The sequence below is a fragment of the Tenacibaculum dicentrarchi genome (assembly GCF_964036635.1).
GTDB lineage: Bacteria > Bacteroidota > Bacteroidia > Flavobacteriales > Flavobacteriaceae > Polaribacter > Polaribacter dicentrarchi.
In genome coordinates this window covers 1,350,001-1,407,671 of sequence record NZ_OZ038524.1, presented here as the reverse complement: position 1 = coordinate 1,407,671, position 57,671 = coordinate 1,350,001, and the positions used below count along the sequence as shown (strand labels likewise).

Genomic DNA, 57,671 nt, shown 5'->3' with positions numbered 1-57,671 from the left:
TAATAATATATTTGCCTTTTGAAGCATTTTTAAAAATAGAATTTCGGTAGCCAAAATTACAATCTTCATTTGAAAAACAGACTAATTTACCAGTTTCAATTTCAATAGCTTCTACTCGAGTAATCGTGTCTTTAACCTCTACGCCGTACGCACCAATATTTTGAATTGGGCAAGTACCTACATTTCCTGGAATAAGTGATAAATTTTCAATTCCTCCATAATTTTCAGAAACACACCAAAGTACAAAATCGTGCCAATTTTCGCCAGCATTTACGGTTATGTAAATATCGTTTTCGTTTTCTCTATCAATAGAGATTCCTTTTAAATTTAAATGAACAACAAGTTTTTCAATATCTTTGGTTAGTAACATATTGCTACCTCCAGAAATTAAAAAAACATCTTTTTCAGATTTTAAAAGTTGTTGTAAACTATAAAGTGAATCAACAGAAATAAAACGTTTGGCATTAACATGAATGCCAAACGTATTATAGTTTTTTAATGATATATTTTCTTGAATATTCAATGAAACCTATTTTTTGTATTGTTGTAAAGCTATTTTTAAAATCTCTACAGAACGAATTAAATCAACTTTATTTAATACATATGCCATACGAATTTGGTTTTTACCTTCTCCAGCAGTAGAATAAAATCCACTAGCAGGTGCAACCATAATAGTTTCGTTATTATCGTTAAAATCTTCTAAAATCCATTGTGCAAAATCATCAGCATCAGCAATAGGTAATTCAGCTACACAATAAAAAGCTCCTTTAGGATTAGCTACTTTTATACCATCAATTTTTTGTAATTCAGAAATTAAAGTATTTCTACGTTCTTGATACTCTTCAATAACTTCATCAAAATAACTTTGAGGCGTGTCTAAAGCTGCTTCACTAGCTAATAAAGCATAAGTAGGAGGGCTTAAACGAGCTTGAGCAAATTTAATAGCAGTATTGATGAACTCTTCATTTTTAGAAACGATACACCCAATTCTTGCACCACACATACTGTAACGCTTAGAAACAGAATCAATAACAATAGCGTTTTGTTCTAAACCATCTAAAGTCATTACTGAATTGTGCTTTTCACCATCATAAGTAAACTCACGATAAACTTCATCAGCAATTAAAAATAAATCGTGTTTTAAAACGATTTGCTTTAATTTTTCAATTTCAGCTTCGCTATATAAATAACCAGTAGGATTACCAGGGTTACAAATTAAAATAGCTTTTGTTTTTGATGTAATTAATTTTTCAAAATCTTCAATAGCAGGTAACGCAAAATTATCTTCTATTTTAGAAATTACAGGAACAACTTTTACACCTGATGCAGTAGAAAAACCGTTATAGTTAGCATAAAAAGGCTCAGGAATAATAATTTCATCACCTGGATCTGTAATACTACCAATAGTAAATAATAACGCTTCAGAACCACCTGTAGTAGCAATAATATTATTTGCGTTTACATGAATATCGTTTTTAGCATAGTAATTAGCTAATTTTGTACGGTATTGTTCAGAACCTTCAGAACGTGCGTATGATAATACTTCAATAGTATTATTTTTAACAGCATCTAAAGCTACTTGAGGAGTTTTAATATCTGGTTGACCAATATTTAAATGAAAAACTTTTGTTCCGTTTTTTTTAGCAGCCTCTGCAAAAGGAACCAATTTACGAATTGGTGATTGAGGCATAGAATTCCCTTTTATAGAAATAACAGGCATATGATATAATTTATAGTTGTTTGATATGCAAATTTGCAATTTTTATTTGAAAAAAATAGCCCTTATTTCTTAAAAAAACAAAATTTTGAAAATATAAAATGTATCTTAATACAAAAATTGAAATAAATGACTTTAATCAAAAAAATAAGCTTCTTTTTTGCTGTCTTTTGTAGTATGATTTCCTTTTCTCAAAATAACTTTATGTTTTTAGGGAGTCAAACAAAAAAACAGGTAGTGCGTTTTAAATTAATAAATAATTTAATTGTTGTTCCTGTAGTGGTTAACGGTCAGAAACTATCTTTTATTTTAGATACAGGCGTAGGGAATACCTTGTTATTTAATCTGACAAAAAAAGATAGTTTAAAATTGAATAATGTAAAAAAAGTACTGCTTCGTGGTTTGGGGGGCGGTGTTCCTGTTACAGCATTGATTTCAACAAAAAACGAACTAAAACTTAATACTATTGTAGGAAATAATCAAGATTTATTTGTTGTTTTAACCGAAGATTTTAATTTATCGGAAAAAATGGGCATAACAATTCATGGCATTATTGGCTACGATTTATTAAAAGATGTTATTGCTGAAATTAATTATAAAACCTCAAAAATTATTTTTTATAATCCGAAGAAATATCATCAAAAAAAATGTAGAAAATGTGAAGAGTTTCCGCTACGTTTTTATCGTAAAAAACCCTATATCGATGTTGCTGTTAAAGTTGATACCGTAGGTAATTTGGTAACGCCTGTAAAAATGTTAATAGATACAGGTGGTAGCGATGCGATGTGGTTGTTTGAAAACACAAAACAGGTACTAAAAACTCCAATAAAGCATTTTAAGGATATTTTAGGTGAAGGACTTAGCGGAACTGTCTACGGAAAACGAAGTAAAATCCCTGCTATTTTATTGGGAAGTTATGCAATTAAGAACCCTACGGTTTCTTTTTTAGACAAAACATCAACCATGAATGCGAGGCGTTTTAAGGAACGAAACGGAAGTATAGGTGGTGCTATTTTAAAGCGGTTTAAAGTTTGGATAGATTATCCGAATAAAAAGTTGCTATTAAAGAAAAATGCGTCTTTAAAAAAAGGTTTTTATTATAATATGAGTGGTTTACAACTTATTCATGATGGGCAAGAATTGGTAAAAGAAGAGGTTTTTGCTAATTCAAATGGGGCGGATAATAATCAAAATAATGGGCGTATTATTTCGTTAAGTACGAAATATCAATACAAATTTAAACCTTCTTTTAAAATTGATGAAGTTTTAACCGATTCGCCAGCAGGCAAAGCAGGTTTGCAAAAAGGTGATATTATCAAAAAAATAAATAATAGGGCGGCCTATCAATATGAGTTAGGTGAAATAATAGTGATGTTTCAGCAAAAACCTTCTAAGAAAATAAAAATGACGGTAAAAAGAGGTGAAAAGCATCTTAATTTTGAATTCAGATTAAAAAAACGGCTATAAAAAAAGTGCCAATTTTTAGATTGGCACTTTTAAATGTTTTATAAAATTATAAAAAAATTATAGCGATTTTGCTTTTACGGCAGCATCTTTTTTAGCAATAAAACCTTTAATTTTAATTCTTTTTCTTTTGTTTTTAGCATTTGAAACAACCGTTAAAGTTTTAGAAAAACCTCCTGGTCTTTTTGTGTCGTAAGAAACTTCAATCTGTCCTTTTTGCCCTGGCATAATTGGTGCTTCGGGTTTTTTAGGAACTGTACATCCACAGGCAGAAATAATATCTTTAATAATAATAGGTTCATCACCAATATTTGTAAATTCAAAAGTACGTTTTCCTTCTGAAGCGATTGCTACCTTTCCGTAGTCAATTGTTTCTGTTTCAAATTTAAATTCTTGTGCGCTTACTGTTAAAGTGATAAAGCAAACAGCGATAAATGATAAAATTCTTTTCATAATTAGTAAAGTTAATTTAGGGATTTACTCCGTTACAAATTTAATATTTTTTTAGTTTTAAAAAAAAACCAACACCTAATTTTTTATACTTCTATAGATAATTGTATTTTTGTTTTTTAAATTCAAAAATAATGCCAAAGCATAAGTAAGTGAATTATTTATGGCATAAATATACATAAAACATATGAATATTCCATCAAAATACGATTCTAAAGAAGTAGAAGGAAAGTGGTACGATTACTGGATGAAACATAATTATTTTCATTCAGAAGTAGATGATCGTGAGCCTTATACGATTGTAATACCACCACCTAATGTAACAGGAGTATTGCATATGGGGCACATGCTAAACAATACAATTCAGGATGTTTTAATACGTCGTGCACGTTTACAAGGTAAAAATGCTTGTTGGGTTCCTGGAACTGACCATGCATCTATTGCTACGGAAGCAAAGGTTGTTGCTAAGTTAAAAGAACAAGGAATTGATAAAAATGACTTAACTCGTGAAGAATTTTTGGCACATGCTTGGGAATGGAAAAACGAGTACGGTGGAATTATTTTAGATCAGTTAAAAAAATTAGGTGCTTCTTGTGATTGGGAACGCACTGCTTTTACTATGGACCCAGCATTGTCTGAATCTGTAATTAAAGTTTTTGTTGATTTATATAATAAAGGCTTAATTTACCGTGGTTATAGAATGGTAAATTGGGATCCTGAAGCAAAAACGACTTTATCTGATGAAGAAGTTATTCATGTTGAAAAACAAGGAAATCTTTATTATTTAGAATATAAAATTGAAGGTTCTGAGGAAAAATTAACCATTGCAACTACACGTCCTGAAACTATTTTTGGTGATACGGCAATTTGTATCAATCCGAATGATGAGCGTTTTACACATTTAAAAGGAAAGAAAGCAATTGTTCCTTTATCTAATAGAGTAATTCCTATTATTGAAGATGAATATGTAGATGTTGAATTTGGTACTGGATGTTTAAAAGTTACTCCAGCACACGATGAAAATGATAAAGTTTTAGGAGATAAACACAAATTAGAAGTAATTGATATTTTTAATGAGGATGCTTCTTTAAACTCTTTCGGATTACATTATCAAGGAAAAGACCGTTTTGTAGCTCGTAAATTAGTTGCTAAAGAATTAGAAGAAAAAGGAATTTTAGTAAAAACTGAAGTTCATATTAATAAAGTAGGAACATCAGAAAGAACTAAAGCTGTTATCGAACCAAGATTATCAGATCAATGGTTTTTAAAGATGGAAGAGTTAGCAAAACCTGCTATTGATGCTGTTTTAGGTGAAGATAGCGAAGTTAAATTATATCCAAAGAAATTCGAAAATACGTACCGTCATTGGATGGAAAATGTACGTGATTGGAATATTTCTCGTCAATTATGGTGGGGACAACAAATTCCTGCGTATTTCTATGGCGATGGAAAAGAAGATTTTGTAGTTGCTTCAACTATTGAAGAAGCGGTAGTTTTAGCTAAAGAAAAAACAGGAAAAGCTGATTTAGTTGCAGCCGATTTAAAACAAGATGAAGATGCTTTAGATACTTGGTTTTCTTCTTGGTTATGGCCAATGTCTGTTTTTGATGGAATTAATAATCCTGAAAATGAAGAAATTAAATATTATTATCCAACAAATGATTTAGTTACTGGTCCAGATATTTTATTTTTCTGGGTGGCTCGTATGATTGTTGCAGGATACGAATATAAAGATGAACGTCCGTTTGAAAACGTTTATTTAACAGGTTTAGTACGTGATAAACAACGTAGAAAAATGTCTAAATCGTTAGGGAATTCACCTGATGCTTTAAAATTAATTGAAGATTATAGTGCCGATGGTGTTCGTGTAGGTTTATTATTAAGTGCTGCTGCGGGTAACGATTTAATGTTCGATGAAGATTTATGTAAACAAGGAAAAGGATTTTCAAATAAAATTTGGAATGCATTCCGTTTAGTTACAGGTTGGGAAGTTGATGCAACTATTGAGCAACCAGAATCAGCAAAAATTGGTTTAGAATGGTATAATGCAAAGTTTCAAACAGTGTTAGCTGAAATTGAAGACCACTTTTCTAAATATCGTTTGTCAGATGCTTTAATGGCTATCTATAAATTAATTATGGATGATTTTTCGTCATGGTTATTAGAGGCTGTAAAACCAGCATATCAACAGCCAATTGACAAGAAAACTTTTGATGCTGTAATTGCTGTTTTTGAAGATAATTTAAAAGTATTACATCCGTTTATGCCTTTCTTATCAGAAGAAATTTGGCAACATATTACAGATAGAACTCCTGAAGAAGCTTTAATTATAGCTAAATATCCTGAACTTAAAAAAGTAGATACGGCAATTATTAGTGAATTTGAGTTTGCTACAGAGGTAGTTTCAGGAATTAGAAATATCAGAAAAAATAAAAATATTTCATTTAAAGATGCAGTAGAATTATCAGTAGTAAATAATGAAGATTTTACAACTAAATTTGATGTTTTAATTCAGAAATTAACCAACGCATCAGAAATTAATTATGTTTCTTATAAGGTTGAAGGAGCTTCATTTAGAGTAAAATCAAATGAATATTTTATTCCTGTTGCTGAAGAAGAAATTGACGTAGAAGCTGAAACTATTAAGTTAAATGCTGAATTAAAAAGAGCAGAAGGTTTCTTATTCGGAATTCAAAAGAAATTATCAAATGAGCGTTTTGTAAGCAATGCACCTGAACAGGTTATTGTTATAGAGCGTAAAAAAGAATCAGATACGTTAGCGAAAATTGAAACGATTAAAAGTAGTTTGGCTTCTTTAAAATAATTTTGATTTTTTAAAAATAAAAACCCGATGATTGTAATAAATCATCGGGTTTTTTGTATTTATTTTGATTAGTTTTCACCAATAATATCTCCAGAACCAACTGATTTTATTTTTATGTTTTTAGGGTTGCCTTTGTAGTAAAGATTTCCTGAACCTATAATGTTTGCTTTAATTTCTTTATTAACTGTAGTTTTCATATTACCTGAACCTGTAATATTTGCGTTTAAATATTTTGTTTTTAAATGATATGCTTTTAAGTTTCCTGAGCCAATTAAAGAATTTTCAAAATTAGTTGTACTACCTGTTAAATTAATATTTCCAGAGCCATTAATTGAAGTTGTTACAGTCTTTGTATTTACATCTGCAATAATATTCCCTGAGCCATTTACATCAAAAGAGACAACATTTGATTTAATTGTTTTCTTAATTTTAATATTACCTGAACCGTTTAAAGAAACTTTTTTAATTGATTGAAAAGGAACTGTAATAATTAAATTATTCACTGTGTTAATATTGGTGTTTTTTTTGAATTTAATAAGTAACCTCCCCTTTTTTACATAAGTTTTAATGTAAGGAAGTATATTTTCTTCTCCTTTTAGAGTTATTGTTCCTTCATTACCATCAATCAAATTAACGTTAAAAGAACCATTAACATATACTTTATCAAAAGAAGTTATAGTACGAGTTTTAGTGATGCTATTTCCATTTCCTTTAATTTTGTTAGCTCCCGACCAACTTTGTGCATTACTAGAAATTGATACTAAAACGATAATAAATGTAATTAAATGCTTTTTCATGATTAAAATTTTATAAGATTATTTTTTTAGATAGAATAGGTATTTACTCGTTTAATTTAATTGAAACGCCTCCGTAATTTGACTTTATATTTATGTTTGAATTTGTAGTCTTACCAAAAACACCTTCGTAATATTTTGTGGAATTTTTTTCAATACTTTTAAATATTGTTGTTTTTTCATTAGGATATTTAAAGTTAGCGTATCCTAAATTTATTTTAAAATTGAAATTATTTTCGATATTTACACCTAGTTTTATACTTGTATAATTACCGTCAATTATAATTTTGTTGAAGTTTTTTTCGATGTTTTCAACTTTAACTGCTCCATAATTTGTATTAAGCGTTAGATTCTTTTTTAAAGTCTTAATTTTAATATTTGTATAATCAGAATTAACTGTAAGATTAGATACATTATCAAGCGATAAATTTCCGTAATCACTATTAAATTTAAGTTTTTTTGTTTTTCCTATTTTTACAGTGGCGTAGTCAGCATTAATATTTAAGGATTTAGAGTTGTTAATTTTTAATTTAGAATAATCCAGATTTATAGTACCTGATTTAATGAAGTTAATTTCAGCATTTCCACAATAATCTAAGTTAATAGTATTAGAATCATTTAATAATTCATCAATTTCCACATTTCCATAATTGCAATTAATGGTTGCTTTTCCTTTAATGCTGTCAAGTTCTATATTACCGTATTTATTGTTCAAATCGGCATTACTTGTTGTGGGTATTTTTATATGATAATTTATTTTATAGTTTATATTATTGCTTCCCCACCATGACCAATTCGACGTTGATTTTTCAATCTTAGTACGGGCTTCTACTAAATTTTTCGAAGCTTGAAAAACAATATTAATAGCATTTAATTTATTTTTAACATTATTGATATTATCTCCTTTTACGATTATTTTAACTTCAATTTCTATAGAATTTTTATTCCAAGTGCTAACTTGTATATTTCCATATTTATTATTAATATATAGCGTAGCATTCTCGTTTACTGAAAAAATTTTACGTATTGTTTTGTTTTTTTCGTGTTTTTTATGACTGTTATTTGCTGCTAAAACAGCAGGGATAATCAATAAGAAAAACAGTAATTTATATAATTTCATCATCTTTTATTTTTAATTTTTCAGAATTAGTATATATATCTAATTGTGTAAAAAGTGTTTTTAAAACTTGTAAACGTTGTTGATAGTTTAGAATCATTTGTCTAATTATTTGTTTTTTATTTTCATCTTTAGATAAATCATTTATTAGTCCATTGTAACGATTTTCTAATTTTTCAATTTCTTTTAAAGAATCTTCAATTAAAGTTTGGGTTTCAATGTTTCTATAGGTTTCAATTTCTTTTAATTCTTGGTTTATTGTTGAAACAAAAAAATGTTGTGCTTCTGCCATTTTAGGTGATATATCGGCTAAATCATATGTTTTTTGCTGTTGATAATTACCAATACAAAACCCTAAAATTAATATTATTGAAGCGGCAATACTCATCCAAAAAAATGAGGATTTACCTTGTTGTTTTTGCTGTTGAAGTTTTTTTTGAAAACGATCTGAATGTCCTGAATGTGGCTCAGATATATCGAAATCATTTTCATCAAAAAACTGATGTAATTTATCTTCCATATATTTCATTATTAGTTGAGGTACTAGCTAGTAATATTTGCTTTAATTTCTTTTTAGCTCTTGAAATTGTTGCACGTACATTTTGGTTTGTGTAGTTTAATATTTGAGAAATTTCTTCATAATCATAGCCTTCAATTAAATTTAAAGTAAGTATTACTCGGTAGTTTTCTTTTAATTTAAGTAAACAATTCATAACCTGTTTTACTTCTAAAGATGTATAATCGATTTCCGTTTCTTCTATTTCATAAGTAGGAATAACGTCTGTTTTTATGGCTTCATACCTATTGTTTTTTTTTAACTGTGTAAGACTTTTGTTAATTACAATTCTTTTTAGCCAAGCACCAAAAGTAACTTCACCTTTAAAAGTATCTAATTTTGTAAATGCAGTTAAAAAAGCTTCTTGAATTAAGTCTTCGGATTCAAAAGATTCTTTTAAAATACGATACGCTGTATTATACATTGCTTTATAGTAGTTGTTATAAACTTGTATTTGTGCAGTGCTATCACCTTTTTTACAGCGAGCTATTAGTTGGTCTATATGTGTTTTTTTAGTCTTTAAAGCTATCATTCTATAATAGAGACTTTTCGATTTTTGAATTGTGACAGTTTATTTTAAATAAAAAATATTTTTTATTTAAAAGCGTAAAAAAAATATGAAATTTTCAATAAAAGAGGAATGTAATTTATTATGAAATTAACAATATCGCAGGAAAACAAGGTATATAAACGAATCAAAATATGTATATTTGGCATAATGATTGACAATATAAAAATTATAGAATGCCCGCGTGATGCAATGCAAGGAATAAAAAGTCATTTTATTCCTACTCAGGCAAAGGTTAAATATATCAATTCGCTACTAAAAGTAGGTTTTGATACGATTGATTTTGGAAGTTTTGTATCGCCTAAAGCAATCCCTCAAATGAGGGATACAGCTGCCGTTTTATCACAGTTAGATTTATCAAAAACAACAAGTAAGTTATTAGCAATTGTAGCTAATGTAAGAGGGGCAAACGATGCAGCTCAATTTGAAGAAATTAACTATTTAGGCTATCCTTTTTCAATATCTGAAAATTTTCAAATGCGAAATACGCATAAAACAATTGAACAATCGTTAGATACTTTAAAAGAAGTATTATCAATAGCGAACAGAAGTAATAAAGAGGTTGTAGCGTATATGTCAATGGGGTTTGGAAACCCTTATGGTGATCCTTGGAATGTAGATATTGTAGCTGAATGGACAGAAAGATTAGCTAATTTCGGCGTTAAAATATTATCATTATCAGACACCGTTGGTAGCTCAACACCTGAGGATATAAATTATTTATTCTCAAATTTAATACCGTGTTATCCTGAAATTGAATTTGGAGCTCATTTACATACAACACCTCAAAAATGGCACGAAAAAGTAGATGCTGCTTTTAAGGCAGGGTGCAACCGTTTTGATGGTGCTATAAAAGGATATGGAGGTTGCCCAATGGCTAAGGATGAATTAATAGGTAATATGCCAACAGAAAAATTATTATCTTATTTTACGGTTCAAAAAGCAGTGACCAATATAAAACCAATGAGTTTTGAAAGTGCTTATAATAAAGCTCTTGAACTTTTTTAAAAAAAAAAATATGAAATTTAAAAATATACTTTTTTTCTTTTTAGCTCTTTTTTGTCAAGTTCTTTTTTGTCAAGATTTAATTGATGAACGAATAGGAGTGTGGCAAATAAATAAAGGTGTTTTAGTTATTAATAAGTCAAATAAAAATGATTTAGCAAACGATTATTGGAAAGAGTTTTATAGAATTTTCCCAAAAGAATTAACGACAAAATATATTAAACGCCTAGTATTAATGACTGATGGCGAACAAGAAAAAGTAGGTGCATTAGTGTCGTTAAATTCTCGAAACGATAAATGGCAATTAGAAATAGATGTTAAAGATGTAAATTTAAAAACTAGGAATAAAAAAATATTGTACGAATCTATTTATACAATGGTGCATGAGTTTGGGCATTTATTAACGTTAAATAAAACTCAAATAAGACCAACAAATAAAAGAAAACAAGAGGAAGGAGAATTGTATTTAACTCATGAAGGTGAGGCGTATCGAAAAAGTTATATTAATAGGTTTGTAAATTTATTTTGGAAAGGAAAATTATTAAATCGATGGGATGTTATTCAGCGAGATTATTGCTATACCGAAGCAAATTGTGTTGATAAATTATTTGACCTATATCAAGATAATTCATCTGAGTTTTTAACAGATTATGCTGTTGAAAGCCCCGAAGAAGATATTGTCGAGAGTTGGACGGCGTTTGTTTTAAGACCAAGGATAAAAAAACCGAGGACAATTGCACATAAAAAAAGAAATTTTTTCTATCAATTTCCAGAATTAGTAGAATATCGTAAAATGATTAGAAAAAATACACGAAAATATCTTCATTAATTAGGGGCTATTTTATTGGTCGTAATTATTTTGTGTAAAATTAAGTTCAAAAATAAATCAATGAAACAATTTAAATTCGTATTACTAGCCATAACAACTATTTTTGTTGTTAGTTGTGGTTCTTCAAAAGATGTACAAAAGGGGGCTAAAAAGAACTCGAATACAGCGTATCTCTTTAAAAAAGATTCTTCAAAAACATACTTTAATATCTTACAATTAAACGATGTTTATGAAATATCACCTATTCAAAGTGGTAAGTTTGGGGGGATGGCACGAGTAGAAACGGTGCATCAAAATTTGAAAAAAGAAAATAAAAATACAATGCTCGTTTTGGCAGGCGATTTTTTAAATCCATCATTAATAGGAGCGATGAAAGTTGACGGTTCTCGGGTTAGAGGTCAGCAGATGGTGGAAGTAATGAATGCAATGAATTTTGATTTAGTAGCCATTGGTAATCACGAATTAGACTTAAGTTATGCGCATTTACAAGAGCGATTAAATGAAAGTCATTTTGATTGGATTTCATCAAACGTATTGCATAATAAAAACGGAAAACATCATTATTTCCATAAAGTAATCAACGGAAAAAAAGAAAGCTTAGAAGATTCATATATCAGAGAATTTTTAAACCCTGATGGTTCAACATTAAAGGTTGGTTTTATTAGTGCTTGTATTGCATCAAATCCAAAAAGTTACGTGTATTATGGCGATGTATATCAAGAAATAAAAAGAGCTTATAATGAAATAAATGATCAGGTAGATATTGTTGTGGGATTAACACATTTAAGCCTAGAACAAGACAAAAAAGTAGCCGAATTATTACCGAATATTCCATTAATAATGGGAGGGCATGAGCATACCAATAGCTATGATCATGTAGGAAATGTTATTGTTGCTAAAGCAGATGCCAATGCTAAAACAGTTTATATTCATCGTTTTGAATACGATCCTTTAACTAAAAAAGTTCAATTAAAATCAGAGTTAAAAGAAATTAATGATAAAATTCCTTCGGATAAAAAAGTAGGCATTATTGTTGATAAGTGGCAAACTGTTTTAAAAAATAAAATTCAAGATATTGTATCAAATCCTTATGAGGTAATTTATAAAACTAAAATTCCTTTAGATGCTAGAGAAACACCTATTAGAAGTAGGCAAACAAATATGGGAGGAATTATAGCAAAATCAATGAGTTTTGCATATAATAATACTGTTGATTGCGCTTTAATAAATGGTGGTTCTGTTCGTATTGATGATGCCTTAGTAGGAAATATAAGTGTGATAGATATTTTTAGAGTTTTACCTTATGGAGGAGCTATTTTAAAAGTTAAAATTAAAGGAAGCTTATTAAAAGAAGTATTAGAATATGGTGAAAATTCATCAGGTACAGGAGCTTATTTACAGCGTTATAACGTAAAAAAAATAGGTAATACCTGGGCAATTGGTTCGGAAAAAATCAATGAAAATAAAATATATAACGTAGCCTTTTCAGATTATTTACTAAAAGGACTTGATATTCCTATGTTATCAGAAAAAAATCCAGGAGTTAAAGAAGTTTCTAAACCCTTAAAAACAGATTTAAGTGCTGATATTAGAAAAGCGGTAGTTGAGTACCTTAAAAAGAAGTAGTTTTTATTTAAAATAAGTCTTAATAAAATTTGGTAAATTAGATTTGTTGCATAAATTTGCATAAAAAATCTAAAAATAAAATAAAATGAAAAAAGTTATTCTATCAATATTTGCTGTTTCAGCATTATTAATGACTTCATGTAGTGACGAAAAAGACCCTATAAAAGAAGTAAAAGCTCCTTCAACGTATACCTTTTCAAGAGATGCTAAAAGTACCGTAAGCTATTCTGGGCAACAAACTCGTTTAGATATGCATACGCAATTAAAATCTGCTTTAGGAAAAGCTTCCACAGAAGTGGTCGATGCCGATAAGTTAAACGCAATGTTTAACCATAAAGAAAAAGCAACTGATTTTGCAGACGGTTTGGTTTTTAAGGCCTCAAATTTAAACGCTTCTTCTAAAAATATTTCTGGAGCAACCGCATATAGCAAAACTTATAAAGAAGATGTAAAAGTATTTTTAAATTCTATTTTTACAGAAACTGCAAAAAATTCAGGAAAAAAAGAGGTTCTTGCATCAAAAGGAGTTGCTGGAATTATGAACAGAAAGGCAGACGGTTCTAAAAAAATATTAGTTGATGCCAATGGTTTTGAATACGTTCAAGTATTTTCTAAGAGTTTAATGGGGGCTATGGAATTAGACCAAATTGTAAATAAGTATTTATCTTCAGATAAATTAAACGTAGAAAATGAGAAGAATAAAGAAGGTAAAAATTACACCGAAATGGAGCATCATTGGGATGAAGCTTTCGGATATTCTGCACTAAGTAATAACGCTTTAGCAATTGCAGATAAAGCAGCTTTAAAAGCTGGTGATTATGCTGCAAATTACCGTTTTTGGGGTGGGTATATTTATAGTGCCGATGCTTCTGATGCAGGTAAAGGTGTTAAAGATAGATTGATGAATGCCTTTTTAAAAGGTCGTCAAGCGATTGTTGATAAAAATTACCCTGCAAGAGATGAACAAGCAACTATTATTAAGAAGGAATTATCATTAGTATGTGCTATTCGTGCAGCTCATTATTTAGATGCTGGTATTGCAAATGTAAATTCTACGGATGATCCACAAGCACAGGCAGGAGCTTTTCATGAATTATCAGAAGGTTTAGGTTTTGTATATAGTTTACAGTTTACAAATAATGGTTCTGATAAACCTTATTTTTCAAAAACTGAGGTAGATGAAATGATTACTAAATTAAAAGCAAAGGGTGGTTTATATCAAGATAATATTGGAGCTGTATTAAAAGAATTATCAGAAAAAGTAGCTAAAAGATTTGGTTTTACTATTGCTGAAGTAAAGTAATTCTAGTATTCAATTTGTATAATATAAATAAGCACCTTTCTTTGTAAAGGTGCTTATCTAGTAAATAAATATAAGGTATGAAAGTCATTAAAATTTTAACAAGTGCACTGTTTTTAGTGCTAATGATTAGCTGTAGTAGCGAAACAAACAAAGAAGAAAAGGTAGATGAAAAGCAAATGAAATTATTTTTAACCAATATGGTTGATGCTAACATAATTCCTGCTTTTACGAATTTTGGAACTGAATTAAGTAAATTAAATACGAGTTTTAAAACATTTTCAACAGAAACAACTAAAGAAAACTTAGCAGCAGTTAAAATTCAGTATGTAAATACGACAATTGCTTGGCAAAATGCAGGTTTATATGAGGGAGGTTCAGCAACTAGAATAGGACCTTCTGTAACTACATATTTAAATCGTTTTGTAAATGTTTTTCCTACCGATAAACAAACTGTTGATGAACTAGTAGGACTTCAAGAAAAGGATGCTTCTAATTATAGCCTTTCTTCTAATTTTAAAATTCAAGGCTTACCTGCCCTAGATTTATTATTTTATGATAGCAGTGTTGATGTGTTAGCGGAGTTTTCGGGAGAAAATAAAAACAAGCGTATTGACCATGTAAATGCTATTTTATCAAAAATGATTGAAAAAAATAACGATGTTGTAAGTGGATGGAAAACAGAACGTACTGATTTTATTTCAAATACTTCTATGGCTGCAAATGGGTCTTTTAATAAAATATTAAATGCGTTTTCTGAATATTATGAACAGAAAATCCGTAAAGCAAAACTAGGTGGTCCTTTAGGGAAATTTACCCAAGGAACAGCGTATCCAAAAGATATTGAAGCACTTTATAGTAAGCAATCTAAAAAATTATTAGTAGCTGCACATTTAGCAATACTTAATTTTTATGAAAATGGAAAAACACTCAGTTTAAAAACATTATTAAAAGAAACGGCTGTTAAAAGTAAAATATCTGGTAAATTATTATCGGATGAATTATCTGGTAAATTAAATGCTGTGCAAACTAAGTTAGTAGCAATTCCTAATACGGATTTTGAAACATTAGTTAAAAAGAAAGATCCTTCTTTAAACCAAGCATATACTTCTTTTGTAACGGTTGTAGCGATGATAAAATCGGAAGTTATTCCTGCATTTGAAGGTCAAATAAACTATGTAGATTCTGACGGAGATTAATTAGTTCATTTTACAAATACTTAAAAAAAATGTCTTTACACGAAGTAATACTTACAGTAGAAGAGGCTCTTAAAATTCCTTTTTCTTATCTGCTAAATTCTACTAAAAGAATTTACTTTTTGTATTTGGCGAGTGCTATTATATTGGCATATTATATGTACACTAAAAATAAGATCAAAAGCTCTTTTTGGTCTTATTTATTTCCTTTAAAAAATTGGAAGAGCAGTTCGGCTTATACCGATTATGGGCTGTTGTTTTTTAACGCTTTTGTAAAAGTACTTTTGCTAGCGCCTTATTTTGTTTTCGGTTTATACATCGCTTTTTATACCAAAGAATACTTTCTTACTCAATTTGGTGAAACTCACTGGGAAGTATCTCAATTCACCGTGTTACTTACCTACACTTTTGTAATGACTTTTGTAAACGATTTTATGTCGTTTTTAATTCATTATATTTTTCACAAAGTGCCTTTTTTATGGGAATTTCATAAAATTCATCATTCAGCAACACATTTAAACCCGCTAACACAATACCGATTACATCCTGTAGAGTTGATTATTAATAACATCAAAGGCATTTTAATATTCGGACTTATAACAGGCTTTTTTGACTATATTTCTTTTGTTAAAATAAGTAAACTAACTTTTATAGGAGTAAATATATTTAGCTTTATTTTTTTATTCTTCGGATCAAACCTTCGACACTCGCATATTAAACTTACCTATTTTAATTTTTTAGAATATATTTTTATCAGCCCTTTTCAGCATCAAATTCATCATAGTAATAACCAAGAACATTTCGATAAAAATATGGGCTCAAAACTTGCCCTTTGGGATTGGATTTTTGGTACCTTATTACGATCAGAGCAAGTAGAAAATATTTCTTACGGCTTAGGCTTAGGCGATGATAAAAATTATAATACTTTTTTAAAAAATTTATATAAACCATTTACCAACCTTTTTTTTCAAATAAAAGGTTTAATTTTACGCTTTTGTAGCTCAAAATAAATTATGAAAATTACTAGAAAAATTGCTATAACACTAAGTTGTTTATTAACTACTTGCTTATATTCACAATTCAAAATATCAGGGAATATTACCAATCAAAAATCAAATTCTGCCATAAAAAATGTAACTGTTTATATTAATAAAGCAGGTAATTTATGGCAAAATTCAAAAGGAAATTATGTGATATCAGACCTAAAACCAGGAGATTATGAACTGGCTTTTTATTCGGAAGATTATCATATTTTAAATAAAAAAGTAACTATTGAAAATAAAAATATCGTTTTAAATGCTTCTTTAAAAAAATTAGAAGAATATTTATCAGAAGTAGTAATAACAGCACATAAAAAAAAGGTTTTTAGCTTACAAAAATTGCAAGATGTACAAGAGGTTGCTATTTATGCAGGTAAAAAAAGTGAGGTTGTTTTATTAGGGAATACCATCGCTAATTTAGCTACCAATAATGCCCGTCAAATATATTCGAAAGTTGCAGGTTTAAATATTTGGGAAAGCGATGGTGGCGGACTTCAATTAGGAATTGGTGGTAGAGGTTTAGACCCAAACAGAACCTCTAATTTTAACGTGCGTCAAAACGGATATGATATTAGTGCCGATGCTTTAGGATATCCTGAAAACTATTACACACCGCCAACAGAAGCTTTAGAAAAAATTGAAATTGTTCGTGGTGCAGCATCATTACAATACGGTACACAGTTTGGAGGGTTGCTAAATTTCAAACTTAAAAAACCTAATAAAAATAAAGAGTTTAGCTTGTCGTCAAGGCAAACACTTGCTTCATTTGGCTTGTTTAATTCGTTCAATACTATTAGTGGAACGGTTGGTAAAGTGGGGTATATTGGGTATTTAAACTACAAACGTGGCGATGGCTACAGACCTAATTCTGATTTTAATCAATACAATGCCTTTGCAGGTGTTTATTCGCAATTAAATAAAAAATCGAAACTAGGTGTAGAGCTTACCTATATGGAATATTTGGCGCATCAGTCTGGAGGATTATCAGATGCAATGTTCGATAAAAACCCTAAACAATCAAACAGAACTAGAAACTGGTTTGAGGTAAAATGGTTGTTGTCTGCATTACATTTTGATCACAAATTTTCAAACCAAACTAAGCTTAATCTTAGAGCCTTTACTTTAAATGCAAGCCGAAAAGCAGTTGGTTTTCGTGACTATAGACCTGAAACAACAGACCCTATTTTATTAAATACTCCTGCCGAACGCGAATTGATTGTAGGTAATTTTAAAACTTTTGGGGCAGAAGCTCGTTTATTACATCATTATGATTTATTTAATAGTGAAGCTACTTTTTTAGCAGGTGCTCGCTATTATCAAGGTGATAATACAGGGAAACAAGGTTTAGGAACTGATAAAAACGATGCTGATTTTAAATTTATTTCTTTAGATGATTACACGAAAAGAAGTTTTTCTGATGAAATAGCGATTAATAGTTCATCGTATAAATACCCGAATAAAAACGCGGCTGTTTTTATCGAAAATATAATAAAAGTAAGTGATAAACTATCATTTACACCAGGTGTTCGTTTTGAAAACATAAATACAAAAGCTATCGGAACGTATAGAAATATAAAATCGAATACTGCTGGTGATATCCGTTCTGATGTAACCAATTCGGAGCATAGAAGTTTATCACGTAACTTCTTTTTATTAGGATTAGGAACCAGTTATAAGCCTACAGATAAATTAGAATTATATGCAAATTTTTCTCAAAATTATAGGTCAATTACTTTTAGTGATATTCGTGTTGTAAGCCCAAACTCATTAGTTGACCCTAATATAGAAGATGAAAAAGGGTTTTCTGTCGATATAGGTTTAAGGGGTAAATTGGTGAATGTGCTTAAATTTGATGTAACAGGTTTTTACTTAAATTACGATAATCGCTTGGGTGATATTTTAGGGGTAGATCCTAATAGTGGAATTTTAAAACGCATTAGAACCAATGTTGGTAGTGCCGATATTTTAGGTGTTGAATCGCTAGTACAATGGAAAGTATTGCCTACTTTTTATGTAGAGTCAAACGACCATGATTTGAGCGCTTTTGTAAATTTAGCGGTAATAAAATCGAAATATACCAAACAATATTACCCAACATCAGTTAAAAGTATTGAAGGGAATCAAGTAGAATTTGTGCCTGCGGTAAACTTAAAAACAGGATTGCAATACCGTTATAAAAAACTTGGAACTTCGTTACAATACAGTTATTTATCAAAACAATTTACCGATGCGTCAAATGCTTTAGCGCAAGGAGGTAATGGAACGGTTGGTGAAATTCCTTCTTTTCAAATTATGGACCTATCGTTTAGCTATGATTATTCAAAAAGATGGAGTTTTGAAGCAGGGGTAAATAATATGCTAAACAATTCTTACTTTACCCGTAGAGCAACAGGATATCCAGGACCAGGAATTATACCGTCTGACCCAAGATCTTTTTACGGAACTATTGAATTTAAATTATAAATTCAAATCAATTTAAGATTAAAGTAAAGCGTTTCTGTTTTTTATAAAATAGAAACGTTTTTTTTTAAAATTAGCAGTCTTTTTTCAATAAAAATGCAAAAAAAAACATATTTAGACATACAAACAAATGCGGCTCCTTTAGCAGTTTTTAGACTGTTATTCGGTATTATGATGCTTGCCAGTATTGTGCGATTTTGGTATAACGGATGGATAGAAACATTATATATTGACCCTGAATTTCATTTTTCATATTATGGTTTTCAATGGATAAAACCCTTAGGTCAATACACCTATTTACTGTTTTTTATCTGCGGATTATCAGCCGTTTTTATAGCCTTTGGATATAAATATCGCTTGGCAATAATTGCGTTTTTTTTAAGCTTCACTTATATTGAATTGATTGATAAAACCACTTATTTAAACCATTATTATTTTATAAGTGTACTGAGTTTTTTGTTGATTTTTTTACCTGCAAATGCTCGTTTTTCACTAGATAGTTTTATCGCTAAAAAAACCTATAAAAACGTTCCTAAATGGACTATTGATAGTATAAAACTCTTATTAGGGCTTGTTTATTTTTATGCCGGATTGGCAAAACTAAATTCCGATTGGTTGCTAAGAGCACAGCCTTTAAAAATTTGGCTGCCATCAAAATTTAATTTCCCGTTAATTGGCGGTAACTTAATGCAGCAAGAATGGTTTTGTTATGCAATAAGTTGGAGTGGCGCACTTTACGATTTAACAATTCCTTTTTTATTACTTTGGAAAAAAACACGTTTATTGGCGTTTACAGTAGTTGTTTTTTTTCACGTTTTTACCCGTATTTTATTTCCTATCGGGATGTTTCCTTTTATTATGATTATAGCAACATTAATCTTTTTTGAGGCTACATTTCATGAGAAAATAATTGGTTTTATCCGAAGAAAAATAAAAAACCCTTTGGATAAAATTAAAATAAAACATATTGAAAATTATCAATATACAAGCTGTTTAAAAAAACAAGTTATTACAGGGATTGTTGCTGTTCTTTTAGTGTTTCAAGTATTGTTTCCATGGCGGTATTTAGCCTATCCTGGTGAATTATTTTGGACAGAAGAAGGTTTTCGTTTTTCATGGCGAGTAATGCTAATGGAAAAAGTAGGTTATGCTAATTTTAAAATTGTAGATCGTAAAACAGGAGCATTTTTTTATGTAGATAATCGCATGTTTTTAACTTCATTTCAAGAAAAACAAATGAGTTTTCAACCTGATTTTATCTTAGAATACGCTCATTATTTAGGTAATCATTTCAAGGATAAAGGGCATGAAAATATAGCTGTATATGTAGAGAGTTATGTAACGCTTAATGGTCGTTTAAGTACTCCTTATATAAACTCGAAAGTAAATTTATACCAAGAAAAAGAAAGTTTTAAACATAAAAAATGGATTTTACCATTTACCAGCGATATCAAAATTAATGGGCTTTAAGTACTTTTAAATTCATCTGAAAAAAAAATACAACATGATTTAAAATAAAAAAAAGTATAAAATTCAAAATACTTATTATAGAATCAATCTAAATAACTACTTTTGTTTAGGTTTAATTAATATATAATAAGAGTATAATAATTAATGGCTAAAATATAAATTGGGCGTTAAAGTAACTAATAAAATAGTGTCAAAATAAAGTAAATATGAGAAATATAGTAGCAATTTTAATGATTACAGTACTTTTAACTTCATGTAAAAATGATCAGAAAAAAGCGGGAAAATCAGCAGAAAAACAACAAGAAGTAAACGTTTATACACACCGTCATTATAAGGCAGATCAGGAATTGTTTGCTAAATTTGAAAAACAAACAGGCATCAAAGTAAATGTAACCAATGCAAAAGCCGATGAGCTAATGCAAAAAATGACTATTGAAGGAGAACAATCGCCAGCAGATGTATTAATTACAGTAGATGCAGGGCGTTTGGTAAGAGCAAAAAAGAAAGGATTACTACAGTCGGCAAGCTCATCAATATTAGAAAAAACAATTCCTACGCACTTAAAAGATGCCGATAATAACTGGTTTTCTTTAACAAAAAGAGCCCGTATAATGGTGTATAATCCTGAAAAAATAAGCCCTGAAGATTTATCAACTTACCAAGCTTTAACCGATGATAAATGGAAAAATAAAGTATTAATTCGTTCATCAGGGAATATCTATAATCAATCATTATTAGCCTCTATTATTGCTAATAATGGCGAAGAAAAAGCCACAGAATGGGCTAAAGGAATCGTAGCAAATATGGCACGTTCACCAAAAGGAAACGACCGTGACCAAGTAAAGGCAGTCGTTGCTGGAGAAGGAGATGTAGCGATTGTAAATACCTATTATATTGGTAAATTATTAAACTCAAAAAACCCTGACGAAGTAAATGCTGCAAAAGAAATTAAATTGTTTTTTCCTAACCAAAATGGTAGCGGAACACACATAAATGTAAGTGGAGCAGGTGTTGCTAAATATGCGCCAAACAAAGCAAATGCGATTAAATTTATTGAGTTTTTGGTAAGTAAAGAATCGCAAGAAGTATTTGCAAAGGCAAATTATGAATATCCAGTAAATGAAGAAGTAATGGCTTCCGATTTATTAAAATCGTGGGGAACTTTTAAAGAAGATAAGTTATCGTTAACAAAATTAGGTGAAAACAATAAAAAAGCAGTTTTAATTTTTGATAAAGCACAGTGGAAATAATTCTATAATAAATTAATAATTGTTTTATTTTTATAAAGAGTTACAATTATTTTAAAACCATCAACAGAAGTTATAATTTATATGAAAAATGACTGAAAAATTAAAAAAAGCTATTAAATTAAGAACTGAAAATAAATATATAAAAGCAGAAAAAATATTTTGTGAATTGATTTTTGAATATCCTAAAAGTGGAGAAGTTTTTTATCATTATGCTTGGTTATGTGATAATATGCAAAGAGAATTGGAAGCTTATCCTAAATATGAAAAAGCTCTCGAATTAGGCTTGAAAGATATAGATTTAGAAGGATGTTATTTAGGGTTAGGAAGTACTTATAGGTGTATTGGTGAGTATACAAAATCTGTAAATTTACTTCAAAAAGCTATATTTGATTTTCCTGAAAATAGAGAATTTAAAGTGTTTAAAGCAATGTCTCTATTTAATTTGAATAAATGTGATGAAGCAATGAATATATTATTAAATATAATTGCCGAAACAAGTAATGATAATGGGATTAAAAAGTATAAAAATGCTATAAAGTATTATTCAGATAAATTGAATAAGAAATTTGATTAAAAATGAACTATGAAAGAATATTTTAATGATGTTGAATTTAAGGTAAAAGACAATTTAAAGCTTAAAAGTAACTTGAAAAATTACTTTGAAAGTGATGGTTTTATAGCGGTTGAAAATGAAAAAGATCAACTGCTTTTTACTAAAAAAAGCACTTTATTAGACGGTTGGAAATTAAATATTTTAAATTGGGAGGCAAAAATTAATATTGATGTAAAACAAAAGGACAACGTAGTAATTCATCATAATGTTAAAACCAAAGGTTTCGGATTTATTACACCTGTAGCATTTTCCAGATTATTTGAAAAATATTTGTATCATTTAGAAAGCTATATAAACAATAACGAATGTTATAAAAGCAAGAATATCGAGTTAATAAAGTTAGGAAAGATAAAAATGTTAAAATATATAGCATTGCTAATTTTAGGGATTTTTACAGGACTTTGTTTAGGGGGTATTTTAGTGAATATGACAGGAATAGAATTACTCGGATATTTAGGGATTATTATTGGTTTTAAGGGTACTGAAATAATGATGAATAAATACCTAATTAAAAAAAATACCTTACAACATTCTGTATAAAAACTAATCAAACGTTAAATTAATTTTTGTGAAAAATAAGTTTCAAAACATTCGAAGAGATGCAAACAAATGGTCAATATTTTTATTGATCATTGTTTTGTTTGTTGCCATACCAATACTAACAGTTTTTATCAATTTATTTTATGGACCTGGCGAAAACTGGGGTCATTTTTTAGAACATTTATTGCCAAATTATCTTAAAAACTCACTGATATTAATTATCGGAACGAGTATTTTAACCTTGTTTTTTGGTATTTCATCTGCTTGGATTGTTTCACGATATCATGTTCCGTTTAGAAAACAATTAGAGTGGCTGTTAATTATTCCGTTGGCAATTCCTTCTTATATTACAGCGTATGCTTATGCCGGTATTTTTGATTATGGTGGTATTGTAGCAAAAGTGTTTAGCTTAAAAATTGATGTAATGAATCATATAGGGTTAATTTTTGTACTCAGTATTTCCTTATATCCGTATATATACGTAGCCTCGAGAGCCTTCTTTTTAAATCAATCGAATAATATTATTGAGGCTTCAAAATTATTAGGAGCAAGTGAACGAAAAACCTTTTTTAAGTTGATTTTACCTTTAGCACGTCCTGCATTTGCAGGTGGTTTGGTATTGGTTTTAATGGAGGTTTTAAACGATTATGGTGCTGCTAAATATTACGGAATAAGCACTTTTACAACGGGTATTTTTAGAGCTTGGTTTTCATTAGAAGAACCAGAAACGGCTATTTATTTATCGGCAATTTTAGTGATTATTATCTTTTTATTAATTACAGTCGAAAAATGGCAACGCCGAAAAATAGGCTATTTTAATGCTACTAAAAATCATCAGAAAGTAATTAGAGAAACAGTTTCAAAACGATTAAAAATAACGTCTTTTATTATCGCATTTACACCTGTTTTATTTGGGTTTTTACTGCCTTTTATGCAGTTGCTATATTGGGCATTTTTAACTTATAAAGAGGTTTTTACATCCGAATTTATAACGATTGCTTTTCAAAGTTTTGGTATTGCTACAATATCGGCATTTACCACGGTTGTTTTTGCCTTGCTTTTGATATTTTTATCAAAATGGAATCGATTATCAATACTAAAATCGATTGCAAAAATAGGGGTTTTAGGCTATGCAATTCCGGGAGCTGTAATTGCGGTGGGTGTTTTAATACCAACTTTATCGTTAGATAAATGGCTGGTTACTTTTATGAAAACTAATTTTGATATAAAAATAGGATTTATCATTAACGGAACTATTATGGTTTTGGTTTATGCCTACCTTGTTCGATTTTTAGCGGTGGCTTACAATCCTATTGAATCGAACAGTTTAAAATTTGGGAAATCATTATCTGAAGCTTCTAAATTATTAGGAAGTGGAACGCTTAAAACCTTTATTAAAATTGAATTTCCCTTGCTAAAACCTGCTATTTTAAGTGCCTTTATTTTAGTTTTTGTCGATGTAATGAAAGAATTGCCATTAACCTTAATTTTAAAGCCATATCATATAAATACCTTGGCGGTTAAAGCCTATGAGTATGCCAGTGACGAGCTAATTGCCGAAGCAGCATTGCCTGCTATATGTATTATTTTAACAGGAATACTACCGATATTATTTTTAAATCGATTAATAGCCAAAGACAGTTAAATAAAGGTAGTTAAAGAGCGTTAAATAAAAGTGAAAAAGAGTGTTAAAAATAGCGCTAAAAAAGAATCAAACAGAAAGTTAAATAAAAAATTAATGAGTACGATATTAGAAGTTAAAAATGTTGAAAAAACATTTAATAAAGGAAAAGTAATCGCATTAAAAGACGTGTCATTTTCTTTATCCAAAGGAAAAATAATCGCCATAGTAGGCGAAAGTGGAAGTGGTAAAACAACCTTAATTCGTTTAATAACGGGCTTAGAAGTACTTGATATTGGTACTATTTTATTAAAAGAAAAGGTGGTTTCATCTAATGAAGTATTTGTAGCTCCACAGCTTCGAAATGTAGGAATGGTATTTCAAGATTATGCCTTATTTCCTCATTTTTCGGTGGCTGATAATATTGGTTACGGAATTAGTGATATATCGGCTACGGATAAAAAAGAAAGAATTAAAGAAGTGTTAAGTTTGGTAGGTTTATCAGATAAAGAAAATTGTTATCCACACGAGCTTTCAGGAGGACAGCAACAGCGTGTTGCGTTGGCAAGAGCCTTAGCGCCAAAGCCCGAATTGTTAATTTTAGATGAACCTTTTAGTAATTTAGATGTTATTTTAAGAAGTCAGTTGCGTAAAGATATTTTGGCTATTTTAAAACAAACCAACACAACGGCTATTTTTGTAACTCACGATATTAAAGATGCTATGGCTATTTCTGATGAAATAATCGTGTTAAAAAATGGTGTTATTTTACAGCAAGGAATTACAAAACAGGTGTTTGAAAACCCTGAAGATAGCTACGTAAAATTATTATTTGAAAACATATAAAACCTAATTTTTAGGTTTTATATGTTTGTAATTATGCTATAATTTAAGTGTTATTTTAAAAAATATCATCTAAATTAAATAAGGCAAAAAATTCGTGAGTTCCATTTTGATAAGGGCTTATTTTATTGGTGTAAATGCTATAACCATAGCCAATATCAAGCCAGTTTGTTGCGGTTATTTTGGTGTTTATTTGCATCGAATTATTAAAAGAATACGACAGCCCAACATCGTATTTTTCGTTAATTTCTAAGGTGGTGTTTGCATCAATACTTAATGGTGCTCCTTCTATAACGGTTAGCAATGTAGAAGGTGTTAAGTTTAAGTAATTGTTCAGTTTTATGGTGTAACCACCACCAATATTCATATGTAACTTACTTTTGTTTTTACTGCTGTTAAGGTCTTTATATCGCTGGTCGATTAATAAGGTGTTTAGTGTTGCATGCAGGTAATAATCTTGGTGAATTAATGCTGCTCCCATAGAAAAATTAGGGCTGAAGTTATTAATAGATTCCGCAAAGAAAGCATCATTTTTTGCCGCTGTTTTAATAGTGTTAAATTCGCCACTGTATAAATTTGCTTGAGCTTTAATACCAAATGATATATTATGATCTTTACTTACTTTAAGTTTGTAAGAGGCGTCTAACGAAATTTGTGTTTGGTTAAAAACAAATATTTTATCATTAATAATATTTAAACCAATCCCGATGTTTTCTTTTAAAGGAATATTTAACGAAACCGTACTTGTTTTAGGCGCGTCTGTTACACCAACCCATTGCGTTTTAGAGTTTATCAGTATTGATGTGTTATCAGCTTGACCAGCAAAAGCAGGATTAATTAGGTTTAGGTTATTATTATATAAACCGTAATTTATTTTATTTTGAGAAACAGCACAAAAACTGAATATGAATGCGCTTATTAATAGTATTTTTTTTAGTAACATGTTATTTTTTTTAATAATTTATTTGTACCCAACCTTTAATGATTTCTTTGTCTTGACCTGTATTAAAGATAAAATAATAAGAACCTATAGGAAGTTTAGCATCTTTAGAAATAGTAATTTTACCGTTAGATTCACCATTCCAATCATCTTTATAAGGCGCTGCATCATATACTTGGTAACCTAATCGATTAAAAATAAATAAGCTATTATTAGGATATTTTGTAGCGATATCGGTATTACTAAAAATTTGCCAAGTATCGTTTATACCATCGTTATTTGGTGAAAACCCTTGTACTAAATTATTTGATTTTGTGATGTCATCTGTAGTAGGAATTTGATCATTTTCAGAGTCTGTAATTTTATTTTTGGTGAATTTTACTTCTTCAGTATATCTAATCATAACGCCATTTAACATTCCTGAAATAACGGCTGTTTCTTCTTCGGTACTACTGGTTAAATAAGCGGTATAAGTACCATCTTTTTTATCCATAACAGATCCTAAAACCCCTGCGGTAGTACTTAAAGTAACTCTTTGGTTTGCGTATTGTAAAACGCTTCCATCTTCGTTGTATAATTGCACGGTAATAAGGCTCGATGAAACACCGTTTGCTCTTATTGTTTTAGTATCGGCAGTAATTGTTGCTTTTTGTTCAGAGGGTGTAAAATCTTCGGTATTCATTTCATCAAAATAAAAACGAGTAACAGGAAGTTCTTTCGCATAATTTCCCTCGCCTTTTTTCTCACCTTTTTTGAAAACTTCATAAACAACAGTATTCTCTCCTGCATCATTCCATAAAAAAGAAGGTGAAGTTCCACAGCCTGTATAACCTCCTAAAGGCTTATTGTTTTCATTACTAAAATAAACGACTAAGCTTTTTTTACCAGAATATTCAAATTCGGTATCAAAAACAACCTGTGTTTTAGAGTTTTCAATAGTAAGTCCTCTTTTCCAGGTAATATCACCATCATATACTTTGGTGAACGTTGTTAAATCAGGTTCTGAAGTACTGTTAAATTGATTGAAATCAACTTCTTTTAAATATATTTTTTGATTTTTTGCCGTGTCAAAATTACATTCATTAAATGTCATACAATCAACATAAAAAGCAAGTCCTTTTATAGCACCAGAAGCACTTATTTGTGATGGATTATATAACATGCTAGCCCAGCTATTTTCTTTTTCAAGCACATAATCGTAACGGGCAGGAGCAGCTTTAGAAATAGAACTTCCACATTTTGGAGTACCAACAGTAACTTGGTTGCCTTGTGCGTAAATTGTGGTTGCTAAAAAAGATAAAACGAGTAAAAATATTTTTTTCATTATAAGTATGTATGTGTTAAAAACAGCCTAATCTCCATTTAAAACGGTTATTTATTTTGGTATTAAAATATATTCGGATAAAAAATTCGTGGGTTCCATTGTTGTACTTTGCAATTTCATTGGTAGGAATACCATAACTATAGCCTAGTTGTAGCCAATTGGTGGTTTTTATAAGGAAATTAGTCATTAAAGCAGCATTATATCGGTAGGTAAGCCCAATATCATATTTATTGTTTACAGAAAACATTGAAGTAATATCAATAGAAAGTGGTGCTCCTTTTGTGGCTCTAAATAATGCGGTGTTAGTTAAGCCTAAAACAGGGTTAAGTTGATGATAAATTCCTGCCCCAAAATTTACGCGCATTGTATTTAAAGTATTTACAGATGCGGTGTTTTTACGTTCTCTTAAAACATCTAATAAGGCAATATGTGCAAAATAACGTTCATTTCTTAGGGCAAAACCAACGGAAAAATTCGGCGAAATTAGCTGCTCATTTTGCATAAATAAAGGGTCGTTACTTTGAAAAGTATTCAGGTTTTTTAAATTAATTCCAAAGAAATTTACCGATGCTTTTAAACCAAATAATAGTTCGTGATTTGCATCTAATTTTACTTTAGAAGAAATGTCGGCAGCAACACTTGTTTGATTATACAGGTAAAAAGAATCGTTAAGTACAGTAACACCAATACCAATTCCTTTTTGGGTAGGCATGCTAAAGCAAACAATATTAGAACGTATGGAGTTTTCAATACCTGCCCATACTTTTTTATAATTAGTTGCTATTTGTGTTTTATTATTTTTACCGGTAAAAGCAGGGTTTATAATATTTAAACTATGATTAAAAACCGAAAAATCAGCCGTATTTTGACCGCTTAAATTATGAATACTACCTAGTATTAGTAGTAAAAACCCGATAATAATAGTCGTTTTTTTCATGTTTAATAATTAATATATACCCAACCTTTAAAAGCGGTATTATTAGTGTCGTTTAATTCTAAAACGTAATAATAAGCACCTACAGGAAGTTTATTATGGTTGTTAATAATCAGGTTTGAATTGGCAATACCATCCCAGTTATTTTTATAAGGAGTAGCCTGATATACCTTATTTCCATGCCTGTTAAAGATGAATAATTGATTCTTCGGATATATTTTTGATAAATCTGAAAGGATAACCCAAGTATCGTTAATACCGTCTTTATTAGGGGTAAAAGCATTTGTTATTTTAACATCTTCAATAATATTTACTGTAGCTTTGGCAGTGCTTTTACAGGTATTTGAATTTACGGTATAGGTATATGCGTTGTTATTGGTTGTCCAAACACCATTTTGTTCAGGATTTCCTCCTAAAGCATTAAATAATTCTTGCTCGCTAGGGGTAATACCTTTTAAAATATTTAAAGAACCGTTTGTTCCCGCATTTGGTTTAGGAATAACGATAACATTAATTTCCGCATCATCATTACAACCATTATTATGGATGGTTAAAATATAAAGCCCCGCCATATTTACGGAAATATTTGAACGGACTAAATCAATGCTATTAATTGTTTTGTTATCCGAGGTAAACCATTTGTAAGTTGCGCCCACAAAAAATTCTGCTGTAAGCGATAAATCCTCTCCTTCACAAAGGGTGATTTCTGTTAAAGAATTTTGATGTTTATCTGTATGTAAAGAAGTGTTTTCTATCGCATAAATTTTATTTTCCGCCGATATTGTACTAAAATGCACTATAACCAAAATAATAAAGAATACTTTTTTAAACATTAGGATAAATTTTAATAAAAACCTACGAGGCTTTTTACCTCGTAGATTTAAAGATTTTAAAAGGATTTATTTTAGTTTGATAATTGCTTTCGGTGCAGGCAACATTGTTTTATTATCAAAAGCAGTAGAGTTTGTAGATATACAAGTGTTTCTTTCAGCTTTTACAGTATAAGAAGTACCAATAACCATGTTTTCAATTTCACCAGATGCTTTAATAATAATAGTGTTAACAATAGTATTTGTAGCTGTATCTGTAAAAATATAGGTTAAGGTTGCATCATAATTTGTGATTTTAGTAGAACCATTAGCACTACAAGTAGCGACGGTATTTCTTAGGGTTGGTACAGCAGGTTTTTTATTGATTTTCACTTCAATATCAGCGGTATTTGTACACCCATTTTTTGTTACAGTTAAGGTATATGTCCCTGTATCAGCTAAAGTAATAGGGTTTATAATTAAATCTTCATTATTTGATTTGACAACAGTTCCTTTAGTCCATTCGTATGTTGCTCCTGTACCAGCATCTTCTGCTGTTATTGCTAGTTTTTCACCTTCACATAGTGTGATTTTAGCTAAAGAAGTAGGAGGAGGGTTTACCGATTTTATTAAGTTAAGTTGATGTAGAGGTGTTTTTTCATTAGATAGTGTATTTTTAGCTACCATTGAAAGACAACAAAATAAGAATACGGTAATTGATAGTAATTTATTTTTCATAATTATTATTTATAAGTGTTATTTAAATTTTCTTGATATATGCCGTTGGTAATGGGTTAATAGTCAGTGTAAAGTTTTTACTGATAGAACCATCGGTATTTGTAGCGATTAATGTTAGGGTTATATCTCCTGAATCGGTAGCGCTTGGTGTATATGTTGGGTTTTTTATATATTTATTATTAAATCTTCCAGTTCCTGATGTTGTCCATTTTAATGTAACCATAGCTGGTGTAACACTAACACCTGTAAACTTGAAAGCACTTTTACTACAAATACTTTTGTTTGATTCCATTGTTATTTTTGTAGGCGTACTTGCAGGCGAAAATTTGAAATAGGTAACAGGTAATGTTCTGTCAATATGTCCATTAGAGTTCTTTTTATCACTTAATTTATAAGATGCGTAAGCAACCCTGTTATTTCCATGATTATTCCATAAAAAAGGAATACTACTAAACCCAGCACCCTTTCCTGATTCATTTTCAAAATAAACCAATAAATTTTTAGTTCCTGAATATTTAAAGGGCGTTGTAAGTGTTATTATATTTAGACTACTAGCTAAATCTACACCTCTTTTCCAGGTAACATCACCATCGTAAACTTTGGTAAATGTTGTTAAATCGGGAATTTTACTACTTGTAATTGCACCTTTAGTTATTTCTTTAATATAAATGCGTTGCTTAGAAAAGGTATATGTTTTTGGATTGTAAGAATTACAATCAGCATAGAACCCTAATTCGGTTAAATTCCCTTTAATTTTATTCAATTCATTTTTTTTATAAAGCATTACAGACCAACTATTACTTTTTCCACTAGTCCATGAACCATTATCATATTTAACGGGAACTGTTGAGGTCTGAGAACTACCACACATAACTGTTGCGCCACCAATAGTCACTTCTTGTGCTTCTAAAAGAACAGAACATAAAAATAAGAGAAACAGTAAAAAAGATTTTTTCATTGAAAAGATAATTAATTTAGATTAATTAAATATACGTGTTAAATTTTTGGCAAATTTATGTTTATTAATTCTAAATAAGTATTAGTTTTGCGTAAAATTTTAAAAAAAATGAATAAAATTATTTTTACAGTATTATTCCTAGTAGTGGCTATTACTATAAATGCACAAGTATCTAAAAATGAAAATATTGTTTGGTTAACCAATATTGAAGAAGCTCAGAAAATAGCAAATAAAGAAAATAAGCAGGTGTTTATTTATTTTTCAGGTTCTGATTGGTGTATTCCATGTAAAGAATTGAAAGAGGAAGTTTTAGACTCTAAAATGTTTAAAAAGAAAGCTTTTTCAGACTATGTTTTAGTAAATCTTGATTTTTTACGCAGTAGAAGAAAATTAACCAAAGAGCATATCGCTTATATTGAAAAAGCAGCAGAAAAATACAATAATTCGGGGGCTTTTCCTTTTGTAGCGGTTTTAAACAACAAAGGAAAGGTTGTTAAATCGGTTGATGGTTATAAAAGTGAAACAGCAAGTTATTATATTAATAATTATTTAAAATAATGCTAAAAGTACTGGTATCATCAATAGTATTTCTTTTATCTTTTTCAGTAAAATCACAAGAAGTATATACAGAAAAAACACTTTTAATGGGCGTTGATTTTGAGTTTACAGTGGTTGCAAAAACGCCTGAAAAAGCAGCTTTTTTTATTAAAGAAGCAATAAAAGAAACCCTACGTATTGAAAATTTAATATCGTCATGGAAAGCGACTTCTCAAACATCAGAAATTATTAGAAACGCAGGGATAAAGCCTGTAAAAGTGAGTAGTGAGTTAGTCGGTTTAATAGCTCGAAGTAACAGAATATCAGCCTTAACAAATGGTAATTTTGATATCAGTTTTGCTTCGTTAGACAGGCTTTGGTATTTTAATAAACCAATGAAGAATTTACCTGATAGCTTGGCGGTTTTAAATTCTGTAAAAAATATCAATTACAAAAATATTATTGTTGATACACAAAAAAATACCGTGTTTTTAACTAAAAAAGGCATGCGTATTGGCTTCGGATCTATCGGAAAAGGCTATGCTGCCGAAAAGGTAAAAGCTAAATTAAAAAAGTTAGGAGTAACCGCAGGTTTGGTAAATGCTAGTGGCGATTTAACCACTTGGGGAAATCATCCGATTACTAAAAAATGGCTGATAAAACTCGCAGATCCTAATAATATATTAAAAAGTATTGGTGCCTTTAAATTACATAATAATGCCGTGGTAACCTCAGGGAATTACGCAAAATATATTGAATTTAATGGCATTAAATATTCACATATTATTCATCCTAAAACAGGCTGGCCGGTTAGGGGTTTAAAAAGTGTTAGTGTTTTTTGTCAAAATACCGAATTAGCCGATGCCTTAGCAACCGCTGTTTATGTACTAGGTAAAGAAAAAGGATTGACGCTTATAAATCAGCTAAAAGGTGTTGAATGTTTGCTAATTACTGCTGATAATAAAATGAAAACATCTACGAACTTAAAACTAAACTAAAAACAAAAATTAACGTAAAACTAAACTTGAAATATGATAAAAAAAACAATGGCATTTTTATTGATAGCACTCACTTTTTCAAATTGTGTAAGTGTAAAACCTTATCAAAAAATGTATTTAAATGATGAAGATATGGCTTTATCATCAAGAAAAATTGAACAATACGAAACAAGCTCTCAAAACTATAGAGAAGGAGCTTCAGGTGCTAACGGAGGAAAAACAGGAGGCGGATGTGGATGCAACTAAATACTAGATTAATGATTGCTTTATGCTTTATAGCAGGTGTAAATGCTTATTCACAAAATAAAATAAAACAATTAGATAAGGTTGAGGTAGATATTTTATATAACTACTATGAACAAGACGGAAATAATGGTGCGGTAACAGGAGGTTTAGGTACCGAAAAATTAGATAATAATGCGCCGCAAATATCGGTTTCAATACCGGTAAATAAAACGGCAACTTTTGGGGCAACTTTAGGCTTAGATCATTATACGTCGGCAAGTACGGCTAATATTGATAAATACGGTGCTGTAACATCGGCAAGTACTCGTTCAGAAACTCCTGAAAACAATGATAATAATTTAGCGAGTGAAGATACTCGAAAGTATTTGTCGTTAAATTTTAGCAGGTTAATGCCCGATAATAATTCGGCAGTTTCTGTATTGTATGGTTATTCAAAAGAGTTTGATGTTACCTCAAATTATGGTAAAATTACTTGGCAGAAAGATTCGAAAGACGGTAATAAGTTTTTAAGTATTACTGCGGGAGTTTTTATCGATAAATGGCTTTTAATTTATCCTGGTGAAATTAGAGATGGTAGAAATACTGGCGCAGGTGGCGGTAAAAATGGACATCACCATGACGATGACGACGACGATGATGATGACGACGATGACCATGATTATGATTATTATTACGATTATTTTAATACTGATAAAGACGATGATAAAGATGATGACGATGATCACGATCATGACCACCACGATCGTTTAGTTACTAAAAATTATAGTGCTAGAGATGATGACGACGACGACGATGATGATGACTATTATGGAAATCAAACAGCAGCAGCTTTTAAAGGTTATGATAAAGACACTAGGTTTACTTATAATGTAGGTGCAACTTATGGCGGGAATATAAATAGCCGATTAAATGCCTCTGTAACTGCTGAGGTTATTATTCAGAAAGGGATTTTAAATACGCCTTTTCACCGTGTTTATTTTAATGACGGAATTACTCAAGAGCAATTTAAACATGTTAAAAGTGAAAAATTACCGAAATCAAGAGTGAAAAAAGCCCTTGGTTTTAGAGCAAATTATTTTGTTAGTAATTTTTTAGTAACCCGTTTGTTTTACAGATGGTACACCGATGATTTTGGTATAAAAGCGAGTAGTTTTGAAATAGAAACACCAATAAAATTAGGCGATGGTTTTACTTTGTATCCTTTTTATCGTTTTCATACTCAAACAAAATCAGATTATTTTGAAGCGTATGGTGCGCATAATTTAGATGCGGAATATTATACCTCTGATTATGATTTAGCCAAATTCACAACCAATAAATATGGGGTAGGAATGAAGTTTTCACCAGTAAATGGTGTCTTAGGTTTTAAAATCAACAAAAAAAGAGAATTTCAGTTTAAATCATTAGAATTTAGGTTATCACGTTTTAAAAGATCTACCGGATTAGAGGCAACTTCGATCACTTTAAAGAACACGTTTACCTTTTAATTAATTTTTAAATAAAATGAAAAAAATAGGATATATAATAATTTTATGCTTGTTGTTTGCGGCATGTACTAAATCAATAGAGATAGTATATGACCAAACAATGAGTATGGTTGATCAGGAAATTGAACAGGTTGTTGAAGAAGAGCCTGAGCAAAATCTTGTTGGTGTTTGGGATGGTACAATAGACTGTACGGGTTGTTGTTCGCCAAAATATCGCTATACTTTAACTATTACAAAGCATGAACTAGCAAGTGAATTAATTGAAGGTTCATTAAAAATTTCAGGAATTCCAGATCAGCAATACTTTGCTGTTTTTAAGCTAGATATGAAGCTTAAAGGAAATGAATTAATCATTAAAACCATCGGTAAAACAGAAAATACAGGTACTCCTAAGCCAGGTTGTGGTCGTTATTGTTCTGGAAATACTTATGAGCTTGTTTTATCAGAAGATAAGACTAAATTTAATGGTGATTGGGTTAAATCATACAAGTGTAGTGTATCAGATAAATCAACATTAATTAATATTGAAAAACAGTAATATGAAACTAAAAGTAGTTTTAATAATTCATTTATTTCTTGCTTGTATATCAATAAATGCACAAGAAAAAGCGTCCCACCAAGGTTTATATGCCGACATAGGATATGAAGTAGGTTTTATAGCTGCAACATTGCATAAAACTACTATGCCGTTTACACATAGTAATTTTGGTAGTTTAGGAAGTCAAATTAACAATTCTTTGTCGTTAACGGCGCTTTATAAAACACCGTTTAATGCTCAAATTAAGCTAGGTTATATTGGCTCATATGCTAATTTAACGATAGATGGGCTTAGCAATGAAAGAGAATTTACAGTGCATACGAATTATTTTATGCACACGGCTTTATTAGGAGCGGGGTATAGCTTTCAGATAAAAAAAGACCTAGACGTAACCCTCGGGTTGGGCTCTTCAATTTCTTTTGTAAAAAACACGAATTTACAAGAAGAAAAAGGCGATGCTTCGGATAAAATAACAGCGAGCAACTCTTCTGTAAAATCGGGGAATGTGTATGTTATCCCTGAAATATCGGTAACCAAGTATTTTAAAAATGAAAACACCATCACTTTTGGCGCTAAATATTACCTGTCGGATAATGATTCTTTTTTAACAGGAAGTGTTAAAAACAGTAAAAAATCTGTTACTACAAATCAGGTAGATTTTTCTACAAAAAACAATCAGATTGCTCTATATGTAAGCTACGGATTTAACTTTAAAAACATTAAAAAGATATTCTAATTACTTTTTAATGTTTGGGTGGTTTTAGCGTAAAAGCAAATAGTTTTAACGTTTATCATTTAATAATTAAATTTTTAAATAAAATGAAAAAAATAGGATATATAATAATTTTATGCTTGTTGTTTGCGGCATGTACTAAATCAATAGATATAGTATATAACCAAACGGTAAGTATTCCTAAAGAGGAGGTTAAAGAAGAAGAAGCTAAACAAAACCTTGTTGGTGTTTGGGACGGTACATTAGAGTGTTCAAATTGTTGTTCGCCAAAGTATCGCTATACTTTAACTATTACAAAGCATGAACTAGTAAGTGAATTAATTGAAGGTTCATTAAAAATTTCAGGAATACCAGATCAGCAATACTTTGCTATTTTTAAGTTAGATATGAAATTTGAAGGTGATAAGCTAACTGTTGAAACCATCGATAAAACAGAAATAGACAATCCTAAAGCTGGTTGTGGTCGTTATTGTACTGAAAACACCTATGAACTTATTTTATCGAAAGATAAGACTACATTTGAAGGTTTTTGGGTTAAATCAAACGGATGTAGTGTGTCAGATAACTCAACGTTAATTAATATTGAAAAACAGTAATATGAAACTAAAAGTAGTTTTAATAATTCATTTATTTCTTGCTTGTATATCAATAAATGCACAAGAAAAAGCATCGCATCAAGGTTTATATGCCGACATAGGATATGAAGTAGGTTTTATAGCTGCAACATTGCATAAAACTACTATGCCGTTTACACATAGTAATTTTGGTAGTTTAGGAAGTCAAATTAACAATTCTTTGTCATTAACGGCGCTTTATAAAACACCGTTCAATGCTCAAATTAAGCTAGGTTATATTGGCTCATATGCTAATTTAACGATAGATGGGCTTAGCAATGAAAGAGAATTTACAGTGCATACGAATTATTTTATGCACACGGCTTTATTAGGAGCGGGGTATAGCTTTCAGATAAAAAAAGACCTAGACGTAACGCTCGGGTTGGGCTCTTCAATTTCTTATGTAAAAAACACGAATTTACAAGAAGAAAAAGGCGATGCTTCGGATAAAATAACAGCGAGCAACTCTTCTGTAAAATCGGGGAATGTGTATGTTATCCCTGAAATATCGGTAACCAAGTATTTTAAAAATGAAAACACCATCACTTTTGGCGCTAAATATTACCTGTCGGATAATGATTCTTTTTTAACAGGAAGTGTTAAAAATAGTAAAAAATCTGTTACTACAAATCAGGTAGATTTTTCTACAAAAAACAATCAGATTGCTCTATATGTAAGCTACGGATTTAACTTTAAAAACATTAAAAAGATATTCTAATTACTTTTTAACAGTACTAAAAGTTCCTAAAAAAAGCCCGATAAGTAATCGGGCTTTTGTTGTTTTAAATGTTGAGCTAATCTTAGCTTAGTCACCATCGTTATCGGTAGGAACTACGGTAACAGATAAAAGACTTGTTACATCTACAGCAAATAAAATACTTAGTTCTTTTAAGGCGTTATAAAGTGGTTTTACCGTTTTAGCATCGGTATTAATGGCATCAAAAAGAGGTGTGTTTAAAGCGGTAATTTCTTTATCAACAGCATCAAATTTTTTAGATATTTCATCTGAAATTTTCTTAGAATTATCAATAGCATTTACCATGCTTGCATAGTTAGTTTTTCTGTTAAAATAAACATCTTTAACCTCTGCTAACATCGCTTGTATTAATAGTAATGAGTTTTTACTTCTATAAGCCTGTAAACCTGTAGGAACACTATTGCTAGATTTTTCAAAACCAGCTGGTTTTCCAACCTTGGTAACCTTTGCCATATCTAACACGTTTATAATTTGATTAATACTCAAACATTTCGCATTTTCAGAGCAGGTACTACCATTTGCATTTGCAAAATTGTTTTTATAATCTTCTTCCCAGGTGTCAATAATAACTTGAGAAAGTCTAATAAGTTCGTCATTAATAGCTTCTAAATAAGACATTCTGAAAGAATCATTTAATAAAAGGGTTTTAGCTTCTATTGAATTTTGCTTTCCAAAAAGAAGGTATTCTAATGTGCCAAGCCCTTTTTTAGTGGTACTTTGTTTTGAAAAATATCCTTGATTGTAAATAGATTTATCAGTAATATTTTTTTCAATTAATGCAGTGTTTATAGGGTAGTTATAAATACTTAAACTATAATAATTGTTTTTGATCAGTCCAAAATTATAAACTTCTGTTTTTGAATAGGCTTTTGCTGAAACCAACCATTGTGCTGCTAATTTTTTATAATCGGCATCACTTTTACTAGCTTTAAAATTAGCAATATTGGTTTGCTGTGTTTTTAAGGCTTGTTTGAAGTTTGTTAAACTGGGTAAAATATTATCTGAATAATAAGTTTCAAAAAAAACGTTATCCATTACTATAGGTTCTTCCCCTTGATTTTTACAACTAAAAACAAAGCTTATTAATAGGATTCCAAAGATTCCAAATATAATTTTTTTCATGATTTTTTATAATTTACTACTATAAAGAGTTTAAATAGGCTAATAATTGGTCTCTTTTTTCTTTAGATAATTTTTTAAAGTCTTCTTTTGATGTGTTTGCTTCACCACCGTGCCATAAAATAGCTTCTTCAATGTTACGAGCCCTACCATCATGTAATAAAAAAGTATGCTTGTTTACGGTTTCAATAAGCCCTAATCCCCATAAAGGTTGTGTTCTCCATTCGTTTCCATTAGCTAAGAAATCACCTCTGTTATCGGCTAAATCATCGCCCATATCATGTAATAAGAAGTCTGAAAAAGGTTTTATTTTGATATTGTCTATTTGTGGTAAAACAGTGTTTTTACCTGTCGTAAAGTTATCAACATGACAAGAAATACATTTTAAATCGTTAAAATGCTTTTTTCCTTGTAACACATTTTTTTCTTTAAAATTTCTTCTTTTAGGAACAGAAAGTGCTGCCATGTATAAAGAAATTCTACTAAATTGTTTATTTGGTACCTCTACATTTTCACCGACATTATTTCCATTGCTTAATTTTGAGCAATCAATTCCGTCAGGGCAATTTTCAACAGGAAAAATAGACGTAGTTAAGCCCATATCACCATTAAAAGCACCTGCAATTTGTTGGTCTAAAGTTGGTTGGTTAGATTTCCATCCAAATTTACCAATTGTTAATTTATTTTCTTTAACATTCCAAACATAATTTGCTCTACCAGAAATCCCATCATTGTCGGCATCATTAGGATCGGAATTTTCTAAAAGACTTGCTTCTGAAAGTGCATCAATAAAACCAAGCCCAATCATTTGTTGCCCAACTCTTGGCGATGTTTCTACACCCGCTAAACTTCCATAATTTTCATTAAAAAAACTATAGGTAGGCTTTCGTAATTGATACTTAGTTCCATCGGCATAAACACCATCAATAAAAGTAAAATTAACTTGAATGTCGGCTTCTTTTTTGACTCCTAAATTAGAATCGTCTTGAAGCTGACCTCCATATGTATGATGACCAATAGGCCCTGTTGTTTCTGAATTTCCGATACCTAATCGAATTAAAAAACCTTCTGATGTAGCACCTGTCTTTAAAAGAGGTTTTCCTCTTCCGTCTCTTAAATGACAAGAACTACAAGCTCTTGCGTTAAAGATTGGTCCTAAACCATCTCTTGACGTTGTAGTAGCAGGAGCAGACACCCACGCTTGATCGAACATAGCATTTCCAACACCAAAAAATGATAATTCTAAGTCTGATAATATTGGAATAGCTCTTCCAAAGGCTTTATCGGCAGTAAAAGCTTGTATTGATAATTCTGAAACTAAAAATTCTTCACCAGTTTCGTAGGTTGCTGTAGGTTCAATGTTTTTATAAACATCCTCTTTTGTACAAGATGATAAAATAGTAGCAAAAAGAATAAAAAAAATGTATTTTTTCATTATGGTATTTTAAACAAAAATACTGAAACTAGAATGAATCTAGTTTCAGCAAAGTATTATTATTAAATAAAAGTATTATTAGTTAATACTAATAGTAACGTCTAAAGTTTTAGCCGCTTCAGCAATAGCTTTACCTTCTGCTTTTAAAGCACTAGATAATTGACCAGCAGTTCCGTTAGAACCAAGTTCTTCTTTTGAAATAATTTCATCAAAAGGCTTGTCTAAAGCTAAAAGAGCATCTAATTTAGCTAAAGTTGCTTTTGCTTTACTATCTAAAGAAGCAGCAACATCTTTGTTTACATTTTCGGTTAATGCGATTAATGAAGTTCCTGAAACTTTAGAGCCATCAGCTCTTGTATATGAACCAACAACTATATTGTTAATTCCGTGAGTATTTGCCCACATATCTTGGTTGGTATTATCAGAAAAACAAGAATGTTCGTTTTCTTGACCTTCATCAATTGCCGGGTCAAGTCTTTCTAAAGCAACTTCTCCATTAGCAATAAAACCAATACCGTTTAAAACATTTGTTAAAGCAGTTTCTTCTTTTAAAGCAGCAAATGCAGTTCTGTAAGTTCCTCCAACAGCCCAAGTACTATTTAAATCTTTTAAATCGTTTACTAATAAATCAGTAACAATTTTCAAATATGTACCTCTTCTTTTAGCAGAAGCTTCAGTAGTATAATCAGTAAAACTTCTTACACCTGCATTTTTAAAATTATCTTGTTTATGAGTAGTAGTGTTATAGTTTAAATCTTGCCCCCATAATAAAAATTCAATAGCATGCCATCCAGTAGAGATGTTATCATCTTTACCATCTTCGTTTTTATCGATAATGTTTTTTTCTGTTAAAGCAAAAGAAGCATCAGCAATTAAACCTCCTACTACTTTTTGTCCTCTATCTCCAGATACATAATCAATATATGCTTCATCTAATGGCCATGCGTTAATTTGTCCTTCGGTTCCTAATAATTTTTCATTATCAATAGGTCCGTTAGCTTCACGAAAAGCTTCTGTTTGTCCGTAAAAATTTCTAGCATATAACCAAGATTTTTTAGCTGCTTTATGAGTTTCATCACTAGGGTTTGCTAAAAATGCGTTAATTGCAGTTTGCATTTTTAAAGCAGTAGTATATGAATCTTCGTAGTTTGCCGATGCTATAGCTGCATAGTTTTCTATAAATGATTGTTTTGTTGCTTTTTGAGTAGGAGTGTCGTCATCAGAACATGATTTGAACACAAAAGAGGTTGCAAGTAATAATGATAATCCTAGTACTTTTTTCATTTTAAATTTATTTTAAGTTGCTTATTTAGATTTATTAAGTATAATAATGCAAATGTAATCGAGTTTTTTTTATTAACAAATTTTATTAAGATTAATTTTAAATTGATTGGTGTTTTTAGATTTTATGTAATGTTTTTATTATTTTAATGTTAATTTTCTGGTTATTTGCTAAGGTTTTTAATTTGTTTTAGTTTAATGTCATTTATTTTTAAACTATCTGTTATTTGGTTAATTATTCAAATATGTGTGTATATTAACCTTAAATTAAGGTTTAATTTGTATTATATATAGTATATTTGCACGCAATTAATTAACAACACACTAAATTAATTGCACATGCAAGCTCATCAATCAAAATTTGTAGGAGAAGGTTTAACGTACGACGACGTTTTATTAGTACCTGCTTACTCAGAAGTACTTCCAAGAGAAGTTTCAATTCAAACAAAATTTACTAAGAATATAACCATTAACGTACCTATAGTTTCCGCAGCTATGGATACCGTTACCGAATCGGCAATGGCAATCGCTATGGCTCGTGAAGGAGGGATTGGTGTGTTACATAAAAACATGACTATTGAGCAACAAGCTCAAGAGGTTCGCAAGGTAAAACGTGCAGAATCAGGGATGATTATTGACCCGGTAACCTTGCCATTAACAGCGAGCGTTTTAGATGCTAAAATGTTAATGAAAGAACATAGTATTGGCGGAATTCCTATTATTGACCAAATTGGTGTTTTAAAAGGAATTGTAACCAATAGAGATTTGCGTTTCGAGCATGATAATGAACGTTCAATTGTAGAGGTAATGACTAAAGATAATTTAGTAACTGCATCGGTAGGAACTTCATTAAAAGCGGCAGAAAGCATCTTACAAGAAAAGAAAATCGAAAAATTATTAATTGTTGATGAAAATTATAAATTATCAGGATTAATTACTTTTAGAGATATTACTAAGGTTACTCAAAAACCAATTGCAAACAAAGATACTTTTGGGCGTTTACGTGTTGCAGCTGCATTAGGTGTAACGGCAGATGCTGTTCAAAGAGCCGAAGCTTTAGTGAAAGCAGGTGTTGATGCTGTAATTATTGATACCGCTCACGGACATACCAAAGGAGTGGTTGCTGTTTTAAAAAATGTAAAAGCAAAATTTCCTGAATTAGATGTTATTGTAGGAAATATCGCTACGCCAGAAGCTGCTAAGTATTTAGTGGAAGCAGGAGCGGATGCTGTAAAAGTAGGAATTGGTCCTGGTTCAATATGTACAACTCGTGTGGTTGCAGGTGTAGGTTCTCCTCAGTTTTCGGCAGTTTTAGAAGTTGCCTCTGCTATTAAAGGAAGTGGAGTTCCTGTAATTGCCGATGGTGGAATTCGTTATACAGGTGATATCCCTAAGGCAATTGCCGCAGGTGCCGATTGTGTAATGTTAGGGTCATTGTTAGCAGGAACAAAAGAATCGCCAGGAGAAACGATTATTTACGAAGGAAGAAAATTCAAATCGTATCGTGGAATGGGATCTGTGGAAGCAATGAAGCAAGGTTCAAAAGATCGTTATTTTCAAGATGTTGAAGACGATATTAAAAAATTAGTGCCAGAAGGTATTGTAGGGCGTGTTCCTTATAAAGGACAACTAGAAGAAAGTATTCATCAATTTGTTGGTGGTTTACGTGCTGGTATGGGATATTGTGGTTCTAAAGATATTGAAACACTGAAAGAAACAGGTAAATTTGTACGTATTACCGCAAGCGGAATTAACGAAAGTCATCCGCATGATGTTGCAATTACCAAAGAATCTCCAAATTATAGTAGAAGATAATTTATAAGTTATATATTTTTAAAAAACCCCGCTGTTAATTAACAGCGGGGTTTTTTGTTTTTTTTTATAACTTTTTAAAAGTTAAAGAGCCTGTCAGTTCGAGTGATTTTTTCTTTTAAAAAATAATATCGAGAACTTTTTTATCTTCAAGATTAATTCAAATTCTCGATACTAATTTTAATTTCTTTTAGTCATTAAAATTCACTCGAATTGACAAAAAGAACCTTAACAGACTTGAAAATACTACTTATTTTTTAAGATATTTTTGCTTGTAAACTACTAACAAACTAATAATAACCATTATCGCCAATAACACATATACAAATGTTGGAATTGGAATAGCATCTCCAGCTGCATAACTATGCAATCCTGAAAGATAATAATTAACCCCAAAAGAGGTCATCATAATAGCCCAAAAAGCAAACATACTTGCTAGGTTTAGCACATATTTAGTATTCAATTTAGGAACAAAACGTAGGTGTAAAACAATTGCATAGACAATAATACTAATTAAAGCCCATGTTTCTTTAGGATCCCAAGCCCAGTAACGACCCCAACTTTCGTTTGCCCAAACACCTCCTAAAAAAGTACCAATTGCCAGCACAAAAAGCCCGATAGTCATTGAAAGTTCATTAATATAGGTAAGTTCTTTTATTTTTATATCGATAATATGTTTGTTCTTGTCTGTTTTAAAAAGCATTAAAACCAACGCCATAAAACCAAGTACTGCCGATAAGGCTAAAGGTGCATAACTACTAACAATAGTTGCTACGTGAATTTTTAACCAATACGATTTTAATACAGGCATTAGGTTGGTAATTTCAGGATTTAGCCAATCTAAATAACTTACAAATAATAAAGCTCCTGTAAATAAGGTTGCTAAAGGCAAGGCAAAATCAGATTTTCTAAAACTAGCTAAACCACTTAATAGCAAACTCCAGGCGACAAAAATTAACATTTCATATCCGTTACTCCAAGGAGCATGCCCCGATATAAACCAACGTAATAAAATATTTGCGCTAAAGCATAAAAAAGAAATTAGTATAATAATTACAAGGAAATTCCAAAGGAAGTTTATCAGGTTGTTTTTATGAAACATTTTAACAACCGCTAAAACTAATAATAGTGTTCCTAAACTAAAATAGATAATAAACAACCAAAAATTAACTTTCGCTTTATTATACCATAATTCGGCTTCAATTTGTTTTTCTGATGGATTTACACTAGCTCCTAAAATTTCTTGATATTTTTTTATATAAGATAATTTTTTATAAGCTTCTTCATATTTATTTTTGTAAATATCATTAAAATATCCTGGTAAAATATGCTTTGCGAAATTTCGATCCTCTTCATTAAAATCTTTAAAATCGTGAATATAGCTGTACCAAGTATTGCTATCGTCGTCTTTTTTAGGGAATATTTTTAAATAATTTCCTGAAAAAACGTTGTATAAAATATTAAAACGTTCATCAATATTTAAAACCTCTTTATCTAGTTCATTTCTTGCCGATGGTTTCTTTTTATTCGCTTCTTCTACCGCTTTTGACAATAGGTAATTTCCTTGTTTATCTAGCAAACTAACGAAAGATAGTAAGTTGTTATCGCCAACTTTAACAGTGTTTAACAGTGTGCCTGTTTTTTCAAAATCGGCTTTTATAATAGGAATTCGTTGCCATAACTGTGGGCTCATGTGCATTCCTAAAAATATTTGATTAACACTTAAACGTATGGTTTCATTATTTTTTTTCTTCGGATAACTAAAAGAAGTCTTTTTGGTTATTTTTCGAATACATTCTGAAGCCAAGGTGTTTAAAGGCTTTATTCTACCGTCTAAATCTTGCACTAATAAACGCCCAAACTGATCAGCCTGATAGATATCTATTTGCTGAGAATCCACAAGCTGACTTATTGAAAATGAAGGAATGCTATCGGTTTTAATTTCTGCTGATGTAGCTTGTGTTCCTGTTTGTGAAAAAGCACTAGAAATACTTAAAAATGCCATAATAGCTATGGTATTTTTAGACAATCTTTTTAATTTTTTATGAACCTCTCTAAAACGAGAACCTTTTCCGAAAAAAGTAAAAAGCATTCCAATACCCATTAAGGTATAACCGATATAGGTTAGCCAAGTTCCTAAAACATCATGGTTTACCGATAAAACTGTTCCTTTTTCATCGGTATCATAACTTGCTTGAAAAAAGCGATATCCTTTATAATCTAATACATTATTCATAAAAATTCGATAAGAAAATTCTTCTTTTTTGTCAAAAACAGTCACTTCACTTGCGTAAGCAGAAGGGCTTGATGAGCCAGGGTATCTATCTAATTGAAAGTCATTTAATTTAAGGCTAAAGGGTAATTTAATAGCGCCTGCTCCGTACGAAATAATTAGTTTTATATCATTTTTAAAATCGGTCTGATGTTTTATCGGTAAAAATCCTTCTCTATATAATAAATTGATTTCCTGCTGCTCGGTATCAATTGTTGCATTTACAATTAAAGCATCATCTAGCGTTTTATCGTTTACCGTTTCTTCGGATACATTGCTAATCAATTTAAAAGCGCCCTTGGGATGATAGCTCATCGGAACAAAAGAAAAATCGCCAGCTCTATAAAGGGTACGCAAGGTTATATTTTGAAGACTATCTTTTTTAATTTTACCTGCCTGCTGACTTGCCATTATAAAAAAGTCAATAGTATGAGGTGTTAGCATTTTAAAACGTCCATTTTCTTCAATAATATTGATAATTCCTTTTTTATCAGATTCAAAGCCTATTTCATGTTGATGATCGCCAATACGTTCTATTTCTCCTTTTTTCAAATAGATGGTATTTCTACCTTTACCAGCGGTAACCACCATTTTTAACAAAGGTTCTCCGTTAATACTATCGGTAATAACAGTAGGAGTAGCATCAGCAACATATTGATTAAAATTAATAGAAACAGGTTTGTTATTAAACGTTGTTTTTAGTGTGAAGTCATTATTTTTAAGCGGGCTGATATTTATTTTTTGCTGAATAGTTTTACTTTGAGTTCCATCGGTAATTGTGGCTATTAATAATTTTGTATCTGCAATTATAACGTTGCTTGTAGCGCCTTCTCTTATGCGCATAATTCCTCCATAAGAAACATACCTAGTAACAGCTGCACCTAACACAATTATAATAAAGGCGATATGAAATAACAAAATTGCCCATTTTTTTTTAGTAAATAAATTATATTTTTTGATATTAAAAACAAAACTAATTGCTAGCCCTAGCATTACCATTTCAAACCACCAAGCATCATAGATACTAGCCCAAGCTATTGCGGTACCATAGTCATTTTCAATAAAAGTTGCTGCCGCCATCGATACTGCAAATATTAACAGGAGTAATAGTGCTAACGAAGATGATGAAAAGAATTTATATATTTTTTGCATGTGTATATTAGGTATAAAAATGAAGCCATTTTAAAAGTAAAATTTCTGCTTTTAAAATTAGCTTCATTTTTTAATGAATCTATTTTATTTAAATAGGTTTTAGTTCATCGAAACTTCTTTTTTGTCTTTTTTTGAAACTCCTTGAGTATCGTATTTTGACTCACGTTCTTTAGCAGCTTCTAACCATTTTGGTAATAAGTTTTTCTTGAATTCGGCTTTTTCTTTGTGTAATTTCTCCATGTCTAAACCAATGTATTTTTGCGCTTTTTCTTTAGAAGAAATATCAGGCATTTCAACAGGTTTGTTGTGTCCTAAATCTGCTAATACACGTGCCAATTTTACACGACCTTCAATAGCTTTATCTAAACCACCACTAATAACTCGTCCAATTTCAACAGGTGAATGAAAAGAAGCTCCATGTGATGCTGCAGCATAATCCCAACGCCATTGTGCATGACGAATATCCATTAAAATAGGTTTCATCTGAGTTTCGGTAGCGCCTAAGTCCCAGGCTTTTTTAGCCTCTACGTGCATGCGTACTAAAGCATCTTCTAATTTTAATCTGCTTTGGGTAGATTTTTGCTGACGTTCATATACATTTGCTTTTAATTTATGAGCTTCTTCACGATGACAAACCTGACATGAATTTGCTACATTGTTCATAGGTGATTGCAATTGATGATCGGTAAATTTCTGTCCACCTTCACTTTTATATGGCATATGACAATCGGCACAAGAAACCCCTCTATCGGCATGTACACCTGTTAAATACGTTTCATAACCAGGATGTTGTGCTTTTAACATTGGCGCTCTACTTAATTTGTGTGTCCAATCTTTAAAGTTAATATCGTCATAATATTTTTCCATAGCTTCAACCGACATTCCGTTTTTCCAAGGAAATGTTAAATAAGGAACACCTTCAACGCCTTCTTTTTTCTTATCAAAATAATACTCCACATGACATTGTGCACATACTAGCGAGCGCATTTCTTGGTGTGTTGCTTTATTAATATCTTTACCCATTGCTTGAAAAGCTTCTATTAAAGCAGGGCGGGTAATGGTTAATTTCATGGTTTTTTCATCATGACAATCGGCACAACCAATAGGGTTTACAATTTCCTCTCCTTTGTCAGCCCATTTTCCTTTGTAAAATTCGGCAATACCAATTTCATTCATTAATCTTGGTACATCGGGGCTTTTACAAGTCCAGCAAGTAGCAGGCATTGGTCCGTCACCTTTTCCTTTAGGTCCGCCAGTTCTTAAGGTATTTTGAATGTCTTTAATCGCATTTTGATGCCCACGTCCTTGGCTGTAATCTTTAGAAAAACCGTAACCCGCCCATAAAACAGTTAAGCGAGTGTCTTCTTCTAGCATATCACGCATTTTATTTCCTCCTTGATATGATTGAAAATCACTATTTTCGGTTTGTAAGAATGATTGATACTCTTGTGGGAAATTTTTCCCCCACTCACTATTTCGAGGTTCATTCTTTTGGATATTTACCTGCGGCACATATTTGTACTTAGCTTCATTTTTTCTATTTACAATACTAGAGGCAAGTAATCCTAATAGAAAAACGACCACTACAGTAACAATAAATAATATTTTGTTTTTCATTTTGTTAGTTTTTGTTTTGTTATTTTTTTTGTTCAATTTTAGTATTTAACCATTCAGGTATTACGGCTTCAACCTGATCTGTAGGAATTGGCGCAATATTGTTTTTAATGGTTGAAATACCATGCACGGTACCGTGAGGTAATTCTTGATGACATGACCAGCATTTTCGTTCGGTTCTACTTTCTCTATGATCGTCTAACCAACCATCATATTTTGTTTGAGTAACCTGCTGAATATGACAACGAATACAGTTGTTTTGTACTACTTCTTGTGATGCTTCTCTCATAAACATAACCTCCGGTTCTGCTCGTGCGGTAAAAATGGTTGCATGAAACAAACCATCTTTTGCTTTAAAGAAGTATTTATTAAAAACATTGTCGTGCGGTACATGACAATCATTACATGAGGCTTGTTCTCTGTGTGAGCTGTGCATCCAACTATTATACATTGGAGTCATCACATGACAATTTACACAAGCCAAAGGATCATCTGACATATAAGAAACTAACGAAGCTTCTTTTGCCATAAAAAAACCTAAACCTGTAACAATTCCTATTAAAATAATAGCAATTTGCCGCCATTTAGATTTTTTCTCTGGTAATATGTTTCGTTTAAAATTCAAGTGTTGTTTTTTTAGACTTTTATTATTTTCTGTTTTTTTCTTTTTGATTTATAATGCTAAATCTTTTTTGTTTAATCGATACTTTGCTGATTTAAAGTTAATAAGCTTTTTGTTAAATTTGTTTTTCTCATATTTTTTTCGTTAAGTATATTTTAAACAAATATTTAAAGAAAAAACTGTTAATTAAATGATAAAAATCAGCTTATGATAAAAAAGAAGGTTGTAAATTAAAAAATAATTTTATTGGAAGTGATTTTTACTTTTGGAGTGTTTCTAGAAATTCAAGTAATAAAAATGAAAAAATGAGGTAAAAGTGAGTTTAAAAATTTAGCGTTAAATAAATCATAATTAGCCCACTTTTTTATGCTTATTTATTTTTTTTATTTAAGGGGTTTTTTAGGGTGGTAAAATCGATTAAATTAGTTTAAAAACGCTGTAGTAGCAAGGGAAAGACGTTAAAAAACAAATAATATTATTTTCATAATTAAATGAATATACTGCTTTATTTTTGATTAGGATTTGTTAATTTCGCAAAGAGATCAATTATCAAATTTTATGACTAAAGAAACAAAATATACTGAAGACAACATCCGCTCGCTCGATTGGAAAGAACATATCCGAATGCGTCCAGGAATGTATATTGGTAAACTAGGAGATGGTTCATCTGCCGATGATGGAATTTATATTTTAGTCAAAGAGGTGTTAGATAACTCTATTGATGAATATGTAATGGGAGCTGGTAGAACTATAGAAATTTCTATCCAAGGAAATAAAGTAATTGTTAGAGATTATGGTCGAGGGATTCCTTTAGGAAAAGTAGTCGATGTGGTTTCTAAAATGAACACGGGAGGAAAGTACGATTCAAAAGCATTTAAAAAATCCGTAGGGCTAAACGGAGTAGGTACAAAAGCGGTAAATGCGCTTTCATCATTTTTTAGAGTAGAATCATCAAGAGACGGAAAATCAGCAGCAGCCGAATTTGAACAAGGTACTTTAATCAATCAAGAATTTTTAGAAAAAACTTCTCGAAGAAAAGGAACAAAAGTGTCTTTTATCCCCGATGAACTAATTTTTAAAAATTATAAGTATAGAAATGAATATGTTTCTAAGATGCTTAAAAATTATGTGTACTTAAATGTAGGGTTAACCATTGTTTTTAATGGTGAAAAGTTTTTATCAAAAAATGGTTTAAAAGATTTATTAGAAGAAAACAACAATCAAGAAGATATGTTGTATCCTATAATTCATTTAAAAGGCGATGATATTGAAATTGCCATTACCCATAGTAAAACCCAATATTCTGAAGAATATCATTCGTTTGTAAATGGGCAACATACCACGCAAGGAGGAACGCATCAAGCAGCTTTTAGAGAGGCGATTGTAAAAACAATTCGTGAGTTTTATGGGAAATCTTTTGATGCTTCCGATATTCGAAAATCAATCATATCTGCCATTGCTATAAAAGTAATGGAACCTGTTTTTGAGAGTCAAACCAAAACAAAGTTAGGTTCAACAGAAATGGGTGATGATTTGCCAACGGTAAGAACCTATATTAACGATTTTATAAAAACAAAACTCGATAATTTCTTACATAAAAACACTGAAATAGCCGATAAACTGCAACGTAAAATTATACAAGCAGAAAAAGAACGTAAAGAACTTTCAGGAATTAGAAAGTTAGCTAAAGACAGAGCTAAAAAATCTAATTTACACAATAAGAAATTACGAGATTGTAGAGTTCATTTAGGCGATACTCAAAAGGAAGCTTATTTAGAGTCTACCTTATTTATTACCGAGGGAGATTCTGCATCGGGTTCTATAACAAAATCTAGAAATGTAAATACACAGGCAGTTTTTAGTTTGAAGGGAAAGCCTTTAAATTCGTACGGATTAAGTAAGAAGATTGTGTATGAAAACGAAGAATTCAATCTATTACAAGCAGCTTTAAATATAGAAGACGGTTTAGAAGATTTGCGTTATAATAATATTGTAATTGCTACGGATGCCGATGTTGATGGAATGCATATTCGTTTATTGTTGATAACATTTTTCTTGCAATTTTTTCCAGAAGTTATCAAAGAAGGACATTTGTATATTTTAGAAACGCCATTATTTAGAGTTCGAAATAAAAAAGATACACATTATTGTTATTCCGAAGAAGAAAAAAAAGCGGCAATTAAAAAATTAAGAGGTAAGCCAGAAATTACTCGATTTAAAGGATTGGGGGAGATTTCACCCGATGAATTTGTGCATTTTATTGGTGATAATATCCGATTAGATCCTATCATGTTAGACAAAGAAATGTCTATAGAAAGTATGTTGGAATTCTATATGGGAAAAAATACGCCAAACAGACAAAAATTCATCATTGAAAACTTAAAAGTAGAAGTAGATGCCATTGAAGAGGAGGAAGATGAGTCCTAAGAAAATAAAAAATATAATTACGCTATTTTTTGTAGCCTTTTTAGTTTTTTGGTTGTTCCAAATTAATTGGGATAATTTATTTAATAAAGATAATTCAGGTGCTTTTTTGGGTGTGTTTATAGGGATAATGATTATTGTTTCTTTACAAATACCGAATAAGCAGTCTGAAAATGAAGTTCCTTAAAAGTACTAAATTTTTTTAGTATTTTTTAGAAGATTATTTTGAGATGAAAAAATAACAGCCCAAAATAATAGTAAAAGTTGTAACAAAAACAAATAAATAACTCTTAAACGAATAAACGTTTTTTAGATGAGTGAAGAAATAAACGAACACGAAGAAGAGGTGAATAATCCGATAGATAATTCATCAGATTTAGAAATGCCCGAAGAAACATCCGAAGAAATAGATAATACAGAAACCATTACCAAGGTAACAGGAATGTATAAAGAATGGTTTTTAGATTACGCTTCGTATGTAATTTTAGAAAGAGCCGTTCCTTCTTTAGAAGATGGCTTAAAACCAGTACAGCGTAGAATAATGCATTCTATGAAAGATTTAGACGACGGACGCTACAATAAAGTAGCGAATATTGTTGGGCATACCATGCAATATCACCCGCATGGAGATGCTTCAATTGCCGATGCTATGGTGCAAGTTGGGCAGAAAGACTTGCTAATCGATATGCAAGGAAACTGGGGGAATATTCTAACAGGCGATAGGGCAGCAGCAGCAAGATATATTGAAGCTCGTTTGTCAAAATTTGCATTAGAAGTGGTTTTTAACCCTAAAACAACCCAGTGGAAACAATCTTATGATGGTAGAAGAAAAGAACCGATTGATTTACCTGTAAAATTCCCGTTATTATTAGCCCAAGGAGCAGAGGGAATTGCCGTAGGATTATCAACCAAAATATTACCGCATAACTTTAATGAATTAATAGCAGCATCTATTAAATATTTAAGAGGAAGAAGTTTTACTATTTATCCTGATTTTTTAACAGGTGGAGTTGCCGATTTTACTAATTATAACGATGGTAAAAGAGGAGGGAAAGTACGAGTACGTGCAAATATTACGCAGCTAGATAAAAAAACATTGGTTATTACCGAAATTCCTTTCGGAACAACCACAACATCTTTAATTGATAGTATTTTAAAAGCCAATGAAAAAGGGAAAATTAAAATTCGTAAAATTGAAGATAATACAGCAGCAGATGTTGAAATATTGGTGCATTTGCCAACAGGGATATCTCCAGATAAAACCATTGATGCTTTATACGCTTTTACCAATTGCGAAAACTCGATATCGCCATTAGCCTGTACTATTGAGAATAATAAACCTGTTTTTGTAGGGGTTTCTCAAATACTAAAACATTCTACCGATTTAACGGTAAAATTGTTAAAAAGCGAGTTAGGAATTCAATTACATGAACTTGAAGAACAATGGCATTTTGCCTCTTTAGAGCGTATTTTTATTGAAAACAGAATTTATCGTGATATTGAAAATCAAGAAACTTGGCAAGGTGTAATTAAAGCTATTGATGCAGGATTAAAACCTCATATTCAGCATTTAAAAAGGGCGTTAACCACCGATGATATTACCCGTTTAACAGAAATCAGAATTAAGAAAATTTCAAAATTTGATATTGATAAAGCCAAGCAATATATTGAATCTTTAGAAGATAAAATAGCGATAGTAAAAAATCATTTAGATAATTTAATCACTTATGCGATTAATTATTTTAAAAGTTTAAAAACGAAGTACGGTAAAGGACGTGAGCGAAAAACGGAAATCAAAATTTTTGATGATATTGTCGCTACAAAAGTAGTAATGCGAAACACCAAGCTATATGTAAATAGAGAGGAAGGTTTTGTAGGAACATCGCTTAAAAAAGATGAATACGTTGACGATTGCGCTGATATCGATGATATTATTATCTTTAAAGGAAATGGGACTATGATGGTTACTAAAGTAGCTTCTAAAACCTTTGTTGGTAAAGATATAATTCACATCGCTGTTTTTAAGAAAAGAGACAAGCGTACGGTGTATAATATGATGTATAGAGACGGTTCGAGAGGTGCAAATTACATGAAGCGTTTTAACGTAATAAGTGTAACTCGCGATAAAGAATACGATTTAACCACAGGGGCAAAAGGTTCAAAATTGTTGTATTTTAGTGTAAATCCTAATGGCGAAGCAGAAGTTGTTACTGTTAATTTACGACCAGTGGCTGGTATTACAAAGTTAAAATGGGATGTTGATTTTGCTGAATTGGCAGTTAAAGGACGTGCTATCCGAGGAAACCAAATAACAAAATATAGTATTAGAAAAATAGATTTTAAATCGGCTGGAGTTTCTACCTTAAAACCTCGAAAAATATGGTTTGATGATACTGTTCAGCGTTTAAATGTTGATGATAGAGGCGAGTTGTTAGGCGAATTTAGAGCAGAAGATAAAATTTTAATAGCCACACAATCAGGTAAAATTAAAGCAGTTTCACCAAGTTTGTCAATGCGTTTTGAAAGCGATATGATTATTTTAGAAAAATGGGAACCTAAAAAACCTATTTCTGCTATTTATTTTGATGCCGAAAAAGAACGTTATTACGTAAAGCGTTTTTTAATAGAAACACCAGATAAAGAAGAACTGTTTATTTCTGAACATGAAAAATCAAAGTTAGAGATTATTTCTACCGATTATCATCCTATGGCTGAGGTTGTTTTTTCAAAACGTAGCCTAGAAAATATTGAAGTTAATTTTGAAGAATTTATCGCTATAAAAGGAATAAAAGCCCAAGGAAACCAACTAACAACCGATAAAATTCGTACGGTTAATCTGTTAGAATCGTTGCCTTACGAAGAATGGATACCTGAACCAAAAAGCGATGAAAATGAAGAAAAACCTGTTTTAGAAACAGAAATTTTACCATTAAACGTTGAGGTAATCCCTAAAGAATTTGAAAAAACAAAAGAAGATAAAGCTAAGAAAGCTTTAGAACGTGCTCTTCTTCAAAAAAAGAAAAAGAATACAGAAGATGATGACACTCAAACGGCATTATTTTAAATGAAAAAACAGAATAAATAAATGAATGAATTATTAACATATCGTTTTAACCTAAACTCCTTTTTAGGAGTTTCAGGTTATATAGCAACTATTGTATTTATTTGTTGGTTGCTATCAAGAATAATACGTTATATTATTGTTCAAATTATTAAAAGAAGAAAAATTGCTCCTTATGGAGCAACTAGTATTTTATTTTTCCGAAATTCTGTAAAGTTTTTTATCGGTGTTTTTGGTATTGCTTACATTATAACTACCGTTCCTGCTTTTCGTAGTAAGGCTACATTAATTTTTTCGGGTGCGGGTATTTTAGCCGCTATTATTGGTTTTGCGGCACAGGCGGCGTTATCTAATTTAATAGCAGGTGCATTTATTGTGCTTTTTCGCCCATTTCGAGTAGGCGATTATATTAAGTTAGACCAAGAAAGAGTTGGTATTGTTGAAGATATTACACTTCGACATACGGTAATTAATAACTTTGAAAACAAGCGATTAATCATCCCAAACTCAGTAATAAGCACCGATTCTGTGTTAAATCATACCATTGAAGATTCGCATATTCTTAGTTTTAATAATTTTAAAGTAGGAATAAAAGCAAATATTGATTTGGCTCGAAAAATCATTCAAGAAGAAGCCGTTAAATTACCAACCGTAATAGATTTTAGAACTCCTGAACAGGTTATGGCTAATGAACCACAGGTAGATGTTCGGGTAATTGACATACACACCGATCATATTCATTTGCGTGCTTATGTTTGGTTAAACGAGCCTTTTAAAGAGTTTAAAAATAAATGTGCTTTAAAAGAAGCCGTGCATAAACGATTTTTATCCGAAGGAGTAGCTTTACCAATTCCTATTTATAAAATAGTAAATGTTTAGTTTTTTTGTATTTATTTGAAGCAATCTCCCGCTTTCCGCACTCGCTTTTTTTTGAAGAAAAATCAAAAAAAGAGCTCAAACAAAGCGTCAATCGGGGCTAGGCTTTTGTGCTAAATTGATGATTTTAGTATTATTTAAAACTAAAAAAATCACGTATAACTCTGTTAGAAGTTTTTACGTGATTTTTTAGTTTTAACTATATTTTTCAGTAAACTAATTTATCGTTTATCAATATTAGTTTTTATCTTTAAAAAGAAACCCCAATCCTAAACGCCCTAAAAACTTTTTTTCAAAAGCCCAAAAGAATTTAAACTGTCCAAACAACCACCCCACTAAAGGCAATGTTGATTGATAAATAGGGAAAATAAGTAAAATACGTATCGGCCAATAAATCCAAGGAGATGTTGTTTCCGAAGAAATCCCTATAAAAGCAGTAATCGGTTTTGCAACCCAAGAAGCAAATGAACCGTTAATAGAAAATACGATTAATACCGCAATTACATCCCAATTTGTTTTTAATCCCCAACGTTGTCTTAATTTTTCCATGGTGGCAAAAGTAATTAAAAGAAAAAGGGCAAACAAATGTTTACCCTTTTTGATATTATAAAATTTAAAACTTATTTTTTACCAAAAATACCGCCTAATAATCCGCCAAGTATTCCTCCGTTAGCACTTTGAGAGTTGTCGCCTCCTAAAATCATACCAGCAATATCATCAACAACGCTACCATCACCATCGGCATCTAAAATTTGTTCTAAAAAGTTTTGCTCTTTAGCAGCTGAATTACCACCAAGTAAACCACCTAACATATTACCCAAATCATTTGAGCTACCAATATTATTTTGGCGAGATTGTTTTCCTAAAACCCCCATTAATAAAGGAGCAGCAGTTTTTAAAATACTAGCAATAGCACCTGAATCCATTCCTGTTTTCTGACCTATAACTTGTTCAACACCTTGTTGTTTACTTCCTAAAACATGATTTAAAATATTACCACCATCTTGTAAAACATCAGCATTAACACCACCATCAAACAAACCACCTAAATTATCTAAAATACCACCATCATGTTTATTTAAAGCACCCATTAAGCCTTGGGCTCCTTCTGGTGTTGCTGCATTACGTTGCATTGCTTTCATTAAAACTGGTAAAGCCATTGTTAAAACATTACCTGTTTTCCCTGTGTCTTGCCCGGTAGATCCTGCTACACCTGAAATAATTGATTTTCCTAAATCACTGTTTAATAAGTCTAAAATTCCTGCCATTTTTTTTTGATTTAATAAGATTAGTAATAGTTCTATTATTTAAGACACAAGTTACGAATTAAACGTCACATTTTTTTAATTATTTATTTTACCTTACAGCCCTTATATAAATTAAATCAATTAAATGAAAAAATTAGCGTTACACTGGCAAATTTTAATAGGAATGCTTTTGGGTATTTTATTCGGAATAGGAATGACATTTACAGAAGGAGGAGCTTCTTTTGTAGGAAGTTGGATAAAACCAATAGGAACTATTTTTGTGAAATTATTAAAATTAATTGCCGTACCATTAATCATTGCCTCTTTGGTAAAAGGAATATCAGACTTAAAAGATATTTCTAAATTTAAAAATATCGGCTTGCGTACCATGGTTATATATATAGGTACAACAGTTATTGCCATTACCATCGGACTTGCCTTGGTAAATATTGTAAAACCAGGCGAAGGAATATCCGAACAAACCATTACACGATTAACAGAAACTTACGCAAATAGTGGCGGAGTACAAGCTAAAATAGCCGAAGCAAGCAAGCAAAAATCAAGCGGACCATTACAGTTTTTGGTCGATATGGTTCCTGACAATGCTATAAAAGCAATGGGAAGCAACAAATCGATGTTACAAGTAATTTTCTTTACTATTTTCTTAGGAATATCAATGTTGTTAATAGGCGAAGAACGTGCAAAACCATTAAAAAACTTTTTTGATTCTTTAAATGAAGCCGTTTTAAAAATGGTCGATTTAATTATGTTGTCGGCACCTTATGCTGTATTTGCATTATTAGCAACAGTAGTTGTGTCATCAAAAGATCCTGATTTATTATTCGCTTTATTAAAATATGCTTTTACAGTAATCGGCGGATTAGTGTTAATGGTGGCTTTTTACATGACTTTAATAAGTGTATTCACCAAGAAAAATCCAATTTGGTTTTTAAAACAAATTAGCCCTGCGCAGTTATTAGCATTTTCAACAAGTTCAAGTGCGGCAACATTACCCGTAACTATGGAGCGCGTTGAAGAACATGTTGGTGTCGACAAAGAAGTATCAAGTTTTGTATTGCCAGTAGGTGCAACCATTAACATGGACGGAACAAGTTTATATCAAGCAGTTGCAGCGGTATTTATAGCTCAAGCATTAAGTTTCGATTTATCATTTGCCGATCAATTAACCATTATTTTAACTGCTTTATTAGCATCAATCGGTTCTGCCGCAGTGCCAGGCGCAGGAATGGTAATGTTGGTAATTGTATTAGAATCGGTAGGTTTTCCAGCCGATAAATTAGCTATCGGATTGGCATTAATTTTTGCTGTTGATAGACCTTTAGATATGTGTAGAACCGTTATAAACGTAACAGGAGATGCTACGGTAGCAACTTTAGTAGCGAAATCGGTAGGAAAGTTAGGCGATCCAAAACCTAAAAATTGGGACGATAACTACGATGCTGTAAAATAGAAAAATAGCTTTAGAATATTTTATAAATGCTAAAAAACACCAATGAATTATATTTATTGGTGTTTTTTTATGCGTTAAATCTATTATTTTATTTGATAAAAAACCAACCATGACTTCCCGCAACAGCTCCCGCGGTGGTTATCAAGCTTAATATTAATAAAAACCAATGCACTTTATGGATAAAAGAAAATGTTTTACTAGGTTTTTCTTCTGCGTATTTTTTAAACAATTTATGTAAAATAAACGGCTCTAAAACATATAGAACAAGTGTAAATAAAATCCAAACAAGTGTCATCGCATGAATCCACCAATACTGATAATCGAAATACCGATCCCATCCATCTAAAACATACAACATATAAAACCCCGATAACCCCGTTAATACAGTT

At 30.7% G+C, this 57,671-nt stretch carries 51 protein-coding genes (2 of these 51 only partly in view); 29 read left to right on the top strand and 22 right to left on the bottom strand.

Annotation, left to right across the window (positions count from 1 at the left end):
* Positions 1 to 523, bottom strand: partial view of a UDP-N-acetylmuramate dehydrogenase gene (gene murB / locus ABNT14_RS06170; protein ID WP_101901621.1) — the 5' portion only. The gene continues 485 nt to the left of window position 1, outside the view; the window shows 523 of its 1,008 coding nt (coding positions 1–523); the start codon lies at positions 521 to 523; the stop codon falls past the left edge of the window.
* A 6-nt stretch (positions 524 to 529) separates the two neighbouring features.
* A complete protein-coding gene (locus ABNT14_RS06165) occupies positions 530 to 1,720 on the bottom strand; it encodes a pyridoxal phosphate-dependent aminotransferase (RefSeq protein ID WP_101901623.1) in 1,191 nt (396 codons plus the stop codon).
* Positions 1,721 to 1,846: 126 nt separating this feature from the next.
* On the opposite strand from ABNT14_RS06165, the gene ABNT14_RS06160 reads away from it, so the two are divergent.
* Entirely contained in the window at positions 1,847 to 3,184 is a 1,338-nt protein-coding gene (locus ABNT14_RS06160; RefSeq protein ID WP_101901624.1) for an aspartyl protease family protein, read from the top strand.
* A 57-nt stretch (positions 3,185 to 3,241) separates the two neighbouring features.
* Here the strand turns inward: ABNT14_RS06160 and ABNT14_RS06155 are convergent, their stop codons facing one another.
* Positions 3,242 to 3,634 carry a DUF1573 domain-containing protein gene (locus tag ABNT14_RS06155; protein ID WP_101901626.1) on the bottom strand — a complete coding sequence of 131 codons (393 nt, stop codon included), beginning with the start codon at positions 3,632 to 3,634 and terminating at the stop codon, positions 3,242 to 3,244.
* A 184-nt stretch (positions 3,635 to 3,818) separates the two neighbouring features.
* Here ABNT14_RS06155 and ABNT14_RS06150 point away from each other — a divergent pair, with 184 nt between their 5' ends.
* On the top strand, positions 3,819 to 6,455 hold the full coding sequence (locus tag ABNT14_RS06150; RefSeq protein WP_101901628.1) for a valine--tRNA ligase: 2,637 nt from the start codon (positions 3,819 to 3,821) through the stop codon (positions 6,453 to 6,455).
* A 68-nt stretch (positions 6,456 to 6,523) separates the two neighbouring features.
* Here the strand turns inward: ABNT14_RS06150 and ABNT14_RS06145 are convergent, their stop codons facing one another.
* Genes ABNT14_RS06145 through ABNT14_RS06130 form a run of 4 tightly spaced genes read right to left on the bottom strand, consistent with a single transcriptional unit; the run spans position 6,524 to position 9,454 of the window.
* Positions 6,524 to 7,252 carry a head GIN domain-containing protein gene (locus ABNT14_RS06145; protein ID WP_101901629.1) on the bottom strand — a complete coding sequence of 243 codons (729 nt, stop codon included), beginning with the start codon at positions 7,250 to 7,252 and terminating at the stop codon, positions 6,524 to 6,526.
* Between the two features lie 43 nt (positions 7,253 to 7,295).
* Positions 7,296 to 8,369, bottom strand: a complete 1,074-nt coding sequence (locus ABNT14_RS06140) for a hypothetical protein (RefSeq protein WP_145993549.1) — start codon at positions 8,367 to 8,369, stop codon at positions 7,296 to 7,298.
* Complete coding sequence (locus tag ABNT14_RS06135) at positions 8,356 to 8,886, bottom strand: hypothetical protein (protein WP_145993550.1); 531 nt, start codon at positions 8,884 to 8,886, stop codon at positions 8,356 to 8,358. Before ABNT14_RS06135 ends, ABNT14_RS06140 begins: the two co-directional genes overlap by 14 nt.
* Positions 8,876 to 9,454, bottom strand: a complete 579-nt coding sequence (locus ABNT14_RS06130; protein ID WP_101901635.1) for an RNA polymerase sigma factor — start codon at positions 9,452 to 9,454, stop codon at positions 8,876 to 8,878. Before ABNT14_RS06130 ends, ABNT14_RS06135 begins: the two co-directional genes overlap by 11 nt.
* A 186-nt stretch (positions 9,455 to 9,640) precedes the next feature.
* Here ABNT14_RS06130 and ABNT14_RS06125 point away from each other — a divergent pair, with 186 nt between their 5' ends.
* From ABNT14_RS06125 to ABNT14_RS06065, 13 genes are all read left to right on the top strand, one after another.
* The gene (locus ABNT14_RS06125) at positions 9,641 to 10,498 is read left to right on the top strand and encodes a hydroxymethylglutaryl-CoA lyase (RefSeq protein ID WP_101901636.1); all 858 of its coding nucleotides are present in this window, start codon (positions 9,641 to 9,643) and stop codon (positions 10,496 to 10,498) included.
* Positions 10,499 to 10,508: 10 nt separating this feature from the next.
* Positions 10,509 to 11,324: a hypothetical protein gene (locus ABNT14_RS06120; protein WP_101907742.1), complete on the top strand. Its 816-nt coding sequence runs from the start codon at positions 10,509 to 10,511 to the stop codon at positions 11,322 to 11,324.
* 60 nt (positions 11,325 to 11,384) lie between these two features.
* Positions 11,385 to 12,950 carry a bifunctional metallophosphatase/5'-nucleotidase gene (locus ABNT14_RS06115; RefSeq protein WP_101901640.1) on the top strand — a complete coding sequence of 522 codons (1,566 nt, stop codon included), beginning with the start codon at positions 11,385 to 11,387 and terminating at the stop codon, positions 12,948 to 12,950.
* A gap of 85 nt (positions 12,951 to 13,035) precedes the next feature.
* On the top strand, positions 13,036 to 14,253 hold the full coding sequence (locus ABNT14_RS06110; protein WP_101901641.1) for a DUF4856 domain-containing protein: 1,218 nt from the start codon (positions 13,036 to 13,038) through the stop codon (positions 14,251 to 14,253).
* A 77-nt stretch (positions 14,254 to 14,330) separates the two neighbouring features.
* Positions 14,331 to 15,449 (top strand): imelysin family protein, encoded by a 1,119-nt coding sequence (locus tag ABNT14_RS06105; protein ID WP_101901643.1) that lies wholly within the window; start codon positions 14,331 to 14,333, stop codon positions 15,447 to 15,449.
* A 29-nt stretch (positions 15,450 to 15,478) separates the two neighbouring features.
* Positions 15,479 to 16,456, top strand: coding sequence for a sterol desaturase family protein (locus ABNT14_RS06100; protein ID WP_101901645.1), 978 nt, complete (start codon positions 15,479 to 15,481; stop codon positions 16,454 to 16,456).
* Positions 16,457 to 16,459: 3 nt separating this feature from the next.
* Entirely contained in the window at positions 16,460 to 18,949 is a 2,490-nt protein-coding gene (locus tag ABNT14_RS06095) for a TonB-dependent receptor domain-containing protein (RefSeq protein WP_101901647.1), read from the top strand.
* A gap of 93 nt (positions 18,950 to 19,042) precedes the next feature.
* Positions 19,043 to 20,416 carry an HTTM domain-containing protein gene (locus ABNT14_RS06090; RefSeq protein ID WP_101901648.1) on the top strand — a complete coding sequence of 458 codons (1,374 nt, stop codon included), beginning with the start codon at positions 19,043 to 19,045 and terminating at the stop codon, positions 20,414 to 20,416.
* 206 nt (positions 20,417 to 20,622) lie between these two features.
* A complete protein-coding gene (locus tag ABNT14_RS06085; protein WP_101901650.1) occupies positions 20,623 to 21,666 on the top strand; it encodes a Fe(3+) ABC transporter substrate-binding protein in 1,044 nt (347 codons plus the stop codon).
* An 88-nt stretch (positions 21,667 to 21,754) separates the two neighbouring features.
* Positions 21,755 to 22,240, top strand: coding sequence for a tetratricopeptide repeat protein (locus tag ABNT14_RS06080; protein WP_101901652.1), 486 nt, complete (start codon positions 21,755 to 21,757; stop codon positions 22,238 to 22,240).
* 9 nt (positions 22,241 to 22,249) lie between these two features.
* Positions 22,250 to 22,819 carry a hypothetical protein gene (locus tag ABNT14_RS06075; protein WP_101901654.1) on the top strand — a complete coding sequence of 190 codons (570 nt, stop codon included), beginning with the start codon at positions 22,250 to 22,252 and terminating at the stop codon, positions 22,817 to 22,819.
* Positions 22,820 to 22,847: 28 nt separating this feature from the next.
* Positions 22,848 to 24,464 carry an ABC transporter permease gene (locus tag ABNT14_RS06070; RefSeq protein WP_234984967.1) on the top strand — a complete coding sequence of 539 codons (1,617 nt, stop codon included), beginning with the start codon at positions 22,848 to 22,850 and terminating at the stop codon, positions 24,462 to 24,464.
* A gap of 93 nt (positions 24,465 to 24,557) precedes the next feature.
* Positions 24,558 to 25,286, top strand: a complete 729-nt coding sequence (locus tag ABNT14_RS06065; RefSeq protein WP_101901723.1) for an ABC transporter ATP-binding protein — start codon at positions 24,558 to 24,560, stop codon at positions 25,284 to 25,286.
* Positions 25,287 to 25,341: 55 nt separating this feature from the next.
* Here the strand turns inward: ABNT14_RS06065 and ABNT14_RS06060 are convergent, their stop codons facing one another.
* The 6 genes from ABNT14_RS06060 to ABNT14_RS06035 form a co-directional block, all read right to left on the bottom strand.
* Positions 25,342 to 26,226 carry a PorP/SprF family type IX secretion system membrane protein gene (locus ABNT14_RS06060; RefSeq protein WP_101901657.1) on the bottom strand — a complete coding sequence of 295 codons (885 nt, stop codon included), beginning with the start codon at positions 26,224 to 26,226 and terminating at the stop codon, positions 25,342 to 25,344.
* Positions 26,227 to 26,236: 10 nt separating this feature from the next.
* Positions 26,237 to 27,547, bottom strand: coding sequence for a gliding motility-associated C-terminal domain-containing protein (locus ABNT14_RS06055; protein ID WP_101901659.1), 1,311 nt, complete (start codon positions 27,545 to 27,547; stop codon positions 26,237 to 26,239).
* Between the two features lie 16 nt (positions 27,548 to 27,563).
* Positions 27,564 to 28,484 (bottom strand): PorP/SprF family type IX secretion system membrane protein, encoded by a 921-nt coding sequence (locus ABNT14_RS06050; RefSeq protein WP_101901661.1) that lies wholly within the window; start codon positions 28,482 to 28,484, stop codon positions 27,564 to 27,566.
* 2 nt (positions 28,485 to 28,486) lie between these two features.
* Complete coding sequence (locus tag ABNT14_RS06045; RefSeq protein WP_101901663.1) at positions 28,487 to 29,314, bottom strand: gliding motility-associated C-terminal domain-containing protein; 828 nt, start codon at positions 29,312 to 29,314, stop codon at positions 28,487 to 28,489.
* A gap of 66 nt (positions 29,315 to 29,380) precedes the next feature.
* Positions 29,381 to 30,028 (bottom strand): hypothetical protein, encoded by a 648-nt coding sequence (locus ABNT14_RS06040; protein ID WP_145993486.1) that lies wholly within the window; start codon positions 30,026 to 30,028, stop codon positions 29,381 to 29,383.
* Between the two features lie 22 nt (positions 30,029 to 30,050).
* Positions 30,051 to 30,986, bottom strand: a complete 936-nt coding sequence (locus ABNT14_RS06035; protein WP_101901673.1) for a hypothetical protein — start codon at positions 30,984 to 30,986, stop codon at positions 30,051 to 30,053.
* A 108-nt stretch (positions 30,987 to 31,094) separates the two neighbouring features.
* Here ABNT14_RS06035 and ABNT14_RS06030 point away from each other — a divergent pair, with 108 nt between their 5' ends.
* The 8 genes from ABNT14_RS06030 to ABNT14_RS05995 all read left to right on the top strand — a co-directional run bounded on the left by ABNT14_RS06030 (position 31,095) and on the right by ABNT14_RS05995 (position 36,857).
* Positions 31,095 to 31,544: a thioredoxin family protein gene (locus ABNT14_RS06030; protein ID WP_101901675.1), complete on the top strand. Its 450-nt coding sequence runs from the start codon at positions 31,095 to 31,097 to the stop codon at positions 31,542 to 31,544.
* On the top strand, positions 31,544 to 32,521 hold the full coding sequence (locus tag ABNT14_RS06025) for an FAD:protein FMN transferase (protein WP_101901677.1): 978 nt from the start codon (positions 31,544 to 31,546) through the stop codon (positions 32,519 to 32,521). The genes ABNT14_RS06030 and ABNT14_RS06025 overlap by 1 nt, the downstream gene beginning before the upstream one ends.
* 33 nt (positions 32,522 to 32,554) lie before the next feature.
* Complete coding sequence (locus ABNT14_RS06020) at positions 32,555 to 32,767, top strand: DUF4266 domain-containing protein (protein ID WP_058885104.1); 213 nt, start codon at positions 32,555 to 32,557, stop codon at positions 32,765 to 32,767.
* Entirely contained in the window at positions 32,752 to 34,254 is a 1,503-nt protein-coding gene (locus ABNT14_RS06015; protein WP_101901679.1) for a DUF3570 domain-containing protein, read from the top strand. Before ABNT14_RS06020 ends, ABNT14_RS06015 begins: the two co-directional genes overlap by 16 nt.
* Positions 34,255 to 34,270: 16 nt before the next feature.
* Positions 34,271 to 34,792: a hypothetical protein gene (locus ABNT14_RS06010; protein WP_145993488.1), complete on the top strand. Its 522-nt coding sequence runs from the start codon at positions 34,271 to 34,273 to the stop codon at positions 34,790 to 34,792.
* Position 34,793: 1 nt separating this feature from the next.
* Complete coding sequence (locus ABNT14_RS06005; protein WP_101907760.1) at positions 34,794 to 35,528, top strand: hypothetical protein; 735 nt, start codon at positions 34,794 to 34,796, stop codon at positions 35,526 to 35,528.
* An 83-nt stretch (positions 35,529 to 35,611) separates the two neighbouring features.
* Positions 35,612 to 36,121, top strand: coding sequence for a hypothetical protein (locus ABNT14_RS06000; protein ID WP_348719402.1), 510 nt, complete (start codon positions 35,612 to 35,614; stop codon positions 36,119 to 36,121).
* A 1-nt stretch (position 36,122) separates the two neighbouring features.
* A complete protein-coding gene (locus ABNT14_RS05995) occupies positions 36,123 to 36,857 on the top strand; it encodes a hypothetical protein (protein ID WP_101901684.1) in 735 nt (244 codons plus the stop codon).
* 87 nt (positions 36,858 to 36,944) lie between these two features.
* Here the strand turns inward: ABNT14_RS05995 and ABNT14_RS05990 are convergent, their stop codons facing one another.
* From ABNT14_RS05990 to ABNT14_RS05980, 3 genes are all read right to left on the bottom strand, one after another.
* Entirely contained in the window at positions 36,945 to 38,018 is a 1,074-nt protein-coding gene (locus ABNT14_RS05990) for an imelysin family protein (RefSeq protein WP_101901686.1), read from the bottom strand.
* 19 nt (positions 38,019 to 38,037) lie between these two features.
* Positions 38,038 to 39,450 (bottom strand): di-heme oxidoredictase family protein, encoded by a 1,413-nt coding sequence (locus ABNT14_RS05985; RefSeq protein WP_101901688.1) that lies wholly within the window; start codon positions 39,448 to 39,450, stop codon positions 38,038 to 38,040.
* 78 nt (positions 39,451 to 39,528) lie between these two features.
* Positions 39,529 to 40,734 (bottom strand): imelysin family protein, encoded by a 1,206-nt coding sequence (locus ABNT14_RS05980; RefSeq protein WP_101901690.1) that lies wholly within the window; start codon positions 40,732 to 40,734, stop codon positions 39,529 to 39,531.
* A gap of 336 nt (positions 40,735 to 41,070) precedes the next feature.
* Between ABNT14_RS05980 and guaB the strand changes: the two genes are divergently transcribed.
* Positions 41,071 to 42,546 (top strand): IMP dehydrogenase, encoded by a 1,476-nt coding sequence (gene guaB, locus ABNT14_RS05975; protein ID WP_101901725.1) that lies wholly within the window; start codon positions 41,071 to 41,073, stop codon positions 42,544 to 42,546.
* A gap of 247 nt (positions 42,547 to 42,793) precedes the next feature.
* On the opposite strand, the gene ccsA is transcribed toward guaB, so the two are convergent.
* The 3 genes from ccsA to nrfH all read right to left on the bottom strand — a co-directional run bounded on the left by ccsA (position 42,794) and on the right by nrfH (position 48,206).
* Positions 42,794 to 45,967 (bottom strand): cytochrome c biogenesis protein, encoded by a 3,174-nt coding sequence (gene ccsA, locus ABNT14_RS05970; RefSeq protein ID WP_101901692.1) that lies wholly within the window; start codon positions 45,965 to 45,967, stop codon positions 42,794 to 42,796.
* A gap of 99 nt (positions 45,968 to 46,066) precedes the next feature.
* Positions 46,067 to 47,584: an ammonia-forming cytochrome c nitrite reductase gene (nrfA, locus tag ABNT14_RS05965; RefSeq protein ID WP_101901727.1), complete on the bottom strand. Its 1,518-nt coding sequence runs from the start codon at positions 47,582 to 47,584 to the stop codon at positions 46,067 to 46,069.
* A gap of 19 nt (positions 47,585 to 47,603) precedes the next feature.
* Entirely contained in the window at positions 47,604 to 48,206 is a 603-nt protein-coding gene (gene nrfH / locus ABNT14_RS05960; protein ID WP_101901694.1) for a cytochrome c nitrite reductase small subunit, read from the bottom strand.
* A gap of 555 nt (positions 48,207 to 48,761) precedes the next feature.
* Between nrfH and ABNT14_RS05955 the strand changes: the two genes are divergently transcribed.
* The 4 genes from ABNT14_RS05955 (at position 48,762) to ABNT14_RS05940 (ending at position 54,567) form a co-directional block, all read left to right on the top strand.
* The gene (locus ABNT14_RS05955) at positions 48,762 to 50,630 is read left to right on the top strand and encodes a toprim domain-containing protein (protein WP_101901696.1); all 1,869 of its coding nucleotides are present in this window, start codon (positions 48,762 to 48,764) and stop codon (positions 50,628 to 50,630) included.
* Positions 50,620 to 50,814 carry a hypothetical protein gene (locus tag ABNT14_RS05950; protein WP_101901698.1) on the top strand — a complete coding sequence of 65 codons (195 nt, stop codon included), beginning with the start codon at positions 50,620 to 50,622 and terminating at the stop codon, positions 50,812 to 50,814. Before ABNT14_RS05955 ends, ABNT14_RS05950 begins: the two co-directional genes overlap by 11 nt.
* 126 nt (positions 50,815 to 50,940) lie before the next feature.
* Positions 50,941 to 53,691: a DNA gyrase/topoisomerase IV subunit A gene (locus ABNT14_RS05945; protein WP_101901699.1), complete on the top strand. Its 2,751-nt coding sequence runs from the start codon at positions 50,941 to 50,943 to the stop codon at positions 53,689 to 53,691.
* Positions 53,692 to 53,712: 21 nt separating this feature from the next.
* Positions 53,713 to 54,567: a mechanosensitive ion channel family protein gene (locus ABNT14_RS05940; protein WP_101901701.1), complete on the top strand. Its 855-nt coding sequence runs from the start codon at positions 53,713 to 53,715 to the stop codon at positions 54,565 to 54,567.
* Positions 54,568 to 54,801: 234 nt separating this feature from the next.
* On the opposite strand, the gene ABNT14_RS05935 is transcribed toward ABNT14_RS05940, so the two are convergent.
* Together ABNT14_RS05935 and ABNT14_RS05930 are read right to left on the bottom strand one after the other, a co-directional pair.
* Positions 54,802 to 55,113 (bottom strand): DUF6787 family protein, encoded by a 312-nt coding sequence (locus ABNT14_RS05935; protein WP_058885088.1) that lies wholly within the window; start codon positions 55,111 to 55,113, stop codon positions 54,802 to 54,804.
* 71 nt (positions 55,114 to 55,184) lie between these two features.
* On the bottom strand, positions 55,185 to 55,832 hold the full coding sequence (locus ABNT14_RS05930; RefSeq protein WP_058885087.1) for a DUF937 domain-containing protein: 648 nt from the start codon (positions 55,830 to 55,832) through the stop codon (positions 55,185 to 55,187).
* Positions 55,833 to 55,956: 124 nt separating this feature from the next.
* Here ABNT14_RS05930 and ABNT14_RS05925 point away from each other — a divergent pair, with 124 nt between their 5' ends.
* Complete coding sequence (locus ABNT14_RS05925; RefSeq protein WP_101901703.1) at positions 55,957 to 57,282, top strand: dicarboxylate/amino acid:cation symporter; 1,326 nt, start codon at positions 55,957 to 55,959, stop codon at positions 57,280 to 57,282.
* A gap of 88 nt (positions 57,283 to 57,370) precedes the next feature.
* Here ABNT14_RS05925 and ABNT14_RS05920 read toward each other — a convergent pair whose 3' ends face one another.
* A protein-coding gene (locus ABNT14_RS05920) for a hypothetical protein (RefSeq protein ID WP_101901705.1) crosses the window boundary here: on the bottom strand, positions 57,371 to 57,671 show its 3' portion. Its footprint extends 179 nt past the window's final position; only the last 301 of its 480 coding nucleotides appear in the window; its start codon lies beyond the right edge, outside the window; the stop codon is at positions 57,371 to 57,373.

Bases quoted from the DNA above. Each gene is read 5' to 3' on its own strand.
- ABNT14_RS06035 (WP_101901673.1), bottom strand. From the start codon at position 30,986: ATGAAAAAATCTTTTTTACTGTTTCTCTTATTTTTATGTTCTGTTCTT.
- ABNT14_RS06095 (WP_101901647.1), top strand. From the start codon at position 16,460: ATGAAAATTACTAGAAAAATTGCTATAACACTAAGTTGTTTATTAACT.
- ABNT14_RS05930 (WP_058885087.1), bottom strand. From the start codon at position 55,832: ATGGCAGGAATTTTAGACTTATTAAACAGTGATTTAGGAAAATCAATT.
- ABNT14_RS06010 (WP_145993488.1), top strand. From the start codon at position 34,271: ATGAAAAAAATAGGATATATAATAATTTTATGCTTGTTGTTTGCGGCA.
- ABNT14_RS06165 (WP_101901623.1), bottom strand. From the start codon at position 1,720: ATGCCTGTTATTTCTATAAAAGGGAATTCTATGCCTCAATCACCAATT.
- ABNT14_RS06060 (WP_101901657.1), bottom strand. From the start codon at position 26,226: ATGTTACTAAAAAAAATACTATTAATAAGCGCATTCATATTCAGTTTT.
- ABNT14_RS05935 (WP_058885088.1), bottom strand. From the start codon at position 55,113: ATGGAAAAATTAAGACAACGTTGGGGATTAAAAACAAATTGGGATGTA.
- ABNT14_RS06160 (WP_101901624.1), top strand. From the start codon at position 1,847: ATGACTTTAATCAAAAAAATAAGCTTCTTTTTTGCTGTCTTTTGTAGT.
- ABNT14_RS05990 (WP_101901686.1), bottom strand. From the start codon at position 38,018: ATGAAAAAAATTATATTTGGAATCTTTGGAATCCTATTAATAAGCTTT.
- ABNT14_RS06015 (WP_101901679.1), top strand. From the start codon at position 32,752: ATGTGGATGCAACTAAATACTAGATTAATGATTGCTTTATGCTTTATA.
- ABNT14_RS05950 (WP_101901698.1), top strand. From the start codon at position 50,620: ATGAGTCCTAAGAAAATAAAAAATATAATTACGCTATTTTTTGTAGCC.
- guaB (WP_101901725.1), top strand. From the start codon at position 41,071: ATGCAAGCTCATCAATCAAAATTTGTAGGAGAAGGTTTAACGTACGAC.
- ABNT14_RS06080 (WP_101901652.1), top strand. From the start codon at position 21,755: ATGACTGAAAAATTAAAAAAAGCTATTAAATTAAGAACTGAAAATAAA.
- ABNT14_RS06055 (WP_101901659.1), bottom strand. From the start codon at position 27,547: ATGAAAAAAATATTTTTACTCGTTTTATCTTTTTTAGCAACCACAATT.
- ABNT14_RS05995 (WP_101901684.1), top strand. From the start codon at position 36,123: ATGAAACTAAAAGTAGTTTTAATAATTCATTTATTTCTTGCTTGTATA.
- ABNT14_RS06000 (WP_348719402.1), top strand. From the start codon at position 35,612: ATGAAAAAAATAGGATATATAATAATTTTATGCTTGTTGTTTGCGGCA.
- ABNT14_RS06115 (WP_101901640.1), top strand. From the start codon at position 11,385: ATGAAACAATTTAAATTCGTATTACTAGCCATAACAACTATTTTTGTT.
- ABNT14_RS06025 (WP_101901677.1), top strand. From the start codon at position 31,544: ATGCTAAAAGTACTGGTATCATCAATAGTATTTCTTTTATCTTTTTCA.
- ABNT14_RS06140 (WP_145993549.1), bottom strand. From the start codon at position 8,369: ATGAAATTATATAAATTACTGTTTTTCTTATTGATTATCCCTGCTGTT.
- ABNT14_RS06145 (WP_101901629.1), bottom strand. From the start codon at position 7,252: ATGAAAAAGCATTTAATTACATTTATTATCGTTTTAGTATCAATTTCT.
- ABNT14_RS05985 (WP_101901688.1), bottom strand. From the start codon at position 39,450: ATGAAAAAATACATTTTTTTTATTCTTTTTGCTACTATTTTATCATCT.
- ABNT14_RS06135 (WP_145993550.1), bottom strand. From the start codon at position 8,886: ATGGAAGATAAATTACATCAGTTTTTTGATGAAAATGATTTCGATATA.
- ABNT14_RS06030 (WP_101901675.1), top strand. From the start codon at position 31,095: ATGAATAAAATTATTTTTACAGTATTATTCCTAGTAGTGGCTATTACT.
- ABNT14_RS06130 (WP_101901635.1), bottom strand. From the start codon at position 9,454: ATGATAGCTTTAAAGACTAAAAAAACACATATAGACCAACTAATAGCT.
- ABNT14_RS06150 (WP_101901628.1), top strand. From the start codon at position 3,819: ATGAATATTCCATCAAAATACGATTCTAAAGAAGTAGAAGGAAAGTGG.
- ABNT14_RS06155 (WP_101901626.1), bottom strand. From the start codon at position 3,634: ATGAAAAGAATTTTATCATTTATCGCTGTTTGCTTTATCACTTTAACA.
- nrfA (WP_101901727.1), bottom strand. From the start codon at position 47,584: ATGAAAAACAAAATATTATTTATTGTTACTGTAGTGGTCGTTTTTCTA.
- ABNT14_RS06075 (WP_101901654.1), top strand. From the start codon at position 22,250: ATGAAAGAATATTTTAATGATGTTGAATTTAAGGTAAAAGACAATTTA.
- ABNT14_RS05980 (WP_101901690.1), bottom strand. From the start codon at position 40,734: ATGAAAAAAGTACTAGGATTATCATTATTACTTGCAACCTCTTTTGTG.
- ABNT14_RS06040 (WP_145993486.1), bottom strand. From the start codon at position 30,028: ATGAAAAATAAATTACTATCAATTACCGTATTCTTATTTTGTTGTCTT.
- ABNT14_RS05925 (WP_101901703.1), top strand. From the start codon at position 55,957: ATGAAAAAATTAGCGTTACACTGGCAAATTTTAATAGGAATGCTTTTG.
- ABNT14_RS06120 (WP_101907742.1), top strand. From the start codon at position 10,509: ATGAAATTTAAAAATATACTTTTTTTCTTTTTAGCTCTTTTTTGTCAA.
- ABNT14_RS06065 (WP_101901723.1), top strand. From the start codon at position 24,558: ATGAGTACGATATTAGAAGTTAAAAATGTTGAAAAAACATTTAATAAA.
- ABNT14_RS06100 (WP_101901645.1), top strand. From the start codon at position 15,479: ATGTCTTTACACGAAGTAATACTTACAGTAGAAGAGGCTCTTAAAATT.
- ABNT14_RS06125 (WP_101901636.1), top strand. From the start codon at position 9,641: ATGATTGACAATATAAAAATTATAGAATGCCCGCGTGATGCAATGCAA.
- ABNT14_RS06045 (WP_101901663.1), bottom strand. From the start codon at position 29,314: ATGTTTAAAAAAGTATTCTTTATTATTTTGGTTATAGTGCATTTTAGT.
- ABNT14_RS05955 (WP_101901696.1), top strand. From the start codon at position 48,762: ATGACTAAAGAAACAAAATATACTGAAGACAACATCCGCTCGCTCGAT.
- ABNT14_RS06085 (WP_101901650.1), top strand. From the start codon at position 20,623: ATGAGAAATATAGTAGCAATTTTAATGATTACAGTACTTTTAACTTCA.
- ccsA (WP_101901692.1), bottom strand. From the start codon at position 45,967: ATGCAAAAAATATATAAATTCTTTTCATCATCTTCGTTAGCACTATTA.
- ABNT14_RS06110 (WP_101901641.1), top strand. From the start codon at position 13,036: ATGAAAAAAGTTATTCTATCAATATTTGCTGTTTCAGCATTATTAATG.
- ABNT14_RS05940 (WP_101901701.1), top strand. From the start codon at position 53,713: ATGAATGAATTATTAACATATCGTTTTAACCTAAACTCCTTTTTAGGA.
- ABNT14_RS06105 (WP_101901643.1), top strand. From the start codon at position 14,331: ATGAAAGTCATTAAAATTTTAACAAGTGCACTGTTTTTAGTGCTAATG.
- ABNT14_RS06050 (WP_101901661.1), bottom strand. From the start codon at position 28,484: ATGAAAAAAACGACTATTATTATCGGGTTTTTACTACTAATACTAGGT.
- ABNT14_RS06005 (WP_101907760.1), top strand. From the start codon at position 34,794: ATGAAACTAAAAGTAGTTTTAATAATTCATTTATTTCTTGCTTGTATA.
- ABNT14_RS06090 (WP_101901648.1), top strand. From the start codon at position 19,043: ATGCAAAAAAAAACATATTTAGACATACAAACAAATGCGGCTCCTTTA.
- ABNT14_RS06020 (WP_058885104.1), top strand. From the start codon at position 32,555: ATGATAAAAAAAACAATGGCATTTTTATTGATAGCACTCACTTTTTCA.
- ABNT14_RS05945 (WP_101901699.1), top strand. From the start codon at position 50,941: ATGAGTGAAGAAATAAACGAACACGAAGAAGAGGTGAATAATCCGATA.